Here is a 48,871-nt window from a genome sequence, read left to right as displayed (position 1 = left end):
CCGGTGGGAACACCACTGCCTCCTCGACCACTGCTGCCTCGGCCACCGTCGTGCTCGCCGGGGAGAACGTGGCCGTGCTCCTGCACGGCAACCTCATCACAGTGGTGCGCCCCTCGGGGAAGACGACCTACGCCCAGTCGTTCGCCAACGTGACGAACGCCGTGGCCATCGGGACCAAGGTCTACTTCGGCCACTCCCAGGGCATCGCCTCGTTCGACATCGTGGGGGCCACCCTGGCCAACGTGTGGACCCAGCAGGCCGGGATCTCCCCGGTCATCGGGTTCGCCAAGAGTCGGTTCATCGCAGCGATGGGTCCCAAGCTCTACGAGCTGCCCCTGGTCGGCGGGGCACTGGGTACCGCCACCCCGCTGTACACCCACCTGGACCCGGGCTTCCAGTGGACCGGCATCGCAGATGCCCCCACGGCAGTGCTGGCCTGCGGCTACTCCGGTGGTCGCGGGCTGGTCTACCGGATCACGCTGGCCGCGCCGCAGGACGGGGGCACGCCCAAGCTGTCGTTCCCCGAGCAGATCGCTGAGCTTCCCCCGGGGGAGACGGTCCACTCGATCCACAACTACCTGGGGAACTTCGTGGCCCTGGGCACGGCCCGGGGGATTCGCATCGGGACGTTCGGGGAGTACAACTCCACGTTCACCTACGGCCCCCTGACGGTCGAGACGAGCCAGCCGGTGCGAGCCCTCACGGCTCGGGACCGGTTCTGCTACGCCGCGATCACCAACGGGATCCTGGGCCTGAGCGGGGCAGTCCGCATCGACCTGTCCCAGCAGACGGCCGAGGGCCGGTACGCCTGGGCCTACGACGTGCAGACCCACGCGGCCGGGACGGCCAGCTCGATCGCCTTCACGGGTGACCGGGTGGTCCTGGGCCTGGACTCCTGGGGCCACTACGTCCAGTCGGCCACGGCCTACGAGGACCGTGGCTGGATCACCTCGGGGAAGATCCGCTACGGCACCAGCGAGAACAAGAGCTTCCGCCTGGCCAAGGTGGGGGCGACGACCAACTCCGGGACGGTCACCCTGTTCTCCCTGACCGAGGCGGGGGAGCGCAACGTCCTCGCGCTGACGGACGCGACCAACCGGCGCGATGACATCGACATCTCGGCCTCGATCGCACCGACCGAGTACGCGGCCTTCCGGCTGCAGCTCGAACCCAGCACGGCCAACCTGGGGACCCCGGTGGTCGAGGTGCTCAGCATCAAGGCCCTGCCGTCCGTGCGACGGCAGCGGCTCGTGCAGTACCCGCTCATGTGCTTCGACCACGAGACCGACCGGTACAACACCCCGCACGGGGTGGAGGGTGCAGCCGCCCAGAGGCTGGCTGCGCTCGAAGAGCTGGAAGAGACGCAGAGCGCGGTGGTCGTGCAGGACTTCACGAACGGTGAGCAGTTCACCGCCGTGATCGAGAAGATCCAGTTCGTCCGCGAGACCAGCCCGCAGCGCAACCGCTCGAACTTCGGCGGCACGCTGCTGGTCACGGTGAGGAAGCTGCTGTGACCGACCTGCAGATGCTGGCCTGCGCCAAGCTGGGCCTGTCCTACTCCACCCCGTGGGAGACGCTGAGCGCCGTTCTCCGGGGCTGGCAGAGGTTGCACGGCCTGGCCGTCACGGGCGAGCTGGACGAGCCCACGGTGGCCCTCCTGGGGCCTCCTGCGACCTACGGCCTGGTGCCCCTGTGGTGGCCCCACAAGGCAGAGCAGGTTGTGGCCGATCGTGTGGGGGACGAGCAGGCGGTACGCCGCTGGCAGAGCGCCCACCGGATGGAACCCACCGGCATCTGCGACGAGCAGATGGCCATCGAGCTTGGAGACTGAGTGACTGCCGAACTGGCCAAGTACCGCAAGACGATCGTGGCTGTCGTGGCCTTCCTCGTGACGGTGGCCGCCACCCTGTTGGACGGCCACCTCATCCCGGACCAGGCCCTGCCCTACGTGAGCGTGGGCATCGCCGTGGCTGGGAGCTACGGGGTGTACCGCATCCCGAACGACCGGGACACATCGGAAGACTGACATGACGAAGGCCCTCCACCATCGCGGTGGGGGGCCTTTCGTCGTTCTGGGGTCAGTCCTCGGGGATCTGGTCCAGCGGCTTGCCGTCCATGTCCGCCCCGTGCTTGAGGCGCAGGATGGTCTCGATGATCCCGGAGTACCGGCAGTTGTTGGCGAAGGCGCGCTCGGGGTTGGTGCTGAGGATCCAGTCCAGGGCCAGTAGGCCCTCCACGTCGAGGCTGTCGAGGAACCGCTGCTCGCGGGCCTTCTCCGCGTCGATCCTCATGTGCTCCTTGTCGTGCGCCTCGCGCAGACCCTGCAGCATCGCAGCGGGGTTGAAGCCCATCTCGTCGTCGTCGCCCATGGCACGCATCCTACTCAGGGGTTGGGGGCAAGATCGAGCAGGTCTTGGGCTGCAGCTTCGAGGTCCGAGCGGGACTGCGACAGCAGGCGCGACGAGACCGTGAGCATGGCCCTGTCGCCGTTGGTGCCGGTCAGGGTCTCCTGCATCCGGTTCATGCCGTGCTCCTCGGCGTTCCAGGCGAGCTGGTTGGCGACGGCCACCAGGTGCTGGGTCCGCTCCCACAGGAGCTTCTTCTCCTCGGGGTTCATGCGCGCAACCTACTCACTCGCTCCTCGATCTCAGCGAACCGTTCCCCGGCCCGCTCCATCGCGCTGTCGTACTCCTCGATGGAACCCGGCAGGTTGTCCTGGCTCCAAATCCCCTGGGTGTACCGGGCGTCCCCGTACTGCAGCACGAGCTGCAGGAGTTCCTCGACCTCGCTCATCGCGCCTGCACCCCCGGGAGGGGAACCTCGATGCCCCCGACCATCTGGTCCTTGACCAGGTGCATGTGCTTCATGCGGGCCTTCTCCTTGGTCGGCAGGTTCTTGGCGAACATCGCCTTCCCGGCGATGGCCTTGTTCCGGGAGTTCTTGTCGATGTCCAGGCCGAGGTACTTCTCGGTCATCGCCCCCGTCGTGTGGTGCAGCATCGCCTGCACCTGGCGCAGCGCGCCGTCGTACCCGTCCTCCACTCGCACGTCGAAGAGGGCACGAGCACCAGAGCGGCGCAGCGTGTGCTGCCCCTCGCCAGCCAGGTCGCCGTCCTCCTCGGCGTACCCGGCCGCACGCAGAACCCGCTGGACGTTCCGGTAGCCCTGGGGGTGGGGACGGCTGGGCACGAGCACCGGCTCGTGGCCGGTGTGGGTCACCGTGGCCGGGACGATGAACCAGTCCTGACGGAAGATCCCCGACTGCTGGTTCTGGTACCAGAGCGCCCAGATCCGCAGCTCCTCGTCCAGCTCCTCGCTCACCGGCATGATGTCGCGCTGGCTGGTCTTCTCGATCTTGACGTGCATCTCGTGGTTCTTCATGTCGTAGTCCGACCAGCGCAGGGCCGCGATCTCCGACCCACGCAGGAAGAGGTACAGGCCCAGGGCCACGATGATCCGGTCCTTGGGGTGCTCCGCTGCGTCCAGCAGGGCAGGGAAGTCCTGCGCCGGGATGCGCAGCTTCCTCGCGGGCATGATCTTCATGGCCCGCGTGGTGCCCAGCGGATCACTGGCCGGGGGCATGTACTCGTGGGCGCGAGCCCACTTGAAGAAGCCAGCCAGGTGGTACCGGTGCTTGTTGACCGTGCTCGGTGCATCGCCCACGGAGTTTCTGTGCCCGAGGAAATCGGCAACGAGTGCAGGGGAGATGTGGTCAACGTCAACATCCCCCACACGCTCGCGCAGGTAGTCCAGGCTCTTGATCGTGGAGCGCAAAGTGGAGGCGCTGTATCCAGATGCGAGACGCTCGGTCTCGAACTGCTCGATCGCCTGGGACAGAGGGACTGTGACGGTCTCGGAGCGGCGCATGAGTAGAGACTACCAGCCCTGCACGCATCCGTCACCTAGAAGTTTTCCGCACTCATCATCGTTTCAAGTAGTTGAGACGTGTTGCGTGAGGTGTAGCATCCGTGCCACAGTGCTCTCTGTAGGGTGTGTGGCACCAAAAAGGGGGCCACAGAATCACCCGTGTGTACGCCGGGGGGCGACTAGAGGAGAGGGCCGATGGCCGCGAAAGTGATCCCTGACCAGGAAGTCGAGCGCCTCATCAAGGCAGGCTTGAACCAGGGCGAGATCGTTGACTACCTGCGCGAGAAGCACCACATCCAGGTGACGCGCAAGGCCATCTCCTTGTGGTCGCGTCGGCGGGGGATGCCCCGCCAGCGTCCAGCGACGCCCGTTGACATCATCCCTTGGAAGATCGAGCCGCAGCACCGGCACAAGCAGATCCTGACCCTGCTGCGCACCGAGGCCAAGGTCCGGCGAGGAGACCCTGTACCTCCCCGCCTTGCATCGACCTACCCACGCTGGCGCGAGATGCTCCGAACGGAGGGTCTCGTCGTGGACTACAAGCCCGAGTCCGAGGAGGGCTTCGTCTACGTGCCGCGCCGCAAGAGTGATGGAGATGCACTCGTTCGGATGCCCAAGGACATCACCGCAGCCCCCCGTTGGGAGGGGTGAGCTAGTACCGAATGACTAGCTGAACAACGCTTGCCCCGAAACCCCAGTCTCTATCCCATGAGACTGGGGTTTCGCTGTAGGTAGACCTTCCATGAGCAGAGAGTTGACAGCGTAGGATGCGTGCGTTCTACTGGTTAGGCACTCAAGGAGCCGGGGTGGGTCCGGCCGAGGAGAGCGGTATGTCGGACCCACCTGTCAGGGTGGGGTCCCGGACCCAGAGGCTTGGAAGGATCTTCCGTTGAGCACCACGAGCACTGTCGCTGTGAACGACCTGCAGGTCACCGAGCTTCGTTCGGAGGACGGCGAGCTGGAACTGGCGACGATCACCACCACCAACCCGATGGCTGGCCTGGGTGGAGGGTGCCGTCTGATCTACGTGTCCGGCACCGGCTGGACCTGCGAGATCGACAAGAGCGCCACGATCGAGGACCACGCGGACCTCGACCTCATGATGTTCAAGCTGGCCCTGGACTGGGACCAGGTAGACGACGAGGGACACCCTGTCCCCGAGGTTCCTGCCGGTGACGGCGTGGGCTTCGCCACCTACGTGTTGGAGGAACTGGCAACGTGATCGAGCTGCGTGACCTTCCCGGACACGCAAGCTACTCTCAACTCGACACCTGGTTGACCTGCGGCGAGAAGTACTGGCTGCAGAAGGCGACCACCATCCCGAACGTCCCGTCGTGGTCGTTGCTGGGTGGTAGCGCGGTTCACTCCCTGACCGAGGAACTGGACCGCGCTCTCTTCGAGCAGGGTGTAGTATGCGTGGAGGCCGAGATTCCGGCCCGCTTCAAGGAACACCTCGACCGGCACCTGCAGGAGACCCTACAGCGGACGGGGTTCACCGAGAAGGACATCATGGCCTCTGGTCGGGCCAGCAAGGCCTGGCCCAACAAGGAGAACCGGGACTGGTGGGAGCAGAACGGCCCCGGCATGGTGCTGAGCTGGATCCACTGGAACCAGACCACTCCCTGGACCATCTGGCAAACTCCCGAGGGGGAGTGGGCCATCGAACTCGAACTGGAAGTGGAGTTCGGCGGCGGTCCCATCAAGCTGGCGATTGACCGGGTGTACCAGTGGGGCTCCTGGATCATCGTCGTGGACATCAAGTCCGGCCGTGAGCCGGTCAACAACTTCCAGCTCGGACAGTACGCCAGTGCGATCGAGCAGAAGTTCGGCGTGCGCCCCTCCCACGGGGCGTACTGGATGGCTCGTACCGGTGAGCCTGGTCAGGTCCACTCCCTGGTGGACTACGACCAGCAGCACATCGACATGACCTTCCGGAAGTTCAAGCAGGCCAAGGAGATCGGCCTGTTCCTGCCCCACCCGTCCAACCTCTGCGGCTCGTGCGGTGTCCGTGAGTTCTGCTCTGCGAAGGGCAACCGCGCCAAAGAGATCCCGCGTTCTTACATGGAGGTGTAGGATCCGTGCAGTCCATCAAGGAGCGGCGCAAGGTCAACGCCCGCCAGGTCGCCAAGGTGACCGAGGCGCTGGTGGCCTGCACCGACGAACGCAAGGCAGCCACTCCCTCGGAGTGGTACCGCCTGACCCTGCGGGTCGAGGAACTCCTCGACGTGCTGTCCGACCTCATCTTCATGAGGGACCTGCTCGATGACCTCTGAGGAAGAAGAGGAGCTGTGCCGCGAGCACTTCGACTGGGTAGTTCGCTACTCCCAGGCGTTCGCTCGTCGCCAGCTCACGGACCAGTTCCACGACTGTGAGTCCGATGCCCTGTACGGGATGCTCCTGGCCATCCGTGGCTGGGACCCTGACGCAGGGGACCTGCGCCCCTGGATCCGCGCCAAGGTCTACCACCAGATGGTGGACGGGATCCGGGAACGACTGGGCCGGGTGAGGAACCCCAAGCTGGAAGAGCAGCACCGGGCCTTCAACACCCCGCTGGTCTGGTCGTTCGAGTACTCCCTGGGTTCCGGTGTGGTGGGGACCCTGGAAGAACTCGTGGCCGACCCCTCGTGGGGTCAGGAGTTCGACCGTGTGACGACGGTCGCAGACCTGGCCAGGGTGATCCCCACCCTGACCGACAAGCAGCGGGACCTGCTGCGCGCCGTGTTCTGGGAACAGATCACGCAGCTTGAGTACGCAGAGCGGCACGGCACCAGCCAGGCCGCAGCGTCTCACCTCATGAAGTTCACCCTCAACAAGATCCGCTCGTCTTACGCCGTCGCGGTGTAGGATCCGTGCATCAAGGAGTGCAGTTGTCCGACGAGTTCAACTTCCAGCTCAGCTCCAAGCTCCACACGGGCGGGCTGGTGAACATCCGGGCCGTCACGGCCGAGGAGTTCGCTGACCACCTCAAGGAGTTCGAGGGCGACCTCACCCAGCTCGTGGCCGACACCGACGCCACGCTGGTCTCCGCTTCCCGTGTCGCTGCTGGTGGCCTGACCGGTGTCCCGGTCGCGGCTCCTCCCGCTGCGCCGCAGGGCTACCAGGGTGGCTACCAGGCCCCGGCTCAGGGCGGGTTCGTCCCGCCCGCTGCGAACGCTGGTGGGGACAAGGTGCTCGAAGGCACCGACCGCTACGGCAACCGGTACTACTCCGGTCACCCCAAGGCCCCGATGACCAACCGTGGTCCGGCGCTGCTCAAGTTCGCCACCTCCCAGCAGGGCAAGCCGTACGCGGTCTTCGTGGACCCGTGCAAGGGCACCCAGTTCCGTGGCGACCGCAAGCCTGCCGACCTGTTCCCGGACGACTACAACACCGCGCGGGGGATCACCGAATGAGCCAGATCGCAGCCACGCTCGACAGCGTGGACGAGGGTCAGACCATCGTGTTCCGCACCGAGGGTCGGGTCATCGGGAACCAGGGCAACGACGTGGTCGTGCGCGTGGAGTCCCCGGAGGGACGTCCTCGGACGCACATCCTCTCCAAGGCTGACCTCAAGGCGGTCGTGCACGTCCGCCAGCAGCCCAAGGACTTCCCGTTCGGCTCGGTGATCTGGGTCGAGGTCAAGGGCCAGCCCGGGACCGAGGAGGTCGTCGTCGTCAAGAACGCGGCCGGTGAGCGGCGCTACCGCTCGATCCTCCACCCGCACAGCTACCAGGACTACGAGCTGGGCTCGGTCACCGGGGTGCCGTACAAGGCGATCGACTTCTCGGAAGACCCCTTCTGAGATGCTGACCGCCGCTCGGGCACTGCAGAAGGCCCGCAACACCGGGCAGCCTCTTCCCGAGGTGCCCGAGTTGGCAGAGCTGTACCGCAACGGGTGCAAGCCCAAGCGGGGACAGATGGTGCTGCTCACCGGGATGCCCAAGGCGGGGAAGTCCCTGCTCGGGCTCTGGTGGGTGCACAAGATGGGACTCCCGACGCTGTACGTGTCGGCCGACATGGACTCTCACGAGGCCATGACCCGGCTGTCCGCGACGGTCACGGGAACTCCCTCGGACCAGGTGGCAGAACACCTCCTGCAGCAGGGAGGGCCTGAGTTCTACCAGGACGCCGTGCGGGACTCCCAGATCCAGTGGGTGTTCGACTCGGCCCCGACCCTCTGGGACCTGGCCGACGAGCTGGACGCCTACGTGGAAGCACACGGCGTCTGGCCCGAGGTGATCGTCATCGACAACCTCATGAACGTGGTGGGGGAGTCCGACGGTGACGACCCCACCGTGGGGATGCAGGGGATCCTCAAGGAACTCCACGGCTTGGCCCGCGAGACCGGTGCAGCGATCTTCGTCCTGCACCACGTCTCGGAAGCAGTGCAGACCGACGCCACTGTCCCGGCTCCAAGACGGGGCATCCAGGGCAAGGTCTCCCAGCTTCCCGAGGTCGTACTCACGGTCGCTCTGGAACCGGCGACGAACCGTTTCGGAGTGGCCTGCGTGGCCAACCGTGGAGGTCCCTGTGACCCCACCGGCAAGAGGTTCATCAAGTTGAAGTCGCGGCCTGAACTGTGCCGCTTCGAGCACTGGACGGGGTACTGACGTGGGCAGGGCGGGTGCCAAGGGTGGCCTGTGGGAGAGGAGCATCCTCGACTGGCTGCGCAAGGACGGCTACGACGCTGAGCGTCTGCGCCTGGCGGGCAAGGAAGACGAGGGAGATCTCGTCGTCAAGGACGGCCAGGCCCAGTACATCATCGAGGCCAAGGATGTGGCCCGCTGGTCCCTGCCGGACTGGTGGCGACAGGCCGTGGTCGAGCGCGACAACTACGCCAAGCACCGAGGCCTGGACCCAGCCAACCTCACACCCCTGGTGGTCGTGAAGCACCGGGGCAAGGGCACCGGCCAGGGCTGGGTCATCACCAGCATGGAGGAGTTCTTCGTATGACCTGTGCAGTCTGCGGCCAACCGGCCACCCGCATCTGGGGTGAGGCCTGGTGCGACAAGGACTTCTTCCTCGTGCTGGCGAACAACCACCAGGACCCCGAGTGATGCGGGGGATCCCGCTCAACTCAAGCGCCGATGCGTTCTGGAAACTTGAACGCCAGTGGGAGTTGAACGTCGAGGCTCGCGCCGACGAGGACTGGGAAGAGGACCGGTGAAGCTGCCCAGGCCAGACCTGGGCCAGGTGCTGGACCACTACGAGATCCACTACGGCAAGTCTGGCAGCGGGAACCAGAAGATCCGCTGCCCTCACCCGGAGCACTCAGACCGGGACGCATCCTGCTCGCTGAACCTGGGCGAGGGGGTGTGGAACTGCTTCGCCTGCGGGGAACGGGGCGACGCCATCACCCTCATCATGCTCATGGAAGGTTTCGAGAGCGTTGCTGACGCCTTCAAGTTCGGCCAGTCGTTCGTCTCTGGAAGCCCTGGTGGCCGAGTGCCAGGACAACCTCGACGCGGCGGGATCCTATCTGGACAAGCGGGGTATCGCCCGCGCTACCGCCGAGAAGTTCCGGCTCGGGGTCGTCCCGACCGACCCTTCTCCTGAGCTTCGCCCGTTCATCGGGCGGCTGGCGGTCCCCAGCTACAGCAGGACCGGGGCCGAGAGCCTCCGGTTCAAGCTCATGGAGGGGGAGGGACCCAAGATGCTCCCCCTCCGGACGGGTGACGTGACCAGGATCTACTGGCCGCACAACCTGTTCGAGAAGACCGAGGTCATGGCCATCACCGAGGGCGAGCCCGATGCCTGGGTGGCCTGGCAGTGCGGCATCCCGGCCGTGGGTGTCGTCGGCGTGAACAACTGGAAGAAGCACCACCCCCGGCTCTTCGCCGGGTTCTCGGATGTCCTCGTGTTCGGGGACAACGACGAGGCGGGGCGGAAGTTCGCCAAGACCGTCGTCTCTGACATCCCGACCGCGCGAGCGGTCATCGTCCCGGCCGAGGGCCAGGATCTCAACGACTACTACCTGGCCCAGGGAGGGTTCAACGGTGGCACAGAAGCTGTCCGCGATCTTGGCGGACTCTGACATCGAGTACGACGTGCACCCCAAGGTGCTCGCCAAGCTGTACCGCGAGGCTGGGTGGTGGTTCCACCGCAGCGGCAAGGCCGACCACTCCGAGGTCAAGGGCCTGGACATCCACTCGGTCTTCGAGACCCTGCGCTCCGACGTGCTGAGCGGCCCGGAGATCGAGTACTCCGAGACCGCCCGCCTGCGGGTGTCCGTGGACCACCAGACCGGTGCCCCGGTGAAGACCCTTGAGTACTTCGTCCGCGTGGGCACCGAGTACATCAACGTCGAGAACGACGAGCCCTCGGCCTGGGTGCAGGACGACCTCTTCGCCACCCACCGGATCGACAACGGAGGCTACCTGTGAGCAAGCCGCTGACCCCGGACCTGCGGTCCCTGGTCTTCGACAACTACCTGGACCCCGACCTCTTCGAGGTGCGGCGCATGAAGATCCGCGTGACGGCGGACCTCATCGTGAACAAGGCCATGTCGAACGAGCAGATCGAGGCCACCTCGCTGGACGAGGTGGAGAAGCGGCTCAGCCACTTCGCCCTCGGCGGCAAGTTCAAGGTCACCACGGAGATCATCGGTGACTGAGTTCTTCGACTTCGCCACCTGGGCGATCACCCTGGTCTTCCTGGCCTACCTCTGCACCGATCGGGAGCCCCGTGCCTGAGATCATCCCAGTGATTAGTGATCTTCAAGTTCCGTACCAGGACAACCGAGCCGTGGCTGCAGTGGCGACCTTCATCGCTGACCGCAACCTCGACTCGATCTGCGTCGGTGACGCGATGGACGCACCTCAGATGTCCCGGTGGCACCGGGGCATGAAGGGGGAGTTCACCGGCACGGTGGGCAAGGACCGGAACGAGACGCTCCGAGTCCTGCGTGACCTGCGGGTCAAGCACCTGACGCGCTCCAACCACGACGACCGGTTGGAGAACTACGTCCGGCAGTACGCCCCGGCCCTCTACGGAGACCCGGAGCTGCCCGAGTACCGCTTCGAGAACTTCATGAAGCTGGACTCGATCAACTGCGAGTTCCACCGTGAGCCCTGGTCGCCGGTCCCCGGCTGGCTGCTGCTGCACGGGGACGAGTCCGGGGTGTCCCACATCCCCGGCTCGACCGCGATGGGCCTGGCCCGCAAGACCGGGATGTCCGTGGTGTGCGGGCACACCCACCGCCTGGGCCTGCAGCACCAGGCCGCAGCGTTCGGCGGCAAGGTTCTGCGCCAGCTCTGGGGCTTCGAGGTGGGCCACCTCATGGACCTCAAGAAGGCCACCTACCTCAAGGGTGGCATCGCCAACTGGCAGGCCGGGTTCGGCGTGCTGGTGGTGGACGGGAAGACGGTCACCCCGATGACCATCCCGATCAAGGACGGCAAGTTCTACTTCGACGGGAAGGTCTGGAAGGGATGAGCCCCCTGGACATCGACCACCGGTTCGACTACCACAAGCCCGACCCTGTTCGGGTCGTGCAGCACAGCCAGGTGCGGAGCGTGCTGTGGGCCGCTGCGCGTGACCTCAACGAGAACCTCCCCGAGGGCCGCGAGAAGTCCACGGCGATCACCAAGCTCGAAGAGGCCATGTTCTGGGCCAACGCAGCCATCGCTCGGTCGTGAACCGAATCGTCCCGAGGTACACCGCTGCCCTCTCCAAGAGGGACATCGAGATGTTGCAGGCAGGGCTCGACGCCCTGCGCTTCATCCACCCGAACAACAAGGACTACCGGGACCACCTCTTCGCGTACTTGGAGAACCTGACCAGATGAACGCCTTCGAGCGGCGCAAGCCCTTCCGGATCTGGATGAGCCGGACGACGGGGGAGTGGTACATCGCTGCCCCCGGGAACGTGGTGGGCATGGCCCCGACGTTCCGTGCTGCCATCGCCATCATGGACGCCTGGCATGACCGCCGTCGCTGAGCTGGTGGAGCAGGCCGCTCGCAAGGTTCATCGGGTCTACCGCGAGGTCGAGCTGGATGACCTGCGCCAGGAGGGACACCTGTGGTGTCACACCCACCAAGAGCGGATCGAGCACCTGCTCGACCGGTACCCCGGGCGACTGCGGGCCGAACTCAAGAAGCACATGGGCGCGTACGCCGAGCGGACGCTGCCCCTGGTCTCCGGGTTCAAGCCCGAGCACCTGGACTACTACCGGGTGGCCATCGTGGAGATGGCCCTGACCGAGATCCTGCACAACCTCCGAGGGCACCAGCCCGAGGGGGAGTGGGGCCAACTCGTGTCTCAAGTGAGGGTGGCCTACCAACTCGCCGGCCTGGGGCCAGAGCTGGAAGAGCCACTGCTCCTGCGCTACGCGGCCTGCCTGCAGATCAAGCAGGTGGCAGAGCACATCGGGTTCTCCTGGACCCACACGCAGCGCCTGATCTACCGGGCGCTCAAGGCCATCGCGGACCAGCTCGACGTGGAGGACTTCCTCCGCACCAACGGCCTGGTCCTTCGCGCCCCCTCGCGGGGCACCTTCCCAGAGGAGACCTCATGAAGTGGTCCGTGCGTGTGCCCACGCTGTGGCCCCTGTCCATCCTGGCCACGCTGGCCCTGGTGCTGGCCAAGGTGACCGACCACCTGGACTGGGCCTGGATCTGGGTCCTCGCGCCCCTGTGGGGCTGCTTCGCCCTGGTCCTGGTGTTCTTCGTCGTCCTACTCTTCTCGCTGCCCCTGGTGGCCCGCAGGCTGCTGCGATGAGCGCCGAGCTGACGCCCACCGAGCAGGAGATCAACTGGTGGACGGAGACCAAGGACCGCTACGACGAGGCCGAGGCCCTCGTGGGCTGGCTGGACGAGTACATCGCGGGTGACCGCGACCTCATCATGCGAGCCAGCCGCTACGCGGACCCCTCGGTCGAGATCACCTCGCACCTGCAGCAGATCCGCGACTCGATGGTCTGGGTGTGGGGGATCGGCGTCGGTCAGAGCTCCCCGGCCTTGGCCAAGTAGCGCATCTCGCGCAGGTCGTCTCGCATCTGCGCGAGCAGCAGGCGCTCAGCGAGACCCTCGACCCCCAGGCCGATCTCGAACTTCATCGCGGCTCTGGGGGTCACGCGGACCCGGCCACTGAGGATGTAGGAGAACGTGGAGTGGGGCATCCCGCACAGGGTTGCGATCTCCCGCGTCGAGCCGAGACCGTCGAGCAGTTGCTTCAAGATCATGGTGACAGGGAGAAGTTCGTGGAACGTCCGAGCTGGGACCGCTGGGCCATCGGCCTGGCACAGGCTGCTGCTCTCCGCAGCGACTGCCTCCGGAGCAAGGTCGGCGCTGTCATCCTCGACAGCAACCACCGGGTCGGGAGCGTTGGCTACAACGGCTACCCGAGCGGCTCTCCGGTCTGCGGCAGCCAGCCTGGCGGCTGCCCGCGCGGTCGCCTCGGGGTCGAGGTCTTGCCCCCCGGCAGTCCGTACACGGGAGAGGGCGTCAACCACCCGTGCCGGGCCGTACACGCCGAAACGAACGCCGTCCTTCACTGCGAGCCTGTCCGCAGGCACACGCTCTACGTCACGCGGGAGCCGTGTGACGGGTGCTGGGCTCTTCTTGCGGGCTCTGGCCTTGCGCGTGTCTGCTGGCTGGGTAGTTCCGGGCTTCTCAGTTCCCATCTGTTCATGGGGTAGGACCCCCCGGCTGCGCAGGAGCCGCACTGCCCCCATCACCGAGGTCTCGCCACCATCCATCGTGACCCGCGCGATCTTCTTCCCGTCGCGGTAGACGACGGCTTGGTTCGAGGTGCGCTCGACTTCGAGTCCATAGGGTTTGAGGATCGAGCCGAGCTGTTGGACCGACTTCCGATGCGTGCTCATGGTGACTCCTCGTAACGGGGTGATCGCATCTTCTCAGGTTCGACGTGGGATGCGCGAGAGGGGCGGGTCTCACAACAGGAGACGGTGGCCCAGGCCAGTCGAGCGTGTCCCTCGCCAGTGCCAACTCGCCTGCGCGGTTCCCGGCCAGGACGGCCGAGGAACGAGGTCGTGCTGGGGTTCTCGGAGCGGAGCGGAGCGCCCCCTACGGGGGCACTCGAAGAGCGTCGTGCTGTCGTCAAGGCACAACCTCGCCTGCGTCCACCACGGCTCCGCTCTCAGAGCCGCAGGTCACCAACCAACGTCGCCCGGTCCTAGTCGGGCATCAGGGTGTTGCTCATCAACGAGGGTTAACCCTGGCCTCCTCGGGCAGGGCAGGGTAAGGTGTCCACTGACTCGTCAGCCGCCAAGCAAGAGTCAGTGGTTCCCCGGAGTCCCTAGTACCGGGCCACCCCCCTCGGGGGGCGCACTACGACACAGCGTCGTGTCGGGAAGTTCGCTGGACCTAGCCGGTCGCACCCCCCTTGTCGGGGGTCTGGTGCATGATCTCTCGCATGTCGAGAGGATCTGGGGCCACCGGCAGCCTGCAGGGCAGGAAGTCGCTCAAGGCCAAGAAGGAGCTTCCCCCGGTGGATCCGTCCACCCTGACGCCCGAGGCATTGGCGCAACGCGAGGCGTACCGGCAGGAGGAAGAGCAGCGGAAGGCGAGAGCCGTCGCAGCGCAGGCCGCAGCAGCAGCGCGCGTCGAGCGGGCGGACAGAGGGAAGCGAGTGATCCGCGCAGACCTGGCAGTCAAGCGGCGCGTCTGGTAGGCGCTGCGAGCCGATCCACGTACACTCATGAGTAGCACCTGCCGATCACTCCGATTGGTCTGCGGGTGGAAGGCCTCGGTGTTCTCAGCACCGGGGCCTTCGCTATGTCTCCGGTGAACCTAGCGGATCATCACGCCATGTGTGGGATCCGGTGCACACAGCGGTGTGTCGCACCTCTCCCCCGGCCTTCTGACGGGTGCATGAGTATGACTCTACTCAGGCACGGATCATGGTGGGGGAGAGGCGTCAGGCCCGCTCGTAGTCCTCCCAGCGGAGCTGGGCCTTGACCTCGTTCACCGTGGCCTCGTGACCCAGCAGGGCCGTGGCCTCGTCGGGCCAGCGGCCGATGATGTCGTAGCCCTTGGTGGGCCGCTTCACGGCGGTCTCGAAGATCCGAGGCCGGGAGTCGAACAGGTCGTGGTCCAGGCCGTCCCAGATGGTGGTGACAACGGCGTCACCCACCTCGGTGCGGGCTACGCGCCGGTAGCCCTTCCAGTTCTCGAACAGCCAGGCCCAGCGCCAGGCCGGGATCGGTCGGCCCCTGCGGTCGTACTGGGTCACCACCCCGGCCCGGTCGAGCGGGGCCATCACCTCCCGGAGCTTGCGCTTGAGGCGGCGATGCTTGAACGCTGGACTGCTCACACCTTCTCCTCCTTGGACGGGTCACCATCGGGCCTACGTCGCCCGCTCAGCGGGTGCCGGTGCCAGCCGGTGGGCTCGTCCTCCTGAGCCGGGTCCCAGGCCTCAGCGGCCCGCACAGCGGCGTACACGTCGTGGTAGCACCAGCGGTCGGTGTAGAAGTCCGCGAAGCCACCGGCCCAGACGCCGTGTCGGACGATGATGGCCGCTGTGAAGATCAACGGGTGGACCATGACGTGCAGGTCGTCCACGACCTTGATCGTCCAGATCCGGCCCTCGGGATCCCAGGGGTAGTCCAGGTTGTGCAGCACCTGGGCGTCGATGCGGGTCATGCCGACCAGTCTGGTCGCTGCTGACCCTTGCGCCGGTACACCAGGTGCGGGTCGCGCTCTGCGTCGGTGACCTGAGCCATCGGAGGCTCGGGACGCTCGTCCTCGTCCTCCTCGTCGGCCGCGTCCATGCGGGCCTGCGTCTCAGCCTCAGCGTCGAGGTCACGGCTCACGAGGAAGTCGCGCCGGGGCGCGAGCACCGTGGCGTTGCGTCCGGCGAGGTCGAGGATCTGCTCCTCGCAGTCGTCGGTGGCCACCGCGAACTCTCGGGCGTAGTACCCGAGTTCGTCGGCCACACTGCCCTCGATCTGGTCACGCTCGACCCAGCGGTCGAGGTCCATCTGCAGGCGAACCACGAGCTGGCGAAGCCGCGCGGTACCCATCTTGTCTGCCACCACGGTCTCCGATCTGGTTCACTGTGAGTGACGGGACTCCCCTGCGGACCTCCGGGGGGCGGTAGGGCGCGGGGAGCCCCGTCGTTGCAGGCGGGGTGCGAACTAGGGGTCACGAACCCCGACACTGCGTGGTCAGCCTACCCCCCAGCGCACGCATCCTGCACCCGCTACACCAGAACTCGTTCGAGCTTCTCGCGCATCCCCTTGAGCATGTCCGCGACCCTTGCCGGTCGCGTGCCGAGGGCCTTGCCGATCTCGCGGTTGGTCTCCCCTGCGATGCGCCGTCGAGCGACGACTCGCTCGGGTCCGTTGAGCGCGTGCCACATGGCCGAGGTCATGCTGGCCTCCCAGGCGAGGAACTCGTCCTCTGCGCTCTGGTCGTGGCCCATGAGTTCCTCGACCACCTGCTTGGACTCCTCGCTCGCGCCGTCCGTCCAGAAGAGGGAGCGGGGCTCGAACCTGCGGTCCTCCCCCTCCCCCAACTCTGCGCCGTACCCACGGCCCTTGCTGGTCACCTTGAGGATCCGCGAGCGGATCACCTTGGAGGCGAGCTTGTCGAGGTTGTCGTCCGGCCGCTCGACAGCGGCCAGCCACAACGCAGTGCGGCCCTCCTGGGCCAGGTCGTCCATCGACCACTGGGTAGTGCTCAGTTCTCGGGCGATCAGGTGGACGAGGCCCTCGTGGCGGGCCAGCACCTCCTCGGGAGTCATGCTGCTTCCTTCTGGGCCAGCATGAGCCGGTCCTTGTGGGTGTGGGCGGTGCGACCGTCCTTGCGACGGCACGGGGCTTCGATCTCGGCCCCGCAGTACGGGCAGGGAACCTCGCGGCCCGGGAGGTTGGGGTTCGGCTTCTTGCCCGAACCGGTCTTGCGACCGTCCTCCCAGCCGTGCTCGGTGTGCACCTGCTGCACCGCGACGTTCCAGTACTCGGCCCACTTGTCGGGGTGGTTCTTGCGCAGCGACCGGTACACGTAGGTGGACCTGCGGGTAGCCCAGTTGGTGCTCCCCCACGGGTACAACTCACGCGCTGCCTCACGCAGTTTCCGGTACTCCAAGGGGTACCGGTACTTCATGCGCTGGCTTGCTCGGTGCTCAGCCTTGCGCCGCATGGAGCGGCTCAGGCGGATGGTGTCGCTGGTCACGCGACGACCTGAGTTTCGCACTCCCACCCGCACGCGGCGTACCCGGCGATGTCCACCATCGTGTCCTCGGTCAGCAGGTTCATGCCACGAGCCACCTTGAGGAGGATCATGAGCATGGCCACGTCACGAGGAGAGACGTTGCGCCCCAGGTACACCGACCAGAGTTTCGAGATGCGCTCGAAGTTCTCGGTGGGCGTCCCGTAGTGGGTGTTTCGGTCCCCGTGGATGGCGTCGTCCGCCGTCTGCAGGACACGGCTGCGAGGCGTAAGTGCCTGCGCTGCAACGGTTTCAGACACGCTCAGTCCTCTGTTCCTGGGTCGTGAGGTGGTAGCCACCGCACATGTTGCAGTAGTAGGCACGCTGCGGTTCCCAGTCGTCTCCGCTGGGGTTCCTGTTCGCGTGGCCCTCGATCTTCGATGCTCGGATCTTGGCGTCCAGCTCCGTGCGGTACCGGAACTTGCCAGTTCGACAGTGCTTCATGCTGCGTGCCTCCTTTCGCAGTTGCATCTCTTCTCGATACAGCCTGGACGTGCTCCGGTTGCCATGTGGATCTCGAACTTGTGCCCGCAGTCCGGGCACGAGGGTTCAATGGGTTTCGACAGAGCGAGGATCTTCTCGCGGAGTTTCGCGGTCGGGTAGATCTTGACCACTCCTGCGATCGGTCCCCCGATCTGCTGGGCTGCCTTGACGGCCTCCTTGTCGGTGGAGAAGAACCCGTAGGGCAGCACGAGCGTGCCGTCCACGCGGGCTCCGAACACCCACCACTCTCGGTTCTGCAACAACTCGTAGGAGAGTTTCAGCAGGGCGTCGGATAGTTTATCCGCCGACTCCCAGTCCTGTTCGAGGAGAGCAGCGACCTGCTCTCGCTCGTCCTTCCTGGTCCGGATGGCCATGCTCTCCCCCTCCTCGGTCAGGAGCGCAACACGGCCCCTCTACGCACGCATCCTACATGCGCGTAGAGGGGCCATGCAACACCACTGCGTGATCGGCCTCGTTTGGCCTAGATGCCACCGCTGGTCAGGCGACGATCATGGTTCGTGACCTCGGCCTTGATGATCGTCACGTCCGCCTGCACGGTGGCGAAGCCAGCCGTGACCTTGCCGTCGAGGGCCGCGAGCTGGCGGTTGATGTCCCCCAGCACGACGCTCTGCTCAGCCTTGGCCACGGCCAGGTCACCCCGCACGGCCAGCTTGAGCACGGCCCACAGGACCCCACCCACGATGGCAGCGACGGCTGCGATCTGACCCACAAGCTCCCAGGTCACAGGCCTACCGCCTGTCGGAGCTGCGGCTCGGTCATCGGGACGCCGCGTGGCTGGATGCGAGGATCTGCAGGGCCTCGACCGTGTTGAGCCCGAAGACCCGCTCGTTGAGCACGGCCACGGACACGTCCACGGTGGCCTTGTCGCCGTGCACGTACACGGGCAGGTCGTAGAAGCCCCACTCGTCCTCGATCGTGAGGGCGAGCTGCCACTGCAGCCCATCCGTGCGCGTCTGGTCGGTCCAGAAGATCTTGCGCTTCATGTCGTCCACATCCTCTCTTCTCTCCACTGCCAGTCTGGCAGCTTGCACGACCCACGTCACGGGGACGTGAGCCGCACGAGCGGTCAGGCCTGCACTCCTCCCCCGGGCACGAAGCTCGGGGCGAAGACGGCGACGAAGAACGTCACGGAGATCACCAGGGTCCATGCCCGGTTGGTGAGCCTCACAGCTTGAGCTGGTCGAGCAGGAACTCGGGCACGTCCACGTAGCCCTCGGCCTCCTCATCGTAGGAGGCCAGCACGCAGTCCCCCACGAGGTGGTCACCGGGCATCCGGTACTCCTCGGGCAGGAACGCACCCCACAGGATGTCGGCCCGCTGGTTGAGCGGGTAGCCCTTGAGCTTGCCCTCCTCGTCGCAGTAGAGCGAGAAGTCGTCACGCTCGATCGGCGCGGGCTGGATGTACCCGCCCACGACGAACTGCAGGTCGGACAGCTCGCGCACGTCGATGACGCGCATGGGCTGGGCCTCGTCGGCCGGGATCACGATCCCCTTGGCCATGTCGATCACTCCCTCTCTGGTTGTCTGTCAGGTGGAGCCCTGGCAGCCAACGCACGGCACCGGTCACCCGATGCCGCACGCAAGCGGTCAGTCCTCGTCGTCCTCGTAGCGGTCCTGGTCCGCGTAGAAGTTCTGGTGGCTCGTGTCCCAGTCGGGGCACTCGTCGCCCCGGTAGGCGGGCCAGTCCTGGCCGCAGAACTCGCACGTCTTGGTCTCGTACTCCCCCGCACGGATGTTGCGGATGACGGCCTTGATGTCGTCCAGGGAGTTGGTCGCCTCGAACAGGTCGTCACCCGCGTCTCCGGGCAGGTTGAGCAGGTGTGCCGCAGCGTGGCCAGGCGGGTACTTCATCACCACGCCGTGCACGAGCAGCTTCACGTCGTCGGCCCATCCCTCGTCCTCGACCCACGACGCATCGGGGCTCATCTCGACGGCCCAGCCTGCGAAGCAGAACGAGGTCCCGCAGCGCCAGTGCTCCTGGTTCCACGTCTCCGGGTGCGCCTCGATCTGAGCCAGCACCGCGTCCACGAGGGGCCAGTTGACGGCCTCGGTCTCGGTCATGTCGTTCACGTCCTCTCTTGGGTTGGTCTCACTCAGGGCTGAGTGGCCAACGCAACGGGCAGGCCTCCCTGCCCATCACGCAAGCGGCTCAGATGTTGCGGAAGACGTAGATCCCCCCGCTCGGGTTCTCCGCGTCGGTGTAGTCGTAGAACAGCTCCCGGGCAGCGTGCTCCCAGTCGATGCAGTACAGGGGCCAGGTGTCGGTGTTGTCCTTGGGCAGCACGCCCAGATCGTTCGCGGTCTCCCGGGCGAAGTCCTCCCGGTCGTCCCACTCCCCGGCGTAGGCGTCCTCGACCTCCTCAAGCCAGTCACTCAGGTTGTCCAGGTCGTAGCCCACGTTGGAGCCGTAGGCCACGATCGCCTCACGAGGAACGTAGGAGCCCTCGATCATCTCGTCCAGCTCGACCGACACATCGATCACGGAGATCACCTCCCCGTCCTCGACCTCGTACTCCCCCGCCTCGCTCATGGCCTGCATGGCCTCGGCGTGGTGTTCCAGAGCTTCCGTGGGCAGCCCAGCGTCCGAGGACAGGTAGTCCAGGGCAGCGGCCCGCCACGCCTCCCCCGCCGTCACGTAACGGCCCTCTTCGAGGCCGTTCGAGGTGAAGGTGGAGGTGGTTTCCAGTCGGAAGGTCATGTCACTCACTCCCTCTCAAGGGTTCCGGGATGCCGCCCGGGACGGTGGTCCGGTAGACCAACGCGAGGCACCCCACGAGGGGATGCCTCACGCAAGCTCACCGGCCCATGAGCCAGTTGAAGACCACCACGCGGTAGTCCTTGACGACCTCGGCCATGACGCGCTCGTGGTCGCCCTCGGGCATCACGGCGGTGTCCGCACCGTCGAAGGTGGGACCCCAGTGGCACACGTTGCGGTGCGCCTCGTAGTGTTCTTGGATCCAGTCGTTGTCCACGACCTCAGTCGAGTCCTCGAACGTGATCTCCATGCGTTCCAGGTCGGCACGCACGTCCTGGACGCGGTAGTCCCAACCCTCAGTCCAGACCTCTTCGAGAAGCTCGGAGTGGTCCTCTTCGTCGTACAGCGGGTACTCGGCCAGGCCCTCGATGATCTCCACGAGGGACGGGTCGATCCCCATTCCTGCCGGGAGCCCCAGAGCCATTCCGTCGTGACCGGAGGAACCGATCACCACGAACGACTCGGGGAAGTCCCGGAGCAGCGCACGGAAGTTGCTGCGCTGGATGTCAGAGCTACCCCCGGAGTATTCGCCCCAGGATGTAGCGTCGATGATGAACAGGTCAGCCTCACCCCGAAGAAGGGGACGCACGGCGGACCACGAGTACTCCGAGCCCACCAGGGGCACGGGGTCTCCCCCGTTCAGGGAGTCGTACTCGGACCAACGGTGGCCGGTCAACCCGTGGGTGATCTCAGAAAGAGTCTCCGGGCGGGTCAGGCGGTCCAGGGTGATGGTCATTCGTCTCACGTTCCTCTCACGTTGTTGTTGGTCTTGCGTCTGGTCTAGGTGACCAACGCGATGCACGCATCCTACACCGGGATGCGTGAATCACGCAAGGCATCTAGCTCACAGCTCGATCGGGTAACCGTCGGAGTCGATCGGGTAGAACCCAGCCTCGGCAGGGTCGTTCTCATTCGCTCCGTAGGTCCACCCCACGGGAGAGCACCCGCTCACGTAGTCGGCAGCGTCCTCGATTTCCTCGGCCAGTCGCTCGTGAGAGTGCTGGCACGATTCGATGTCGATGGGCAGGCCTGCCTCTTCCGCTGCGATGTTGTCCGTGAACGCATCACGGGCAACCCGAAGATCGTTCGCCACCTTCTGCGCCTGGTCTTCCGGAGCGTTCCCGGAGGCGACCAAGTGGGCCAGGGCCACGAAGATCCCATCGGCCACGTCCTGGGGCCGCATGGTCCCAGAGCGCGTGATGATGGCACGAGTGCGGTCGTCGAAAACGGTCATTGCGTCTCACCTCAGTGTGTCGTGCGGAAAGGGCATCGGGATGACGTTGGTACGTGCGCTTGCCTCACCGTCCCCCGCTAGGCCCTGCCCTCCCCCAGTCACAATCACTGGGCTCAGGACTCACGGGCTGGTCTAGCTAGGACGTACGGAGCTTGACCCCCGCACCATCGTCAACCCTCGTGCCCTCGCCGTAGCGAGGGTGAGAGGAATAGCTCTATTGAGTTCTCAAGAGTCGTGCACTAGGCCGTCCGCTGTCCCGCCTGCCCCCATCCGGAGGTGGTTCGCTTTCGCGTCATTCCCGGTGCTTGAGTAGATCTTGGCACGCATCCCACACCGTTGTCAAGCTGGCCTCTCCCCCGTCGCCCCGGGCGCTGAACGGCTGGCCTCACTAGGTGGGTCGCAGTCGCCATGTCTGTTTGGGGCGGTGGGGGCCACTCCGGAGAGCTGGCCCGCCTGGCTGGTGGTGTGGAGTTGTGAGCGAAGAACCGTTCGCCGTTGTGGCGATGAGGAGGACTCTGCACCCTCCGGTGCTGGTGTGTCAACTCGACTCATGCACCGTGGCGCTGAGCTGCAGTGATGCCCCTCCCCCGGTGCTCGTGTGCCCCCCGTGGCATGGCGTCGCAGCGTCGCGCAGCGACCGGAGATGACGTGCCGATCCGTCACGCCCCTGCCCCCTGCCCCCCCATCGCCAGGCAGCGACCGAGCTGGACTGTCGGCACAGGAAGGGCCTGCGAGCCCTCTCCCCTGTCCTGAGCTGCCCATGCCCTGCGCTGGCCCCTTCTGGGGCCTGCTGTGCCCTGCCCACGGGGTGCATGAGTAGCCACCTACTCCCTCACCGTGCATCTTGGACCGGTCCAACCACCACACAGGGTGACCATGCGGTCACAGCCTGTGCATCCAGGCCCTTGCTGGGCGCTCACTCTCCGTGTTGGATCACTCACCGAGCGTGACACACCATCGACCCGGACATGCTTAATCGAGGCCCCCCACCCCCATACCTAGAGTCTGTCTCAGGATTTTCTCCCGGTTGGGCTCAGGGGGGCTCAGACAGCATCGTTGCAGGTCAGAAAGTTATGCACAGGCCTGAGCCTGTGCCTACATGGACATATATGAGTGAGGGCGCTCAAGCGCCCGATCATGGAGAGCATCTCATCGGACGTGCGGAGCGCGGCCGAGATGGAGCAGACGGCCGCGCAACTCGCGGACGTACATGGTCATGGGGGAGAGCAGGCGCGGGCCAGAAGGCCGCGCTGAGTGCTCATGGGAGAGCAAGCTCCCCTGAACGGGTCGCTGACTCAAGACCGGCCCAGAGGCCGGGCTCAGATGTGCCCCTGGGAGGGGCTGCAGCAGGCCCAGGAGGGCCTGGGAGGCCTTGAGGGCAGGTACCCCCCAGAACACCCTAGAGAGGCTCCTAGAGCCACTGAGCGTCCAAGGACGCAGAGGGTCGCTGACAGGGCTGGCCCGGAGGGTCAGGCCGGGGGAGTGGGGTCGTGGCCATGAGGGTCCCGCCGCCGCCGTGATCTTGGAAACGTCTCATGATCCGCCCCCCGAATCCCGAGTGTGGGATGAGCGCACATGGCGCTCGTGCAGCCACCAGGGGAGGGGAGTCCATGCCGGAGCTTGAGTTGATCGGCCCGCTTGGCGCGGCGAAGCGCCTGGGCTCCCAGACGGCCCACGCCATCCACGGCGTTGTGGAGGTGGGGGCCGCAGTAGAGACAGCGCACCCCGACCAGCGGCGCGCATGGCTCGACTCCTGCGTGCTGCGCGCCAGGGCATCCCTGGCTGCCTAGTCGCCCTGTTGCGAGCGGGGGGAGGGGCTCCGGGATTCCGGCCTCCCCCCAGGTCGCCAGGGAATCCAGTAGGGCAGAGGCCGATCCGCAGGTAAGTCACCGGTAGATGCAGAAAGCGGATGTTCCTCCCGGTGCGCCTCACCCAGCTTTCTCAGTAGCCCATCGTGTTCTGGATCAAGTCGTTGTGCCCGCCGAACAGTGCGGGAATCAAGACCATCAACGCGAGCAGCACGATCATCGGCTTATGAAGCACCAGCCAGAAGCGGATCGCGTCGAGTCGTTTGCGCATGGCGGGGGAGCGTAGCGCCCCCCACCCACATGGAACACCGCAGTCACCCACATGGAGGAGCCCTCGTGGCCAATCGCCCCCAGGGCCTTTCCAAGGCCGACGCCCAGAAGAAGGTCATCGCCGGAATCGCGGCAGGCCTTTCCGTGGCCGAGGCATGTGAGGCTGCCTCTCGTACCGTGAAGGCCTACGAGAACTGGCGGGCGAACGAGCCCGACTTCGCCAAGAAGGTGGACGAGACTCGCCACCAGCGGGCAGAAGCGATGAAGGTCGGCAAGGAAGCCGACGTGGCGAACATCGACTTCGAGACCTTCTGTCGTGACTTCCTGGGCCAGCCCCTCTACCCGCACCAAAAAGTATGGGTGGACGTGCTTGAGGGTCGTGAGCCAGAACTTCACCCGGCCATGACCTACAAGGCGGGGGACAAGAGCCGGATCCTCATCAACGTCCCGCCGAACCACGCCAAGTCGATGACGATCACGATCCAGTACGCCCTCTACCGGCTGTGCATGAATCCCAACATCCGGATCATCATCGTCTCCAAGACCCAGCAGCTCGCCAAGGACTTCCTCTGGGCGATCAAGCAGCGACTCACTTCTCCGAGGTGGGCCGCGCTGCAGGCGGCGTTCGGTGGTTCCCAGGGGTTCAAGTCGTCCGAGAGCGGCTGGTCGGCAGACCGCATCTACCTTTCCGACGAGCTGCGAACAAGCGGCGAGAAGGACCCCAACATCCAGGCCATCGGCCTTTCCGGCCAGATTTACGGTGCTCGCGCTGACTTAATCCTGGTTGACGACGCCGTGACGCTGACCAACGCCGCTGAGTACGACAAGCAGATGCGCTGGCTGACCCAGGAAGTCGCTTCTCGACTCCCCGGTTCTGGTGGCCGTCTGCTCGTCATCGGAACGCGCGTTGCGCCGGTTGACCTGTACTCCGAGCTGCTCAACCCGGACCACTTCATCTCCGGGGTCTCGCCCTGGACGCACCTGGCCATGCCTGCCGTCTTGGAGTACGCCGAGGACCCCAAGGACTGGAAGACCCTGTGGCCGGTCGCCCAGGAGCCCTGGGACGGGGCGGGGGACGTGGAGCCGGACGAGGACGGCAACTACCCCCGCTGGGACGGCTTCCACCTCAGCCGGGTCCGGGACCAGATCCCGGCCCGCATCTGGGCTCTGACCTACATGCAGCTCGGGGTCAACGCCGACTCGGTGTTCGACCCCCTGTGCATCTCGGGCAGCCAGGACAAGAGGCGGCGCGCGGGCCTGCTCGTGCCGGGTGCGATCGACCACCCTCGCCGGGGGATGGAGGGGATGTACACCATCCTCTCCCTGGACCCCGCGATGACCGGCGACACCTTCGCCCTGGTGATGGCCGTGGACCGGCAGACCCAGAAGAGGTACGTGCTGCAGGCCTGGGTCCAGGCGGCCCCGACGCCCGAGTGGATCCGCAACCTCATCAAGGAGGTGGCGGTCGAGTACTCGGTCAACGAGGTGGTCGTTGAGACCAACGCCTTCCAGCTCTTCCTCTTCCACGACCCGGAGGTCAACGAGTTCCTGCGCCAGCGCGGGATCCGGATGCAGCCTCACTACACGGGTCGCAACAAGCAGGACCCGGACTTCGGTGTGGCCTCGGTCGCCCCGCTCTTCGGGTCCAAGCGGAAGGTGAACGACGGGGCGGGCCGCGAGACCCACAACGGCGACAACCTTCTGCACCTGCCGAGGGTCGATGACTCCGTGGGCCTCAAGGCCCTGGTCGAGCAGCTCATCACCTGGCAGCCGGGGGTCCGGGGGAACAAGCTCAAGATGGACGGCCCGATGGCCCTGTGGTTCGCGGAACTCCGCGCCCGCGAGGTTCTCCACGTCGGCCGCAACATCCAGCACTTCACCCACAACCCCTACGCCTCGAAGCGCGACCGCGCTTCGCGGGTCGTCGTACCCATGCAGGAGTACGGCAGCTACGCGAGCTAGGAGGATCATGGCGTACGACGCCGCCCTCGCCTTCACGGCGATGCAGAAGATCCTGCCCCGGGTTGAGGCCCTGCAGTCCCGCTACGCCCAGCGCGACAAGCGCGCCTCGGACGTGCAGGCGGTTCGGCGGGGAGACTTCGACCGGGTGGCACCGGATCTGTTCTCTGACGACTGGCCCCGGCCGATCGTCGCCAACACGATCGACCAGACGGCCCGTGACATCGCCTCCGTCCTGGCTCCGCTCCCGGCCTTCAACTGCAGCAGCAGTTCGATGCTGGGGGACAGGGCCAGGCGGTTCGCGGACAAGCGGACCAAGATCGTGAACGGGTACATCGCGCAGTCCCGGCTGGACGCGCAGATGACCTTCGCTGCGGACCAGTACGTCACCTACGGCGTGCTGGGCATCTGCGTGGAGCCGGACTTCCAGGAGAAGGTTCCGCGCATCGTGGTCGAGGACAGCGCGGGCATGTACCCGCTCTGGGACCGCTACGGCCGGACCATCGCCGTGGCCCGGGTGTTCTACCGCGACCAGCTCGAACTGGTGGCCGAGTACCCCCACCTCAAGCAGAAGCTCACGGCCCCGGGGGTCACCCAGGGCTCGCGCCTGGTCAAGGTCATCAAGTACAACGACGACGACTGGTGCGCGCTGTGGTGCCCGGACGCTCAGAACTGCCTCTTGGAGATCACGCCCAACCCGATCGGCAAGTGCTGGTACGTCTGCACCCGCCGTCCCGGGCTGGACGAGGAGGTGCGCGGGCAGTTCGATGACCTCATCTGGGTCATGTTGGCGTTGCACCGCATGGAAATGCTCGCGCTGGAAGGCGCGGACACCGCCGTGCGTGCGCCGCTGGTGGTCACCCCCGACGTGGGGGAGATCCCCGTGGGTCCGGGCGCGGTCATCCGTGCCCAGGGTGGCGTGAACTCGGTCGGCCGTGCGCGGCTGGACCTGCCTCCCCAGACCTGGCAGTCGGTCCAGTTCCTCAAGAGCGAGCTGACCGGGGGCATCGCCGGGAGCGAGGCCCGCAACGGCCAGGTGGACGCCTCGGTCATCACCGGCAAGGGCGTCCAGCAGCTCATGGCCGGGTTCTCCACGATGATCTCCGACGCCCAGACGCAGTTCAAGATGGCCCTGGAACGGGTCATGGAGAAGTGCTTCGAGCTGGACGAGATGCTCTGGCCGAACCGTGAGCGCGAGGTCCGGGGCAACGACGGCGGTGTGCCCTACCAGATCACCTACGTTCCCTCCAAGGACATCAAGGGTGACCACACGGTGGAGGCCACCTACGGGATGCTCGCCGGTCTGGACGCCAACCGAGCCCTGGTCTACACCCTGCAGGCCCAGGCCGCAGGGCTGCTGTCCAAGGACTTCTCGCGCAGGCAGCTCCCGGCCGGGATCAACGCGGCCGAGGAGGGCAAGAAGATCGAGGTGGAGGCGATGCGGGACTCCCTCCTGCAGGCCATGTCCGCCACGGCCCAGTCGATCCCTCAGCTCATCGCCAACGGCCAGGACCCCTCGTCTGTTCTCGGGGTCGTCGCCAAGGTGACCGCTGCGCTGCAGAAGAACAAGCCCCTCGAAGAGGTGGTCATGGAGGCGTTCCCGCCTCCGGAGCCGCCCAAGGAGCAGGCCGCCCCCGAGCAGGGGATCGACCCGCTCACCGGCCAGCCCACTCCGGGCGGTGGGGGAGAGGCCAGCGGCTTCAACTCCGATGGTCTGCCGGGGCAGATGCAGCTCGGTCAGGCCACCGAGGGACCGGGCGGTCGTCCGGACCTGCAGCAGTACTTCGCCGGGATGTCCAGTTCCGGCCAGCCGAACCTCGGAGCCACCGTGTCCCGGATGGCTCCCGCAGCTTAGGAGTAGACGATGGCAGGACGTGGGGGCTACCAGGCCCCAGCGAAACCTGCGGCGGTCTCTGGCCCCGGTGCGCTCTCGCAGCGCACCGACGGTCAGCCCGTCCGCGACATCACCGGGGGCGACTACGGGGACGGCGCAGAGATGCGCAACCTGCAGCAATCCGCCCCCCTGGCCAAGGCTCCGAACCTCAAGGCTGGATCGGCGCAGGCTCAGGCCAGCGCCCTGTCGGCCATGACCCCGTTCGGGGCTCCCTCCTCCATGCCGGACGTGCCGGTCACCTCTGGTGCCGCCGTAGGCGCTGGACCCGGGGTGGACGCCCTGGGTCTGGGTGGCCAGAACTACCAGGACGCCCTCGCGGGCGACATGGAGTTCATGCGCCAGTACCTCCCCGCGATGCTCTCGGCCACCACGGACGAGAACTCCTCGCCCGCCTTCCGGCAGTACGTCCGGTCCCTGATCGCCCGCTCCTAGAGGAGGCCCCATGAGTTTCTGGTCCCGCACTGGTGACTTCTTCACCGCCGTTGGCCCGGGGAACTGGCTGCTGCCCTCCATCGCGTGGGGCGTGGCCAAGGCCACGGGTGACGAGGATCTGGAAACCCAGACCCGCAACGACCTGCAGGCGCAGGTCCAGCGCAGCAAGAACGTGGCCGCGACTCCGGTCGGCAAGGCCGTGGTCCAGACGATCGCTCCGCTGCACTGGCTCTACAACAACGTCTGGAACCGCCCGGTCTCCACGTTGGAGCAGATGAACACCAACGTGCAGAACGGCTCCAAGGGGCTGGGCTCCTACCTCGACGGTGGCCAGTGGAAGACGGCCTGGGACAACTCGGAGACCTACTCCTTCGGCCAGGCGGTCACCGACCACGCCAGCGCCATCAAGTACGACCTCTTCACGGCGGACGGGTGGTCCTCGGACCCGGCCAAGGAGAAGGAGTACTACGCCAAGCGGTACGACGAGGCCAAGGCGCAGGCCGAGGAGCAGTGGTTCATCACGAACCAGTACGGCTTCGATGAGCAGGTGGAGGCCAACGACCCCCGCCTGCAGGACCCCAAGAACAACCCGCACCAGAAGAGGGTGTGGCAGGACGGGAACCTCAACCTCTCGGGGAACCCGAACGCCAGCATCAAGGAGCGCAAGGAGTTCTACGAGGGTACCTGGTCTGGCCGGATGACCTCAGGCACCGTGGACTTCGTGGGCAACCTGACGGCCGACCCGCTCAACAAGATCCTGCCTGGTGCAGGGGAGCTGGCCAAGCTCGGGCGCGGCACCCTCAATGGTGTCGACGAGGTTCGCCTGGCGAACACGGCCTTGGAGTCCGGTGCTCGTGTCGGGGCCAAGGACATCACCGAGGGCTCGGCGCTGGACCGGCGCATCGCTGCCACCCGGATCAACAACTTCCGGGACAACACCTACAAGATGTACGACGAGATCGACAAGGCGGGGGACGCGGCCTCGGTCGCCAAGCTGCCCACGTTCTTCAACACGGCGGACGGCGGGGCGCTGGCCTCGATCTTCGCCCGGACGAACTCGATCACGGACCCGACCACCAAGCTGGCGGCTCGGAACAACATCATGGGTGCGATCACCGGGGACGCCTCGGCCATCGACCGCCTGGCCAAGGAGCACGCGGACCTGTCCGCTGAGCTTCGCCGGATGGGGGAGGCCCCCGAGGCGATGCGGGCTCCTGAGCCCCGCTTCGACTCCAAGAACCCTGCGGAGCAGTCGGCCTACTGGATGGAGACCAACCGCCTCGCGGAGGTCAACGCCAAGCGGGCTCGCCTTGAGCTGCAGCTCGACTCGGCCAACAAGCTCATGGCCAACGTCAACTCCTACACCGACCGAGGCGTCCTGCCGGGGTTCGTGCAGGCGGGCGTGGCTAAGCTGCGCGATGGCCGCGCCGTCGTGAAGGACTCGGCCACCGGCCGGACGATCCACGTCGTCAACGCCTTCGACTCGGTGCGACCGGCCTACGTCAACCTCACGAACGTGGGGGAGGGCGCGGTCCAGTTCCGCAACAACCTCAACCGCATGGCGGGCACCACCAAGGAGGACGTGGACCGCTGGGTCAACGGGTTCCTCGACGCCCCCACGCGCGAGGCGCGGCAGTCGGTCATCCACCAGGCCAACGAGTCCATGTACGAGCAGGCCGCGCGCAAGCACGGCGTGATGCGTGAGGTCCAGAGCCCCAGCGGGGCGACGGCCCTCGTGCCGGACACCCAGAAGATCGAGCAGATCATGGAGGTGGCCAGCAAGGTCTCGGCCGACGTGCGTCGTCAGCTCCAAACCGGTGCTCGCCTGTACTCCGCAGCCGAGGGTCGCACGGCGACGGTCATCGCTCTCAACGGCGAGGCCATCACCTACGACAAGCCGCTGCTGAACACCATGCTCGAAGACGCCACCCACATGCCGGACGCCGACCTGATCGACGCCACGGTGAAGGCCCTCAAGGACGTGGATCTGTCCAAGGGTGCCGGGGATGCGTACGCGACCAAGGTCATGGCCAAGAAGGCCCTGGACACCGTGACCGGCCTGTGGTCCACGGCGATGCTGCTGCGCCCCGCCTACGGGATCCGCGTGGCGGCTGACGACCAGGCCCGCACCCTGGCCATGCTCGGTGGGCACGTCTACGTGCAGACCGCGCTGGAAGGCCTCAAGAACGTCCTGGGCAACTGGCGGCGCTACGCCTACGCCGACGTGCAGATGGCTGCTGCAGAGCAGGCCAGGATCCAGTACCAGATCGACCACCTCAACCACGAGATCGGTCAGATCCGCAACGCTGGTCCGACCTGGCAGACCCAGGCCCCCAAGGTCTCCCGCGCGGACTTCGAGGCCACGCCCGAGACCCTGTTCCACGGCTCCACCAAGATGCCCCGGCGGTTCGAGAACGAGGGCGGCTCGCGTGGGGTCTACCTGTCCGGCTCGGAGCAGGCTGCCAAGCGGTGGGCGACGAACACCCCCGGTGGGTGGGAGCGTGCCGGTGGCACGGTCGAAGAGGCGCGCAACGCGCTGCGCTCGGCTGCTCGTGCCAAGCGGGCCATCCAGGTCCGCCGTGGTGGGGACTGGAAGACCGTGCGGTTCAACGACGTGAAGTCGGCCGACATCCAGGCCGGGAACGTCCGGTTCCGTCCGGCCTCGGGTACCGCCCGGACCACGGCCACGACGGTCTACGGCAAGCCGCTGGACCTGCGTGAGTGGGGCTCGGTGCCCGACGACCTCAAGCAGGTCATGGGCTGGGACAAGGACGGCGGGCAGGCCGCCTGGAAGGCCTGGATCGACGGCAAGGGTCACCGTGCGGATCAGACCATCCTGAGCGACTACATGGCCTACCACGGCTACGGCCGGGCCTACCTGGGCAAGCCCGCCCAGCGCAACGTCATCGGCTCCTACAAGAGCACCGAGGGCCAGAGCATCGACACCACCAAGTGGTCTCGGATGCCCGACGAGTTCAAGGCCATGATGGGCTGGGACAAGGAGGGTGGCCGCGCCGCGTGGCGGGAGTGGCAGGCCTCTGGTGGCCAGGTGGACGAGGCTCTGCTCAAGCAGTACAACGACCGCCTCGGGATGGGCTTCCCCGACCGAGCGCACCGTGCTGACGAGGGCGACGAGATCTTCGCTCTGCCCGAGTACACCAGCCACGGTGGTCGTGACCCCTGGCAGGATCTGTACGGCTCTCGTGCCGAGGCGCGCATCGTGCACCGGCCCGACGCTGCTCGGGCCAAGGGGATCCGTGAGCGGCAGAAGCAGATCAACGAGCTTGAGCGGCAGAAGGGCCTCGTGGAGGCCGCGCTGATCCGTACCCGCAACGGCAAGCTCGCGCGTCGCCGGGACACGCCGGACAAGCAGGTGCTGGGGATGAAGCCCGAGTTCCACAACGGGCACCAGATCAACCCCTACGCCACCAAGGGCGAGGCCGACTCCAAGCTGGACGAGCTGTTCACCAACGGCCGACCCAGCCAGGCCTACGGCATCGAGCTGGCCAACCAGATGATCAAGGACATGCGCGCCAGCGACGACTACGGCGTGGTGAACGGCGGCATGGCCAACTGGTCCCAGTCGGCTGCAGCCGCGATCAACCAGATCCGCAAGGACGTGGTGGGTCGCCGGATGCTCGCCGGGGGCGAGCTGGACGACGTGCGCAAGTTCCTCGCGGACGACATCGACGCCCGCAACTCCTGGGCCAACCACGCCAAGGACGAGCGGTGGGCCGGTGACCAGAACCACTGGCTGCAGGCCCAGCAGAAGCACCTGGACAACCTGTTCCCCGGCAGCGCCGAGGGGACCCAGTTGCTCACGCTGGCTCGCGCCCGCGACGTGACCCCGGACGACCTGCTCAAGATCTTCCCGGACGCGGCCACCAGGCCGGACGTGCACGGGCCGCTCATGAACCCGTACACCCCTGGCCCCGGCCAGAAGGTGCTGGACTTCTACCAGAAGACCACGGGCAAGTACTTCGAGCTGGTGGCCGACAAGCCCTCGCTCTACGGTGCCCGCAACCGCATCTACTCCGAGGTCTACAAGGACGAGCTGCGCAAGGCCCTCGACCGCTACGGGGCGACGGCTGACAAGCAGGTGCCCTTCGAGATCTACCGCCAGTTCCAGAAGAGCGCGGACACCCTGGCCAAGCGCGAGGTGCGCAACACCCTGTACGACAACACCTCGAAGATGGACATCATCAACAAGATGCGGTACATCTCCCCGTTCGCCGGGGCCACGCAGGACGTGCTGGTGAAGTGGAGCCGTCTGTTCTACGACGACCCCACCCGCCTGTACAACTACCTCAAGCCGGGGATGGCCACCGACCGCGACCACGGCAGCCTCACCGCCGTGGACGACAAGGGCAACCAGTACTTCATGGTGCCCAAGTTCGCTCAGCCCCTGGCGGGGGCTGGCGTGTCCGGGATGAACTGGGTGGTCCCCAAGGGGAACTGGAACCTGATCTTCCAGGGCGAGGGCATGAGCCAGTTCATGCCTGGCTTCGGCCCCCTGATCGGGATCCCGGCCAACGAGCTGCTCCTGCACACCTTCCCGGAGTTCGGGGACAGCGCGGTGGTCAAGAACTTCCTGCTGCCCTACGGGGTCAAGAACGAGGACGCGGGTGGCGCGCTGCTGCCCAACTGGTGGCGGTTCACCCTGGCTGCGATGGGGGTGGGGTCGGCCGATGAGGTCAATAACATCCGCAACCAGATCATGGCGACCGAGCAGGTCCGCTACGAGCAGGGTCTGCGCAAGACCCCGATCATCGGCAACCCTGACTGGGACCGGGAGCTGACCAACCGGACGAGGAACTACTTCCTCACGCGCGCCTGGGACTCGGCCACGAGCCCCATCTCGCGCAGGCCGCAGGACCAGTACCAGTTCTACAAGGACACCTACCGGCAGTACAAGCAGGGGTACGAGGGCAAGACCGAGAAGGGTCCGGACGGCGAGGTCAAGCCGATCGACGCCCGGGAGAAGTTCCTCACGGACTTCCCTGAGTTCGGGGCCAAGACGATCAACCTCTCGGAGAACACCTCGGGTATCAACCCCTACGCCGAGGTCATGGACAACTCCCGCAAGTTCTCTCGGCAGATCGCCCAGGACAAGGACATGGGCTGGGCCTTCATCGGTGCGGAGAACCTCGGGGGCACCTACGACAACGGGGTGTACCAGTCGCAGATCGCCAACGGTCAGCGGCGCACCCTGGGCAAGGACGAGGCCCAGGACCGATTCGACAAGCAGATGGGCTGGGTGGAGTACACCAAGGCCCGGATGGCTGCGAACATGGAGCTGCAGCGGCGAGGGCTTCCCAGCCTCGACGCCAAGGGGGCCTCGGGCATCAAGAAGATGCTGTCGGCCTACGTCGATGACGAGCTGTCCCAGCAGTACCCGGCCTTCTACGAGGACTACAACACCCGCTCGACGGCGGGTGCGAACTCCTTCCTCGTGTTCGCCCAGGACAAGCTCATCCCTGCGGTCGGTCACAACCGCATGGACATCCAGCTCTTCGAGCAGTACCTCAGCAACCGTCGTTCGCTCAAGCAGGAGATGGAGCGTCGGGGGCTGAGCACCCTCGACGGCAAGAAGGCCCGGGGCCTCAAGGAGATGTGGGACCAGTCGGTCCTCGACCTCGCTGCGCAGGACCCCGGCTTCGAGCAGATGTACTCCCAGGCCCTGCAGTTCGACAACATGAAGGGGGACTTCTAGTGCCCGGACCCAACTTCTCCTCGGCCCCCGGTGGGGACGACGAGGACTCCGACCTGACCGCGCAGCAGAAGATCGACGCCCAGGAGCTGCGCACCGCTTCCCCCCAGCAGGACCGTGCCGAGACCACCGAGCAGGCCCGCAACGGCAAGTACGGCGGGAAGGGCAAGGACGGCAAGATCCACGGGATGAAGCAGGTCAAGGACGCCCAGGGGAACGTGATCTCCCAGGGGAACGTGGTCGTGTCCAAGACCTCGGTCGGCCAGACCAAGGCCGACTGGATCCGGATGACCCCCGAGCAGCGCGCGGCGTGGGGCCAGCACCTGGTGAAGCTCGGGATCATCACCGCCGCCCAGGCGGTGGACCCCACCACGCTGGCCAAGTACTGGTCGGCCTACGCCGAGGAGGCTGGTGCGGCCTACCAGGCGGGGGACAAGAGGGCTTCGCCGTACTCGGTCTCGATGGCTGACGGCAAGCTCATCTCCCTCCTGGGTGGTCCCGATGTTGCAGGAGGAGCCGGTGGCATCCCCGATGGGGACCAGAAGACCTCCTCCCAGTCCTTCGACATCACCAACCCCACCGAGGCTGCCTCGAAGATCCAGGACGTGTTCCGCGCGGCCTTCGGACGCGAGGCTGCCCCTGGTGAGCTGAGCAAGCTCGCGGCCAGCCTGCAGGAAGCCGAGTACGCGAACCCGGTCACGACCAACCAGGTGACGACGTACAAGGACGGTAGGGCCGTCAACCAGAAGACCACCTCGACCGGTGGCCTGGACGGCAACTACTACCTCACCCAGAAGGCCAAGGCCAGCCCCGAGTACGGGGCCTACCAGGCCGCGACCACCTACGCGAACGAGCTGTTCAAGGCCATCGCGTCTCCCGTCTGATTGAGAGGACCCCCCAGTGGCCACGAACTTCGATGCGCTCTTCGCGGCCCTGGGGGGCCAGGAGTCGGGCGGGAACTACGGCGCGACCAACGGCCGAACCGGCGCGTCCGGCAAGTACCAGATCATGCCGGGTAACGTCGCGGCGTGGGGCAAGCAGTACCTCGGGCAGAACATCACGCTCTCGCAGTACAAGAGTGACCCTGCCCTGCAGGAGAAGCTGGCTCGTGCGGTCTTCCAGAGCTACTACACCAAGTACGGGGACCGGGGCGCGCTGAGCGCCTGGTACTCCGGGCAGCCCGGGAAGGCGAACAACTACACCAAGTTCCGCGCGAACGAGCCCTCGGTGGGGGAGTACGTGGACTCGGTGCTCAAGCGCGCCGGGTCCGCTGGCGGTGGCGGGATGACCAGCCCCCTCATCGGCTCGGTGCCCAACGAGGTCGTGGACAACACGGCCAAGGAGTCGGCCATCGAGTCCCTCGTGCCCACGAGCGGGGACCCCTACGGGATGATGGCCGCTTCGATCGGGGCGGGGAACACCGCCCCTGGGATCGAGGCCGGGTCCCGCTCTCCGGGGTTCGACGCGGTGGCTGCCTCTGCGCAGGGGAGCGCAGCCCAGAAGGCTGCGGCTCAGGCCATCCCGTCCGTCATGGACGAGGGGACCTACAACCAGCTCGCGGGGATCGGCACCGGGGACACCACCGGGAAGCGGGCTGCGATCATCGCCCTGGGGAAGCAGTACCTGGGGACGATGTACAAGTGGGGCGGGGCCGCTCCTGGCGGCTTCGACTGCTCGGGCCTGCTCTACTACATCTTCAAGGAGAACGGGATCACCCTCCCGCGCGTGAGCTTCCAGCAGGCCACCTCGGGGAAGCGGACGGCTCTGTCCGACCTCAAGGCGGGTGACCTCGTGGCGTGGGACAACTCCCCGCGCAACCCGGGGGCTGACCACATCGCCCTCTACCTCGGCAACGGGCAGATCCTCGAAGCCCCCAAGGCCGGGGTGCCCGTCCGGATCCGCAGCCTCGGCAAGAGCGACGCCGCCGCGTGGGGCGTCCAGATGAACTACTAGGAGATCCGTGCCCGAGACCACGACACCCGTCCTCAACCAGGACGAGCTGGCCCGCCAGTACGGCTGGGCGCAGGCGGTCCTGCAGTCCGACCCCGAGCTGCAGAACCTCTTCTCCCAGGCGGTCGGTGAGACCTGGGACCCCGCCAAGTTCTCGGCCAAGGTGCGCGAGACCAACTGGTACAAGACGCACAGCGAGAGCTGGCGTCAGAACGAGGTGCTCAAGCTCACCGACCCCACGACGTACGCCAGCAAGCAGGAGCAGGCCAAGACCAGCTTCTACGCGATGGCTGCGCAGATGGGTGCGGACATCTCCGGGGGACAGGCTGACGGCCTGGCCCAGCAGGCCTTCCAACTCGGGTGGTCCGAGCAGCAGGTCCGCAACGCCCTCACCCAGTTCATCACCATGTCCAGCCCCAACTTCGGTGGGGTGGCCGGTGCTGCTGCAGAGCAGCTCCGTGAGTACGCCGGTCAGATGGGCGTCCGCATGGACGATGGCTCGATCCAGAACTGGGCGCGCATGGAGGCCCAGGCCGGTGGCACTGGGGGCGGCATCCAGATGGGCAAGCAGTTCATCCTGCAGAACGCCGTCTCGGCGTTCCCGCCCCTGGCTCAGCGACTGCAGGCCGGGGAGACGGTGGACCAGATCATCTCGCCCTACAAGCAGAGCATGGGCAACATCCTCGAACTGAGCCCGGACTCCCTGGACGCCTTCGATCCCACGATCCGGGGTGCGATCCTCAACAAGAACAAGGACGGGTCCCCTGGGACCCAGAGCCTGTGGGAGTTCGAGCAGGGCCTGCGCAAGGACGCGCGCTGGACCAAGACGCAGAACGCGCAGAACTCGGTGATGAGCACCGCCCGCAAGGTGCTCACGGACTTCGGATTGGCGGCTGGCTGAGTTGGCAGCGACAGCAGATGACCCCTTCGGTGGACTGGTCGGGGAGGACCGCGATGCCTTCGCAGCACTCAACGGGATGCTCAAGGCCTACGGCTTGGAGTCCCTGGCTCCCGTCGTGCTCAAGTACATCCAGGACGGCTACAGCGAGGACACCATCTCGCTCCTGCTCCCGGAGACGCCTGAGTACAAGCAGCGTTTCAGCGCCAACCAGACTCGCCAGAAGGCTGGCCTCTCCGTTCTGACCCCTGCGGAGTACCTCTCCTTGGAGTCCAGCTACCGCCAGCTCATGAGCGCGGCCGGTCTGCCGGTCGGGTTCTACGACAGTCCCAGCGACTTCACCTCCTGGATCGCCGGGGACGTGAGCCCCACCGAGGTGGCCCAGCGGGTCAAGACGGCGACCGACCTGGTGAACTCGGCCGACCAGGCGACCAAGGACTACTTCCAGCGGTACTACAGCCACGGCGACATGGTGGCCTATGCCCTGGACCAGTCCAAGGCTGCGCCCCTGATCGCCCAGCAGGCTGCGGCTGCAGCCGTCGGTGGGGCGGCGACCAAGCAGGGGATCAACGTCGGGATCGGCACGATCGAAGACCTGGCCAAGCAGGGGATCACGGCGAACCAGGCCCAGACCGGGTTCGGCTTCATCGCCTCCGAGCAGCCCAACGCCAACAAGCTGGCCAGCATCTACGGCCAGCCGAGTCTGTCCACGGAGGATCTCATCTCCGAGACCTTCGGGTCCGATAGTGCGGTGGGTGAGAAGAGGAAGAACCTGGCCTCGCAGGAGCGTGCGACCTTCAACGGTAGCTCCGCAGCAGGGAAGACCTCGCTCAACCGCGAGACCGCTGGCCAGATCTGAGTGAGCCCTCACCGCCTCTCCGTGCCTTCGAGCCGTGATGCGGCGGGACCCGGGTCCTGACCAGCAGGGGTGAATGGACGGCGCGGTAAGCCGCGTCACCGGGGTTCGATTCCCCGGCACCCCGCCCGAACGAGGATCGACCGGCCCCTCGTCGCGTTTCTAGCCCGGTAGCAGGAGCCACCCCACTTCCCCTGGTGACCGGTGCGGCCTGCGTTCCACGAGACCAGGGAGACAGCTCGCATGAGCGACTTCGACGACGACGACAACACCGCTGACGACACCCCGCTGGTGAGGCAGCTCCGCAAGCAGATCGCTGGGTTCGAGAAGACCCAGAAGGAACTGCAGGAGCAGCTCGGGTCCTTCCAGAAGGACGCCCGGGACCGCAGCGTCAAGTCGGTCCTCGAAGCCCGGGGCGTGAGCCCCAAGGTGGCCGCGTTCATCCCGGCCGACAAGTCCTCGGCAGAGGACATCACCGCCTGGCTCGAAGAGTTCGGTGACGTGTTCGGGGCGACGGCCTCGCAGAACACGGCCACGGACGACGACGGACCCGATGGTGACGAGCCGGTCCTCGACAACGACCTCGCTGCAGTTCTCGCCAAGATCCAGGGTGCCGACTCTGGGGCGGGCGCAGTGAACGTTGACTCCGAGACGCAGGCCGCTGCAGGGCTCGCTTCCCTCGCAGCGAACTCCAAGACTGCTGAGCAGTTCTTCGCTGGTCTCGCCGGTCTCCGGCGCTGACCTGCTGAGGGACTCTCCCTCGTAGAACGGAACTGTGGTGGCCAACGCCTTCACCTCCATTGCAACGAAGCCGGGCATGTCCGATGTCCTCGTCCAGCAGGCGTACGACCTGGCTGTGGCGTGGGTCCTCCGGGAGATGCCCCAGTACCGCTCCTTCGTGACCAAGCGTCCGGAGAAGCCCAACATGACCGGGGCGAGCATCGTCCTGTCGCTGTTCGACTACTTCGGGGACGCGGCCATCGCGGCCGGGAAGGTCCCGCTGAACGAAGAGCAGGACATCGACAGCACCAAGATGCCCCCGCTCAAGACCGTGACGCTGACTCCGAACGAGTACGGCTTCGCGGTTACCCGCACCAAGCAGCTCAAGCTCAAGAGCTTCGCGGACGTGGACCCCGCCATCGCTCGCGCTGTCGCGCAGCACATGGGCGAGGTCATGGACGAGCTGGTCCAGGACACCCTGGTCACCGGCACGCAGGTTCTGCGTCCCTCCGCTCGCGCCACGACCGGTGCCGTCACCGGCACGGACAAGCTGCAGGCGACCCTGATCCGTCAGGCCGTCACCAAGCTGCGCGTGAACAAGGCCGTCCCCACCTCGGGCGACCTGTTCCTGGCGGGCGTGCACCCGCACGTCATCCACGACCTGCGCGAGGAGACCGGTTCCGGTTCCTGGCGTCTGCCGACCGAGTACGGCTCCCTGGATGGTTCGCTCATCAAGAGCGGCGAGATCGGTGAGTTCGAGGGCGTCCGGTTCGTCGCCAACACCCGCACCCGCAAGGCTGCGGACGGCGCGTCCGGTGCGACGGTCTACCGGTCCTTCCTGTTCGGTCAGGAGGCCGTGGCCGAGGTCAACCTCGAAGAGCCGCACACGGTTCTGGGTCCGGTCGTTGACAAGCTCAACCGTTTCCGTACGGTCGGTTGGACGACCGGTGGCATCGGTTGGGGCGTCTACCGTCAGGAGGCGCTCCTGCGTCTGGAGACCAGCTCCTCGGTCGCCAACCTCTGAGTTCTGATCCTAGCAGAAAGGCCCCTCATCGTTCGCTCGGTGGGGGGCCTTTCTCGTAGGTAGGGAGAGTTTCTCATGGGCAAGCGCCCCACCATCCTTCGGCGCGCGTACACGCTCGCCAAGCAGCCGAGTGTCGTGGCGCAGGACGCCGCCTCGCTGCCCATCTACGACAGCGCACCGCGCAACTCCTGAGAGGTAGTCGATGGCGAACAACCTGACCACGGTCGCCCTGAACCTGCTCCTGGACCTGGCGTCCGGGAAGACCAGCGCCGCTCCGTTCACCACGCCGACCAAGGTCGCGCTCGTGACGGCTGCGGGTTCCGCGTCGGCCAACGGCACGGAGGTCACGGGTGGCTCGTACGCGCGCCAGAACGTGACGATGAACTCCGCAGCCTCCGGGGCTGCGACGAACTCCGCTGCGGTCTCCTTCACCAACATGCCCGCCGCCACCGTGGTGGGCGTCGAGATCTGGGACAGCGCCGCCACTCCCAAGCGGATCTGGTTCGGGCCGCTGAGCGCGAGCAAGACGACGGCTGCTGGTGACACCTTCACCATCGCTGCTGGGTCCCTGTCGCTCAGCCTGAGCTGATCGGGGGGTAGTCGTGGCCAAGGTCTCCACCTTCACCGACGACTTCTCCTCTGCCCGGACGGACCTCTGGGACACGATCTCCACCAAGTCCCCGAACATCACGATCGTCAGTGGCCAGCTCAAGGTCCTGACGACGCAGACGGGGATGCAGGGCGTCACCACCTGGGACCTCACCGAGTCCCAGTGGGCGATGCAGGTTGCGGCCCGCCCCGCCGACAGCGGGTGGGTGGCCACGTCCCTGGACTGGTCTGGCGGCTACACCGCCGAGTGGCGCATCTCGGGGACCAACACCTGGTCCTACGACGGCACCACGCTGACCGACCACGGGACCTCGATCGCCACCCCCTGGGTCCGCATCCGCGAGACCGGGGGCCAGCTCTTCTGGGAGTGGTCGAGCGACGGGATCTCCTGGACCACCGTCCGACAGGTGGCCACCACCACGGGGGCCACCACGGTTCGGCCGTCGGTGTACACGTCGAGCAACCGAGGGACGAACTCCTTCGTCCTGCTCGACAACGTGAACATCCTGCCCAACCCGATCACGTTGAGCGCCGCCTCGAACATGACCGCTGCGGCGGTCGTGAGCAAGCTGGGCGTGGTTTCCCAGTCGGCAGCGAGCAACCTGACGGCGACTGGGCAGATGACGGCGACTGGGGTCTCGTCCCTGAGTGCGGCCTCGGCCTTCACGGCCGATGGCTCGATCACTCAGCGGGACTGGGTGAATGTCGGGTTCGACTCCGCGAGCGACCTCAACCTCTTCACGCAGTCCGGCTTCTCGGTGGCCAACTCTGCGGCCAGCGCCAACGTGGCCGCGAACGGCGACCTGGACTCCCTGTTCTCGACGGCCTCGGCCGACATGACCAACGGGACGTTCGTCACCGAGGTCAACCTCACCGAGAACGGCAACGGGGTCTACGGGCTCATCGGGCTGAGGTCCGGCACCAACGAGGTCGGGTTCTTCTTCGACGGGTACGGCCTGCTGGCCAAGACGCGCAGCGGTGGCTCCGACGTGGACTCGAACTACATCGGCCAGTACCTCGTGGCCAACCACGCCTGGCTCCGGATCGTCGTGACCGGGGGTGTCCCCGTCGCCTCCTACTCCGGTGACGGGTCCACCTGGACACAGGCTCCCGGGACGCTGCAGGGGCTGAGCACGGGGTCCTGGACGAGCGCCACGACCGAGCACACGCTCGGGGCCTACGCCTCCACCAACTTCAACATGGTGGTCAAGAGCGCCCGCATGTATGGGCCGCTGCCTCCGCAGACCGTCAACGGTGGCTCGCTGGGCTTCTCCGGGGCCAGCGGGCTCGCGGTGGCCGCTCTGGTCGAGGCGATGGCCTCGACCTCTCTGAGCGCCTCTGGCGGCCTCACGGTGGCCGGGGGAGTGCTGCAGTCCATCGACTCCGGGCTGATCCCGCTCAGCGCCAGCAGTGGCCTGCAGGCCGGTGGCCAGCTTGAGCAGTTCGGTGCAGCGGTCCTGTCGGCCGAGGGCATCCTCGTGGCTGCAGCCAAGGACCCCGTTGTGGTGCTGGGTGACGCCCAGCTCGACGGCTCTGGGGACCTGGACGCAGACGCCTGGCTTGAGGTGCTCGGTGAGGCGGAGCTGGATCTCCGACTCTACTCAGGCATCGAGGTCTACGCGCAGGTCTACCCGATCCGCTGGCGGCTGACCACGCCGTCGCGGCGCGTGCCCCACAAGGGCAAGGGCCGGTTCTCGCCCCACGTCCAGGGCCTGAGCCTGGTCAAGGACCAGGGGTTCTGGAAGACGGTCGAGATGATCGAGGACTTCGCGGCCTACCAGACCGTGTACCTCGGGGGCTACAAGCACTGGATCACCAAGGCCGAGTACGACGAACTCGTAACGGCCGGGTACGGCGCGTACGTCGAGGTCGTCCTTCCGCAGGTTCCGGCTGACCCCACCACCACCGGCTTCGGCTCGGGCTCCTTCGGGTCCGGCCCCTTCGGTGTGGGCACGGGCAGCCAGGCCTACGGCGCTGGCTCCTACTCCGCGAACTCCTACCAGGAGGGCACATGACCACCTGGCCTGCCAAGGCCACGGTCGGGGGAGACGTGGGGGTGTGGGGCGACAAGATCAACGCGATCTTCGACGCCCTGTTCGCCTCCCAGGACGGGGACCAGGCCCTCTTCGTGGCCATCGCCAAGGAGCTGACGGACGCGCGAGGCAACTACGCCTCGCTCGCCCTGCGGCTGGCGGCTGCGGGGCTGGGCGTGGGAACCGTCACCACTCCGACCGGCACCAAGAACACCTACCTCGGCGCGGGGAACACCTACGCCGCAGCGTTCAACCGCTACTGAGAGAGGGATCGTGGCAGACACCACCCTGCAGCTCCCCCCGACCCGCACCGAGGGCGGTTCCGGGAAGATCAACGAGGACGTGAACCTCCTCACCAAGGCCATCGCACAGAGCGCCGACCTGAGCACCGCGAACTTCGCGGACATCAAGGCGGTCCTGGCCACGCTGGTGAGCAAGGTCAACGCGAACTCCAACGACATCACCGTCCTCAAGGGCGGCACGGTCACGACCCCCACCGGGGGTTCGGACCTGACGATCACGGACATCCAGATGTCCCCGACCAACCCGGTCGAGGGCCAGACGGTGACGTTCGCGGCCGTGGTCAAGAACGTGGGGACGGCTGCGACCGACCCCCTCGTGCCGGTCATCGTGACGTTCGTGGTGGACAACGTGCCCACGCTCGTCTCGCGCTCGACGGCCTACTCGGTGGCCATCGCCCCGGGTGCCTCCGTCACGCTGGCGGCTGCTGGTGGTGCCAACCAGGGCAACGCCTACACCGCCGTCAAGGGCGACCACACGGTGACCGCCTCGGTGAACGACAACAACAACGGCGGGTACGCGCTGGGTGCGGCCCAGAACGACTCGCTCACCGAGTCCTTCTCGGTCGGCGGCATCACCACGGGTGGCCCGTCCACCGGGGACACCCCGACCGCCTACGACTCCAACGGTCTGGCGTTCGGCCCCATCACCATCGGGGCGTCCAACGTCGCCAGTGGTGTCGCGGCCAACATGACCGTGACGGTCTTCGCTGACCCCCAGCGTCAGGCGTCGATCAACCTGGACTACGGGTTCTCCGTGCGTCAGGTCAACGACGCGGGAACGGTCATCTCCCCGGACACCGGGGACCTGGACGTGGCCACGAGCTTCGGTGAGGCGGCGTCCACCTGGACGAACTCGCGCCGGACGATCACGGGCTCGCGGGTCTACCCCGCAGGCCGGTACTCGGTCACCCCGTTCTACAAGCTGAGCGGCACCTCGAACTACATCAAGCTCAACGGCCTGACCAAGTACTTCCAGGTGGCTGTGGACACCAGCACCCCGACGCCCACCCCGGGCTCGAACACCTCGGGCACCTGGCTCTCGGGCTCCTCGGGCGAGATGACCGCCAGCGGGAAGTTCGGCAACTGGCGTGGGCGCAAGGACGACATCGCCGCGACCTGGCAGGGCGCGTGGGGTGGGGCTACGGCCGATGTCCTCAAGGCCGGGAACGAGTACGGCAACTGGCAGGGCAACCTGCTGATCGCCATCCCGCCCTTCTCGGACGGGAGCAGCTACTCGGCTGCGGCCACGGGCGCGCAGGACCAGCAGTGGACCGACGCGCTCAACGCGCTCAAGAGCCAGTGGACGCGCATCCCGCGCGGCAAGCTCTTCATCGTGTGGAGCTGGGAGTGGAACGGCGACTGGTTCAACTGGTCCGTCCGGAACACGGCTGACCAGAACAACTTCCGCACGGCGCTCAAGCGGTTCGCCAACCTCAAGAAGAGCATCTTCCCCGACGCCAAGCTGGGGACGATCCTCAACAAGGACTCCAAGTACGGGCTGGACTGGCGCAAGGCCATCCCCGGCTACGGCGACGGGTCCGGCACCGCGAGCCAGTGGCTCGACTTCGGTGGTGTGGACTGGTACAACAACTACGACGTCATCACCAACTCGTCGCAGGTGACCAGCCAGTTCAACGCGCTGGGTCCGGCCGGTGAGCCCTACGGGCTTGAGACGCACCGCAAGTTCTGGGAGAGCCAGGGCGTCCCGATCATCCTGCAGGAGTGGGGCAACAACGCCGCGTTCGGGGACAACCCCCCGTACATCCAGGCGATGTTCGACTTCTTCAAGAAGAACGGCGGCACGGGTGCCGGGAACGTGATCGCTGAGATCTACTTCAACACCCTGGTGGCCGAGCAGGAGTACAAGTTCTTCCTGTACAACGACGGCCGAGCCACCCGCAACCCCAACTGCGCCAGCCTGTACAAGCAGCTCTGGCCCACGGCTGGGCCGCTCACGCTGTGAGCAACGCCCGGGTGTTCGCCTCCGAACCGGAGCGCATGACCACTCGGGCTCAGCTCTACCTCATCGCCACAGGGGCGGCCAACCTCACGTTGGCCGTCTTCCTGTTCTTCCGGCCGGGAGACTTCACCAGCACGAGCTACGACTCGATCAAGCTGGTTGCGAGTCTCCCGGTCTGGGGAGTGGGTCTGGCGCTGGTGGGTCTCGTCTGCCTGGCAGGCGCGATCCTCAAGAGGGAGGGCTTGGCCCGACTCGGAGCAGCTCTGGCTGCTCTGGCTGCAGGTTCCTGGGCGTTCGGCTTCGTCGCCGCTGCCTTCATCGGTTCCCTCATGGGACCGAGTGGTCCCGTGTCCTGGACCCTGCTGACGATCTTCCATCTGCTGCAGTGCAGGTCGCCTCTGCGACTGCCGCTCGAACCCATCTTGCGCAGGCTCGCAGCGAACCGGAGGTAGCAGTGTCTCCGGGGGAGATCAGTTCGTTCGTCGTCGGCTTCGGCTCCGTGCTCGTCGGCCTGCTCACCGTCTACTTCAACCGCAAGGGACAGGTGGAGCAGCGCCGCGATGCGTTGGCAGCAGCGGAGCTGGAACGACAGGAGCGCGAGAACGAGCGGCTCAAGGCCGACAACGCAGAGCTGCGCGACCTGCGCGCTCTCATCGAGAAGTACGCACCCAAGGGGGAGTAGTGGCCTGGTACCCGGGCGCGGTGGTCAAGCCGATCACCAAGCACAAGACGCCGTTGACGGCATCGCAGGTGATCCTGCACACCGCCGTGTCCGGGGCCAAGAGCCTCTTCGGGTTCTTCTCGGGGGACCCGCTCTGCAGCCACTTCTACGTGGCTGAGGACGGCACGGTCGAGCAGTACATCGACACCAAGTTCCAGGCTCCCGCCAACCGCTTCGCCAACGTCCGCGCGATCTCGATCGAGACGTGGGACGGCCTGCGGCCGGACATCAACGCTTGGAACCCCAAGCAGCAGGAGGCCCTCGTGGCCCTGCTGCGCTGGCTCGGGGCACAGCACCGGATCCCGTTGCGGCTGTGCACGACGCCGAACTCTCCGGGCGTGGGCTGGCACTCCATGTGGGGTGCCCCCTCGCTCTGGACGCCGAGCCGGGCGAAGACCTGCCCCGGCCCCATGCGGATCCCGCAGATCCCCGACCTCCTGGTTCGGGCGAACATCACCCCGACTCTCAAGTCCTCGGAGGACGACATGACCCCGGAGCAGAGCGCCCAGCTCAACGCCACCTACGACATGTGCAAGGTCATCCTGCGCCAGCTCGGTGGCGACTACGACCAGGGCAAGTGGCCCGGCTGGAAGCAGCTCGGGAACCGCACCCTCGTGGATGGCGTCGCCGCCGTCATGGACAAGCTGGGGGTCCCCAAGTGAGCAACGAGGCCAAGGCCCGCGAGCTGGGCATCTCCTACGGAGAGTTCCTGCGGGGCCACGGGATCCGCGTGGCCTACACGAACTCCACCAAGGGCTGGGACTACACCAAGCAGAAGCGGTGGGACCGGACCAACGAGAACTACCGCAACGCCGTGAAGGCCGGACTCGAACCGGCCAACGTGACGGACGCCGCGATCAACCGGGCGTACGAGGAAGCGAGCTGACATGGCTGCGATCGGCGCTGCCTTCACCCTGGGGGACATGGTGGAGGAGGTCGTCTCCAACCTCTACGGGTTCTCCAACGCCTACGACCAGATGGTGGGCCTGACGGCCGACGTGACAGCGGCGGCACTGACGCTCCCGCTGGACTCGGTGGACGGCATCGGCCGTGGGCTGGTCGAGATCGACAACGAGCTGATCTGGATCGCCGCGATCAACCGCGACACCAAGATGGCCACGATCCCTGCGTGGGGCCGTGGCTTCCGGGGGACCGCCAAGGTCGCCCACCGTGCTGGTGCGATCGTGACGATCTCCCCGACGTGGCCCAAGTCCACGGTGATCCGCGAGGTGAACAACGTCATCAACGGGCTGTACCCCAGCCTGTTCGCGGTGGACGCCCTGGACTACACCCTCGCCAGCTTCGATGACCGGATCCTGCCTCTGCCCCTTGAGGCAGAGCGGATCCTGGGCGTGCGGACCAAGGACCACACGGGGGCCTGGATCCCCGTCCGCGACTACGACCTGCTCCGCGAGGCGGACGGCACCAAGCTCGAACTGCTCTCGTGCGTGGTGCCCAAGGCCGTGTTCCGGGTGCTCTACTCCAAGAGCCCGAGCAGGCTCGTGAGCCTGGACGACACGTTCGCCAAGACCGGCCTGCCCGAGTCCTGCCGCGACGTGGTGACGCTGGGAACTCAGGCCCGCCTGGTGCCCTACCTTGACGTGGCCCGTCTGCCGGTGGCCTCGGTGGAGGCCGACGAGATGCAGCAGTCCCGCCCCGTGGGTGCGGCCCTGACCCTCTCCAAGGAACTCAAGGCGACCTACCAGTCCCGCCTCGTGATCGAGGCCAACAAGCTGCAGGACCGGTACCCGGTCCAGATCCGGAGGACTCGCTGACATGGTGACCATCGTCCGTGGCACCCGCGACACCGCCTCGACGCCCACCGTCGTGGGGACCACCAACCCCAGCACGAACCCGTACGTGCCCCCGACGAGCACGACGACGCCGACGACCTCGACGGGTCCGATCATCCAGCCGAACCCCCGGCCCACGAACGACGTGATCGTGGACAGTGGCGGCAACATCGTCATCAACCCCAACCCCACCCCGCCTCCCACGGACATCGGCCTGGTGGACCTGCCCATCGTCCTGCCGGACGCGGTGCTCGCGCTCGAACTCAACCTGGGCAGCTCGGTGGCTGGCGGCATCACGCCGCCTGGCCAGCGGTGCTACGGGGGACCGAACAACCGCATCCGGATGCTGGGTGGCTCCCGCCTCAACTCCGACCCGAACTCGATCTGGTTCCGCTTCAAGGGGACCTACGACACGAGCGGCCGGATCGACTGGGTGCTGATCCCGCCCACGGGTGTCGAGTCCTCGATCGTCGTGGTTGAGTCCACCGGCCAGGAGATCTACTTCCCGGTCACGGCTGCGGGTCTGTACAAGCTCGTCGCCACCATCCGGGACAACAACGGCAAGACGCTCAGCTCCTACACCCAGTTCGCGGTGGGCACCGACCCCACGAACTTCCCCGAGTTCGACAGCAAGTGGACCGGCTCCACCGAGGTGGTCGTCACCCCGGACCCGGGCACCGGCACGGGCGGGAACACGGGTGGTGGCACTGGTGGTGGTGGCACCGGCACGACGCCGGACACTGGCACGACCCCCGTCATCGTGCAGCCGACGACCCCCGTCGCGCTGGGCACGCCGAGGAACTACTCCTCGGTGGCTCAGGGTGTGAAGCTCGCCGCGTCCTGCAACGCGGTGGCCACGCAGATCACGGTGGACTCGGTGAGCGGCCTGCCCACGGCAGCGCCGTACACGCTGCTGCTGGACTACGGGACGCCGCAGGAAGAGATCGTCACGGTCACGGCCTTCTCGGGTACGGCCCTGACGATCAAGCGCGCTGAGGACGGCACGGGGGCCACGGCCCACTCCGCAGGGGCGGAGGTCCGCCACGGGCTGACGGCCCGGGACCTGCGCGAGCCCCAGCTCCACATCAACGCTGGTGCTGGCGTGCACGGGGTTGCGGGCAACGTCGTGGGGACGACGGATGCCCAGACGCTGACCGGCAAGACGATCGACGGCCAGCTCAACATCCTCAAGAACATCCCGGCCTCGGCCCTGTCGGGCACGATCGCCTCGACGGACTCCACGCAGGAGTTCACGAACAAGGTCATCGACGGCAGCAAGAACACGCTCAAGAACATCCCGGCGACCGCCCTCGTCGGGACGAGCGGGTTCGTCACCCCCACCGGGGTGGCCACGCTGAGCAACAAGCAGATCTCCGGGGCGCTCAACACGTTCTCCCAGATCCCGTGGTCTGCGATCGTCGGTGCCCCGACGAGCACTGGCGGGTCGAGCTACCCGCAGCCGATGCACTGGTACCTCAACGGGTACGCCTGGAACATCTGGTCCAACCGGGTGTTCGACAACAACCCGCGCAACCTGTTCTCGGCTGCACTGGGCAACGTGCCCCAGGGCATCGTGACCATCACGTCGTCGGCCACGTTCGACCTGAACCTGGACTGCCGCGTGGACTTCTACATCCAGGCTGGCGCGAGCATCGACGCGGCCACGCGCCGCACCGTCTACTGGGACGGCTCGGGCTTCGGCCAGGCGCGCAGCAACACCTCCGGTGCCAGCGCCACGTTCTACTGGCCCGGGGGCAACCTGTTCATCCGTGGCCAGGCCCGCCGCGCAGCGGGTGCTGGCGGCTGGACGAACCAGTCGGCGGACTCCTTCTGCGAGGTCGCCTGGATGAGCACCTCCAACGGCGACAACGCCCTGACCAACCTCGGCTGAGAGGAGTGACCCGTGGCGCTCGAAGGATCGCTCGCACCTGACATCTCCGAACGGATCCCCGTAGCGTTCGCGGGGAACCCCAACTCCGGGGTCCCCACCCCGCCCAAGGTGGTCCTCAAGGACACGCCCTGGGACATCGGCATCGGGGACCAGGCGTTCCTGCTGGCTGCGACCAAGGACAACCCGTACCGACGTGAGTCGGCGGACATCTCCAAGCAGCAGCTCGACACCAGCAAGGAGCCGGGGGAGCAGACCCTCAACCAGTGGTGGCTCAGGTCGCAGACCTCCTGGCACCGTGGGCAGGGCATCAACTTCTACGAGCCCGGGACGGACGACGGCAGCACGAGCTACCGGTACGCCGAGGGCATCGGCGTGGACGTGTGGACCGAGGGGGAGTTCAAGCTCCTGCACCGCATGGACGGCGTGACGGGGCAGGCCGGTGGGAACACCACTGCCTCCTCGACCACTGCTGCCTCGGCCACCGTCGTGCTCGCCGGGGAGAACGTGGCCGTGCTCCTGCACGGCAACCTC

At 66.5% G+C, this 48,871-nt stretch carries 63 protein-coding genes; 44 read left to right on the top strand and 19 right to left on the bottom strand.

What is annotated here, in order from left to right; translation table 11 throughout:
* From AB0637_RS19800 to AB0637_RS19790, 3 genes are all read left to right on the top strand, one after another.
* Positions 1 to 1,514: hypothetical protein (locus AB0637_RS19800; protein ID WP_366174407.1), on the top strand; the 1,514-nt coding region annotated here is incomplete at its 5' end.
* Complete coding sequence (locus tag AB0637_RS19795) at positions 1,511 to 1,831, top strand: hypothetical protein (protein ID WP_366174406.1); 321 nt, start codon at positions 1,511 to 1,513, stop codon at positions 1,829 to 1,831. The genes AB0637_RS19800 and AB0637_RS19795, both read left to right, overlap by 4 nt.
* The gene (locus AB0637_RS19790; protein ID WP_366174405.1) at positions 1,832 to 2,026 is read left to right on the top strand and encodes a hypothetical protein; all 195 of its coding nucleotides are present in this window, start codon (positions 1,832 to 1,834) and stop codon (positions 2,024 to 2,026) included.
* Positions 2,027 to 2,078: 52 nt separating this feature from the next.
* Here the strand turns inward: AB0637_RS19790 and AB0637_RS19785 are convergent, their stop codons facing one another.
* The 4 genes from AB0637_RS19785 to AB0637_RS19770 are packed head-to-tail and all read right to left on the bottom strand — an operon-like array spanning position 2,079 to position 3,662.
* Entirely contained in the window at positions 2,079 to 2,369 is a 291-nt protein-coding gene (locus AB0637_RS19785) for a hypothetical protein (RefSeq protein ID WP_366174404.1), read from the bottom strand.
* Positions 2,370 to 2,383: 14 nt separating this feature from the next.
* Positions 2,384 to 2,617 (bottom strand): hypothetical protein, encoded by a 234-nt coding sequence (locus AB0637_RS19780; RefSeq protein WP_366174403.1) that lies wholly within the window; start codon positions 2,615 to 2,617, stop codon positions 2,384 to 2,386.
* Positions 2,614 to 2,793, bottom strand: coding sequence for a hypothetical protein (locus AB0637_RS19775; protein WP_366174402.1), 180 nt, complete (start codon positions 2,791 to 2,793; stop codon positions 2,614 to 2,616). Before AB0637_RS19775 ends, AB0637_RS19780 begins: the two co-directional genes overlap by 4 nt.
* Positions 2,790 to 3,662 carry a site-specific integrase gene (locus AB0637_RS19770; protein WP_366174401.1) on the bottom strand — a complete coding sequence of 291 codons (873 nt, stop codon included), beginning with the start codon at positions 3,660 to 3,662 and terminating at the stop codon, positions 2,790 to 2,792. Before AB0637_RS19770 ends, AB0637_RS19775 begins: the two co-directional genes overlap by 4 nt.
* A gap of 399 nt (positions 3,663 to 4,061) precedes the next feature.
* On the opposite strand from AB0637_RS19770, the gene AB0637_RS19765 reads away from it, so the two are divergent.
* From AB0637_RS19765 to AB0637_RS19670, 20 genes are all read left to right on the top strand, one after another.
* Entirely contained in the window at positions 4,062 to 4,517 is a 456-nt protein-coding gene (locus AB0637_RS19765) for a hypothetical protein (RefSeq protein WP_366174400.1), read from the top strand.
* Positions 4,518 to 4,779: 262 nt separating this feature from the next.
* Positions 4,780 to 5,088: a hypothetical protein gene (locus tag AB0637_RS19760; RefSeq protein ID WP_366174399.1), complete on the top strand. Its 309-nt coding sequence runs from the start codon at positions 4,780 to 4,782 to the stop codon at positions 5,086 to 5,088.
* Entirely contained in the window at positions 5,085 to 5,939 is an 855-nt protein-coding gene (locus tag AB0637_RS19755) for a PD-(D/E)XK nuclease family protein (protein WP_366174398.1), read from the top strand. The genes AB0637_RS19760 and AB0637_RS19755 overlap by 4 nt, the downstream gene beginning before the upstream one ends.
* A 5-nt stretch (positions 5,940 to 5,944) precedes the next feature.
* On the top strand, positions 5,945 to 6,139 hold the full coding sequence (locus tag AB0637_RS19750; RefSeq protein ID WP_366174397.1) for a hypothetical protein: 195 nt from the start codon (positions 5,945 to 5,947) through the stop codon (positions 6,137 to 6,139).
* On the top strand, positions 6,129 to 6,710 hold the full coding sequence (locus tag AB0637_RS19745; RefSeq protein ID WP_366174396.1) for a sigma-70 family RNA polymerase sigma factor: 582 nt from the start codon (positions 6,129 to 6,131) through the stop codon (positions 6,708 to 6,710). Before AB0637_RS19750 ends, AB0637_RS19745 begins: the two co-directional genes overlap by 11 nt.
* Positions 6,711 to 6,733: 23 nt before the next feature.
* On the top strand, positions 6,734 to 7,258 hold the full coding sequence (locus AB0637_RS19740) for a hypothetical protein (RefSeq protein WP_366174395.1): 525 nt from the start codon (positions 6,734 to 6,736) through the stop codon (positions 7,256 to 7,258).
* Complete coding sequence (locus AB0637_RS19735) at positions 7,255 to 7,647, top strand: hypothetical protein (protein WP_366174394.1); 393 nt, start codon at positions 7,255 to 7,257, stop codon at positions 7,645 to 7,647. Before AB0637_RS19740 ends, AB0637_RS19735 begins: the two co-directional genes overlap by 4 nt.
* Before the next feature lie 61 nt (positions 7,648 to 7,708).
* Positions 7,709 to 8,455, top strand: a complete 747-nt coding sequence (locus tag AB0637_RS19730) for an AAA family ATPase (protein WP_366174393.1) — start codon at positions 7,709 to 7,711, stop codon at positions 8,453 to 8,455.
* 1 nt (position 8,456) lies between these two features.
* Positions 8,457 to 8,798 carry a hypothetical protein gene (locus AB0637_RS19725; RefSeq protein ID WP_366174392.1) on the top strand — a complete coding sequence of 114 codons (342 nt, stop codon included), beginning with the start codon at positions 8,457 to 8,459 and terminating at the stop codon, positions 8,796 to 8,798.
* A gap of 159 nt (positions 8,799 to 8,957) precedes the next feature.
* Positions 8,958 to 9,401, top strand: a complete 444-nt coding sequence (locus AB0637_RS19720; RefSeq protein WP_366174391.1) for a CHC2 zinc finger domain-containing protein — start codon at positions 8,958 to 8,960, stop codon at positions 9,399 to 9,401.
* Complete coding sequence (locus AB0637_RS19715) at positions 9,283 to 9,879, top strand: toprim domain-containing protein (RefSeq protein ID WP_366174390.1); 597 nt, start codon at positions 9,283 to 9,285, stop codon at positions 9,877 to 9,879. Before AB0637_RS19720 ends, AB0637_RS19715 begins: the two co-directional genes overlap by 119 nt.
* Positions 9,842 to 10,228 carry a hypothetical protein gene (locus tag AB0637_RS19710; RefSeq protein ID WP_366174389.1) on the top strand — a complete coding sequence of 129 codons (387 nt, stop codon included), beginning with the start codon at positions 9,842 to 9,844 and terminating at the stop codon, positions 10,226 to 10,228. Before AB0637_RS19715 ends, AB0637_RS19710 begins: the two co-directional genes overlap by 38 nt.
* Entirely contained in the window at positions 10,225 to 10,458 is a 234-nt protein-coding gene (locus tag AB0637_RS19705; protein WP_366174388.1) for a hypothetical protein, read from the top strand. The genes AB0637_RS19710 and AB0637_RS19705 overlap by 4 nt, the downstream gene beginning before the upstream one ends.
* Before the next feature lie 131 nt (positions 10,459 to 10,589).
* Entirely contained in the window at positions 10,590 to 11,279 is a 690-nt protein-coding gene (locus AB0637_RS19700; protein WP_366174387.1) for a hypothetical protein, read from the top strand.
* Positions 11,276 to 11,482 (top strand): hypothetical protein, encoded by a 207-nt coding sequence (locus AB0637_RS19695; RefSeq protein WP_366174386.1) that lies wholly within the window; start codon positions 11,276 to 11,278, stop codon positions 11,480 to 11,482. The genes AB0637_RS19700 and AB0637_RS19695 overlap by 4 nt, the downstream gene beginning before the upstream one ends.
* 145 nt (positions 11,483 to 11,627) lie before the next feature.
* Entirely contained in the window at positions 11,628 to 11,783 is a 156-nt protein-coding gene (locus tag AB0637_RS19690) for a hypothetical protein (RefSeq protein ID WP_366174385.1), read from the top strand.
* Positions 11,767 to 12,360, top strand: a complete 594-nt coding sequence (locus AB0637_RS19685) for a hypothetical protein (RefSeq protein ID WP_366174384.1) — start codon at positions 11,767 to 11,769, stop codon at positions 12,358 to 12,360. Before AB0637_RS19690 ends, AB0637_RS19685 begins: the two co-directional genes overlap by 17 nt.
* Complete coding sequence (locus AB0637_RS19680) at positions 12,357 to 12,563, top strand: hypothetical protein (protein WP_366174383.1); 207 nt, start codon at positions 12,357 to 12,359, stop codon at positions 12,561 to 12,563. The genes AB0637_RS19685 and AB0637_RS19680 overlap by 4 nt, the downstream gene beginning before the upstream one ends.
* Positions 12,560 to 12,814, top strand: a complete 255-nt coding sequence (locus AB0637_RS19675) for a hypothetical protein (protein WP_366174382.1) — start codon at positions 12,560 to 12,562, stop codon at positions 12,812 to 12,814. The genes AB0637_RS19680 and AB0637_RS19675 overlap by 4 nt, the downstream gene beginning before the upstream one ends.
* The gene (locus tag AB0637_RS19670; protein WP_366174381.1) at positions 12,769 to 13,482 is read left to right on the top strand and encodes a deaminase; all 714 of its coding nucleotides are present in this window, start codon (positions 12,769 to 12,771) and stop codon (positions 13,480 to 13,482) included. The genes AB0637_RS19675 and AB0637_RS19670 overlap by 46 nt, the downstream gene beginning before the upstream one ends.
* Before the next feature lie 1,241 nt (positions 13,483 to 14,723).
* Here the strand turns inward: AB0637_RS19670 and AB0637_RS19665 are convergent.
* The 15 genes from AB0637_RS19665 to AB0637_RS19595 all read right to left on the bottom strand — a co-directional run bounded on the left by AB0637_RS19665 (position 14,724) and on the right by AB0637_RS19595 (position 23,589).
* Complete coding sequence (locus AB0637_RS19665) at positions 14,724 to 15,119, bottom strand: hypothetical protein (protein WP_366174380.1); 396 nt, start codon at positions 15,117 to 15,119, stop codon at positions 14,724 to 14,726.
* Entirely contained in the window at positions 15,116 to 15,448 is a 333-nt protein-coding gene (locus tag AB0637_RS19660) for a hypothetical protein (protein ID WP_366174379.1), read from the bottom strand. Before AB0637_RS19660 ends, AB0637_RS19665 begins: the two co-directional genes overlap by 4 nt.
* On the bottom strand, positions 15,445 to 15,840 hold the full coding sequence (locus AB0637_RS19655) for a hypothetical protein (RefSeq protein WP_366174378.1): 396 nt from the start codon (positions 15,838 to 15,840) through the stop codon (positions 15,445 to 15,447). The genes AB0637_RS19660 and AB0637_RS19655 overlap by 4 nt, the downstream gene beginning before the upstream one ends.
* A 167-nt stretch (positions 15,841 to 16,007) precedes the next feature.
* Positions 16,008 to 16,550 carry a hypothetical protein gene (locus tag AB0637_RS19650; protein ID WP_366174377.1) on the bottom strand — a complete coding sequence of 181 codons (543 nt, stop codon included), beginning with the start codon at positions 16,548 to 16,550 and terminating at the stop codon, positions 16,008 to 16,010.
* Entirely contained in the window at positions 16,547 to 16,981 is a 435-nt protein-coding gene (locus tag AB0637_RS19645) for a hypothetical protein (protein ID WP_366174376.1), read from the bottom strand. Before AB0637_RS19645 ends, AB0637_RS19650 begins: the two co-directional genes overlap by 4 nt.
* Positions 16,978 to 17,277 (bottom strand): DUF6378 domain-containing protein, encoded by a 300-nt coding sequence (locus AB0637_RS19640; protein WP_366174375.1) that lies wholly within the window; start codon positions 17,275 to 17,277, stop codon positions 16,978 to 16,980. The genes AB0637_RS19645 and AB0637_RS19640 overlap by 4 nt, the downstream gene beginning before the upstream one ends.
* A gap of 180 nt (positions 17,278 to 17,457) precedes the next feature.
* Entirely contained in the window at positions 17,458 to 17,874 is a 417-nt protein-coding gene (locus tag AB0637_RS19635; RefSeq protein WP_366174374.1) for a hypothetical protein, read from the bottom strand.
* 107 nt (positions 17,875 to 17,981) lie between these two features.
* Positions 17,982 to 18,200: a hypothetical protein gene (locus AB0637_RS19630; RefSeq protein WP_366174373.1), complete on the bottom strand. Its 219-nt coding sequence runs from the start codon at positions 18,198 to 18,200 to the stop codon at positions 17,982 to 17,984.
* Positions 18,201 to 18,276: 76 nt separating this feature from the next.
* Positions 18,277 to 18,513 carry a hypothetical protein gene (locus AB0637_RS19625; protein WP_366174372.1) on the bottom strand — a complete coding sequence of 79 codons (237 nt, stop codon included), beginning with the start codon at positions 18,511 to 18,513 and terminating at the stop codon, positions 18,277 to 18,279.
* A 172-nt stretch (positions 18,514 to 18,685) separates the two neighbouring features.
* Entirely contained in the window at positions 18,686 to 19,021 is a 336-nt protein-coding gene (locus tag AB0637_RS19620) for a DUF3846 domain-containing protein (RefSeq protein WP_366174371.1), read from the bottom strand.
* An 87-nt stretch (positions 19,022 to 19,108) separates the two neighbouring features.
* Complete coding sequence (locus AB0637_RS19615) at positions 19,109 to 19,582, bottom strand: hypothetical protein (RefSeq protein ID WP_366174370.1); 474 nt, start codon at positions 19,580 to 19,582, stop codon at positions 19,109 to 19,111.
* 88 nt (positions 19,583 to 19,670) lie between these two features.
* Complete coding sequence (locus tag AB0637_RS19610) at positions 19,671 to 20,219, bottom strand: antirestriction protein ArdA (RefSeq protein WP_366174369.1); 549 nt, start codon at positions 20,217 to 20,219, stop codon at positions 19,671 to 19,673.
* Positions 20,220 to 20,316: 97 nt separating this feature from the next.
* Positions 20,317 to 21,012 (bottom strand): hypothetical protein, encoded by a 696-nt coding sequence (locus tag AB0637_RS19605; RefSeq protein WP_366174368.1) that lies wholly within the window; start codon positions 21,010 to 21,012, stop codon positions 20,317 to 20,319.
* Positions 21,013 to 21,120: 108 nt separating this feature from the next.
* Positions 21,121 to 21,510 carry a hypothetical protein gene (locus AB0637_RS19600; protein WP_366174367.1) on the bottom strand — a complete coding sequence of 130 codons (390 nt, stop codon included), beginning with the start codon at positions 21,508 to 21,510 and terminating at the stop codon, positions 21,121 to 21,123.
* Positions 21,511 to 23,451: 1,941 nt separating this feature from the next.
* Complete coding sequence (locus AB0637_RS19595; RefSeq protein WP_366174366.1) at positions 23,452 to 23,589, bottom strand: hypothetical protein; 138 nt, start codon at positions 23,587 to 23,589, stop codon at positions 23,452 to 23,454.
* Positions 23,590 to 23,654: 65 nt separating this feature from the next.
* Between AB0637_RS19595 and AB0637_RS19590 the strand changes: the two genes are divergently transcribed.
* The 21 genes from AB0637_RS19590 to AB0637_RS19490 form a co-directional block, all read left to right on the top strand.
* The gene (locus tag AB0637_RS19590) at positions 23,655 to 25,550 is read left to right on the top strand and encodes a hypothetical protein (protein WP_366174365.1); all 1,896 of its coding nucleotides are present in this window, start codon (positions 23,655 to 23,657) and stop codon (positions 25,548 to 25,550) included.
* Between the two features lie 7 nt (positions 25,551 to 25,557).
* Positions 25,558 to 27,402 carry a hypothetical protein gene (locus AB0637_RS19585; RefSeq protein WP_366174364.1) on the top strand — a complete coding sequence of 615 codons (1,845 nt, stop codon included), beginning with the start codon at positions 25,558 to 25,560 and terminating at the stop codon, positions 27,400 to 27,402.
* Between the two features lie 9 nt (positions 27,403 to 27,411).
* The gene (locus tag AB0637_RS19580; RefSeq protein WP_366174363.1) at positions 27,412 to 27,873 is read left to right on the top strand and encodes a hypothetical protein; all 462 of its coding nucleotides are present in this window, start codon (positions 27,412 to 27,414) and stop codon (positions 27,871 to 27,873) included.
* A gap of 10 nt (positions 27,874 to 27,883) precedes the next feature.
* The gene (locus tag AB0637_RS19575; protein WP_366174362.1) at positions 27,884 to 33,586 is read left to right on the top strand and encodes a hypothetical protein; all 5,703 of its coding nucleotides are present in this window, start codon (positions 27,884 to 27,886) and stop codon (positions 33,584 to 33,586) included.
* On the top strand, positions 33,586 to 34,467 hold the full coding sequence (locus tag AB0637_RS19570; protein ID WP_366174361.1) for a hypothetical protein: 882 nt from the start codon (positions 33,586 to 33,588) through the stop codon (positions 34,465 to 34,467). Before AB0637_RS19575 ends, AB0637_RS19570 begins: the two co-directional genes overlap by 1 nt.
* A 16-nt stretch (positions 34,468 to 34,483) precedes the next feature.
* Complete coding sequence (locus tag AB0637_RS19565; protein WP_366174360.1) at positions 34,484 to 35,536, top strand: C40 family peptidase; 1,053 nt, start codon at positions 34,484 to 34,486, stop codon at positions 35,534 to 35,536.
* A 7-nt stretch (positions 35,537 to 35,543) separates the two neighbouring features.
* Positions 35,544 to 36,434 carry a hypothetical protein gene (locus AB0637_RS19560; protein WP_366174359.1) on the top strand — a complete coding sequence of 297 codons (891 nt, stop codon included), beginning with the start codon at positions 35,544 to 35,546 and terminating at the stop codon, positions 36,432 to 36,434.
* A 115-nt stretch (positions 36,435 to 36,549) separates the two neighbouring features.
* On the top strand, positions 36,550 to 37,290 hold the full coding sequence (locus AB0637_RS19555) for a hypothetical protein (protein WP_366174358.1): 741 nt from the start codon (positions 36,550 to 36,552) through the stop codon (positions 37,288 to 37,290).
* 240 nt (positions 37,291 to 37,530) lie between these two features.
* Positions 37,531 to 38,028 carry a hypothetical protein gene (locus tag AB0637_RS19550; protein WP_366174357.1) on the top strand — a complete coding sequence of 166 codons (498 nt, stop codon included), beginning with the start codon at positions 37,531 to 37,533 and terminating at the stop codon, positions 38,026 to 38,028.
* Between the two features lie 37 nt (positions 38,029 to 38,065).
* Positions 38,066 to 39,031, top strand: a complete 966-nt coding sequence (locus AB0637_RS19545; protein ID WP_366174356.1) for a N4-gp56 family major capsid protein — start codon at positions 38,066 to 38,068, stop codon at positions 39,029 to 39,031.
* 202 nt (positions 39,032 to 39,233) lie between these two features.
* A complete protein-coding gene (locus AB0637_RS19540) occupies positions 39,234 to 39,620 on the top strand; it encodes a hypothetical protein (RefSeq protein WP_366174355.1) in 387 nt (128 codons plus the stop codon).
* Between the two features lie 13 nt (positions 39,621 to 39,633).
* Complete coding sequence (locus tag AB0637_RS19535; protein ID WP_366174354.1) at positions 39,634 to 41,655, top strand: hypothetical protein; 2,022 nt, start codon at positions 39,634 to 39,636, stop codon at positions 41,653 to 41,655.
* Positions 41,652 to 41,936 carry a hypothetical protein gene (locus tag AB0637_RS19530; protein ID WP_366174353.1) on the top strand — a complete coding sequence of 95 codons (285 nt, stop codon included), beginning with the start codon at positions 41,652 to 41,654 and terminating at the stop codon, positions 41,934 to 41,936. The genes AB0637_RS19535 and AB0637_RS19530 overlap by 4 nt, the downstream gene beginning before the upstream one ends.
* A gap of 10 nt (positions 41,937 to 41,946) precedes the next feature.
* Positions 41,947 to 43,938, top strand: a complete 1,992-nt coding sequence (locus tag AB0637_RS19525; protein ID WP_366174352.1) for a hypothetical protein — start codon at positions 41,947 to 41,949, stop codon at positions 43,936 to 43,938.
* Positions 43,935 to 44,387: a hypothetical protein gene (locus AB0637_RS19520; protein ID WP_366174351.1), complete on the top strand. Its 453-nt coding sequence runs from the start codon at positions 43,935 to 43,937 to the stop codon at positions 44,385 to 44,387. Before AB0637_RS19525 ends, AB0637_RS19520 begins: the two co-directional genes overlap by 4 nt.
* A 2-nt stretch (positions 44,388 to 44,389) precedes the next feature.
* Positions 44,390 to 44,617 carry a hypothetical protein gene (locus AB0637_RS19515; RefSeq protein ID WP_366174350.1) on the top strand — a complete coding sequence of 76 codons (228 nt, stop codon included), beginning with the start codon at positions 44,390 to 44,392 and terminating at the stop codon, positions 44,615 to 44,617.
* Entirely contained in the window at positions 44,617 to 45,318 is a 702-nt protein-coding gene (locus AB0637_RS19510; protein ID WP_366174349.1) for a peptidoglycan recognition family protein, read from the top strand. The genes AB0637_RS19515 and AB0637_RS19510 overlap by 1 nt, the downstream gene beginning before the upstream one ends.
* Complete coding sequence (locus tag AB0637_RS19505; protein WP_366174348.1) at positions 45,315 to 45,542, top strand: hypothetical protein; 228 nt, start codon at positions 45,315 to 45,317, stop codon at positions 45,540 to 45,542. The genes AB0637_RS19510 and AB0637_RS19505 overlap by 4 nt, the downstream gene beginning before the upstream one ends.
* A 1-nt stretch (position 45,543) precedes the next feature.
* Positions 45,544 to 46,431, top strand: coding sequence for a hypothetical protein (locus AB0637_RS19500; protein ID WP_366174347.1), 888 nt, complete (start codon positions 45,544 to 45,546; stop codon positions 46,429 to 46,431).
* 1 nt (position 46,432) lies between these two features.
* Positions 46,433 to 48,340, top strand: a complete 1,908-nt coding sequence (locus tag AB0637_RS19495; protein WP_366174346.1) for a hypothetical protein — start codon at positions 46,433 to 46,435, stop codon at positions 48,338 to 48,340.
* A 12-nt stretch (positions 48,341 to 48,352) separates the two neighbouring features.
* Positions 48,353 to 48,871 (top strand): hypothetical protein (locus AB0637_RS19490; protein ID WP_366174345.1); only part of this gene is annotated, 519 nt, incomplete at its 3' end.

The organism is Kineococcus sp. NPDC059986, assembly GCF_040702905.1.
Taxonomy (GTDB): domain Bacteria; phylum Actinomycetota; class Actinomycetes; order Actinomycetales; family Kineococcaceae; genus Kineococcus.
Note: the sequence above shows the minus strand (reverse complement) of the source record. Positions and strands in the feature narration are given on the sequence as shown.

What these genes read in the sequence shown, in the direction of transcription:
- AB0637_RS19785 (WP_366174404.1), bottom strand. Translation starts at nt 2,369, where the DNA reads ATGGGCGACGACGACGAGATGGGCTTCAACCCCGCTGCGATGCTGCAG.
- AB0637_RS19780 (WP_366174403.1), bottom strand. Translation starts at nt 2,617, where the DNA reads ATGAACCCCGAGGAGAAGAAGCTCCTGTGGGAGCGGACCCAGCACCTG.
- AB0637_RS19775 (WP_366174402.1), bottom strand. Translation starts at nt 2,793, where the DNA reads ATGAGCGAGGTCGAGGAACTCCTGCAGCTCGTGCTGCAGTACGGGGAC.
- AB0637_RS19765 (WP_366174400.1), top strand. Translation starts at nt 4,062, where the DNA reads ATGGCCGCGAAAGTGATCCCTGACCAGGAAGTCGAGCGCCTCATCAAG.
- AB0637_RS19745 (WP_366174396.1), top strand. Translation starts at nt 6,129, where the DNA reads ATGACCTCTGAGGAAGAAGAGGAGCTGTGCCGCGAGCACTTCGACTGG.
- AB0637_RS19735 (WP_366174394.1), top strand. Translation starts at nt 7,255, where the DNA reads ATGAGCCAGATCGCAGCCACGCTCGACAGCGTGGACGAGGGTCAGACC.
- AB0637_RS19695 (WP_366174386.1), top strand. Translation starts at nt 11,276, where the DNA reads ATGAGCCCCCTGGACATCGACCACCGGTTCGACTACCACAAGCCCGAC.
- AB0637_RS19690 (WP_366174385.1), top strand. Translation starts at nt 11,628, where the DNA reads ATGAACGCCTTCGAGCGGCGCAAGCCCTTCCGGATCTGGATGAGCCGG.
- AB0637_RS19685 (WP_366174384.1), top strand. Translation starts at nt 11,767, where the DNA reads ATGACCGCCGTCGCTGAGCTGGTGGAGCAGGCCGCTCGCAAGGTTCAT.
- AB0637_RS19680 (WP_366174383.1), top strand. Translation starts at nt 12,357, where the DNA reads ATGAAGTGGTCCGTGCGTGTGCCCACGCTGTGGCCCCTGTCCATCCTG.
- AB0637_RS19675 (WP_366174382.1), top strand. Translation starts at nt 12,560, where the DNA reads ATGAGCGCCGAGCTGACGCCCACCGAGCAGGAGATCAACTGGTGGACG.
- AB0637_RS19660 (WP_366174379.1), bottom strand. Translation starts at nt 15,448, where the DNA reads ATGACCCGCATCGACGCCCAGGTGCTGCACAACCTGGACTACCCCTGG.
- AB0637_RS19650 (WP_366174377.1), bottom strand. Translation starts at nt 16,550, where the DNA reads ATGACTCCCGAGGAGGTGCTGGCCCGCCACGAGGGCCTCGTCCACCTG.
- AB0637_RS19635 (WP_366174374.1), bottom strand. Translation starts at nt 17,874, where the DNA reads ATGGCCATCCGGACCAGGAAGGACGAGCGAGAGCAGGTCGCTGCTCTC.
- AB0637_RS19620 (WP_366174371.1), bottom strand. Translation starts at nt 19,021, where the DNA reads ATGGCCAAGGGGATCGTGATCCCGGCCGACGAGGCCCAGCCCATGCGC.
- AB0637_RS19615 (WP_366174370.1), bottom strand. Translation starts at nt 19,582, where the DNA reads ATGACCGAGACCGAGGCCGTCAACTGGCCCCTCGTGGACGCGGTGCTG.
- AB0637_RS19610 (WP_366174369.1), bottom strand. Translation starts at nt 20,219, where the DNA reads ATGACCTTCCGACTGGAAACCACCTCCACCTTCACCTCGAACGGCCTC.
- AB0637_RS19605 (WP_366174368.1), bottom strand. Translation starts at nt 21,012, where the DNA reads ATGACCATCACCCTGGACCGCCTGACCCGCCCGGAGACTCTTTCTGAG.
- AB0637_RS19600 (WP_366174367.1), bottom strand. Translation starts at nt 21,510, where the DNA reads ATGACCGTTTTCGACGACCGCACTCGTGCCATCATCACGCGCTCTGGG.
- AB0637_RS19595 (WP_366174366.1), bottom strand. Translation starts at nt 23,589, where the DNA reads ATGCGCAAACGACTCGACGCGATCCGCTTCTGGCTGGTGCTTCATAAG.
- AB0637_RS19585 (WP_366174364.1), top strand. Translation starts at nt 25,558, where the DNA reads ATGGCGTACGACGCCGCCCTCGCCTTCACGGCGATGCAGAAGATCCTG.
- AB0637_RS19580 (WP_366174363.1), top strand. Translation starts at nt 27,412, where the DNA reads ATGGCAGGACGTGGGGGCTACCAGGCCCCAGCGAAACCTGCGGCGGTC.
- AB0637_RS19575 (WP_366174362.1), top strand. Translation starts at nt 27,884, where the DNA reads ATGAGTTTCTGGTCCCGCACTGGTGACTTCTTCACCGCCGTTGGCCCG.
- AB0637_RS19550 (WP_366174357.1), top strand. Translation starts at nt 37,531, where the DNA reads ATGAGCGACTTCGACGACGACGACAACACCGCTGACGACACCCCGCTG.
- AB0637_RS19540 (WP_366174355.1), top strand. Translation starts at nt 39,234, where the DNA reads ATGGCGAACAACCTGACCACGGTCGCCCTGAACCTGCTCCTGGACCTG.
- AB0637_RS19530 (WP_366174353.1), top strand. Translation starts at nt 41,652, where the DNA reads ATGACCACCTGGCCTGCCAAGGCCACGGTCGGGGGAGACGTGGGGGTG.
- AB0637_RS19500 (WP_366174347.1), top strand. Translation starts at nt 45,544, where the DNA reads ATGGCTGCGATCGGCGCTGCCTTCACCCTGGGGGACATGGTGGAGGAG.
- AB0637_RS19495 (WP_366174346.1), top strand. Translation starts at nt 46,433, where the DNA reads ATGGTGACCATCGTCCGTGGCACCCGCGACACCGCCTCGACGCCCACC.